Consider the following 56,474-nt stretch of genomic DNA (forward strand, 5'->3'; position numbering starts at 1 on the left):
GCCGGGACCGATCTGCTGCTGGTGCCGACCGCGCAGATGCACCCCTTCCAGTTCGTCGCGGAATCCCTCGTCCCGGTACGGGCCTTCGAGAGCCAGATGTACATCGCGTACGTCAACCGCAGCGGCCCCGAGGGCGAATTCGACTTCATCGGGCTGAGCTGCCTGGCCGGGCCCGACGGCACCATGCGCGCACGGGCCGGGCGCTCCGAGGAACTCGTCCTCGGCGACGCCGACCCCCGGCTGCTGGCCACCTCGCGCCGGATCAACCCGTATCTGCGCGACCGCCGCCCCGGGCTGTACGGGTCCCTCGGCTGAGACCCCGCCACCCTCACCTTCCCCCCTCACCGTCGCTCGATCCGCAAGGAGTCCGTACCCGATGACGTCCACGGTGCCCACCGCCGTCCATGACGAGCACGAGTCCGAGCACGCCGACACCCTTCCGCCCGTCACGATGTTCGGCCCGGACTTCCCGTACGCCTACGACGACTTCCTCGCCCACCCCGCGGGCCTCGGCCAGATACCGGCGACCGAGCACGGCAGCGAGGTCGCGGTCATCGGCGGCGGACTGTCCGGCATCGTGACCGCGTACGAGCTGATGAAGATGGGCCTGCGGCCCGTCGTGTACGAGGCCGACCGGATCGGCGGACGGCTGCGCACCGTCGGGTTCGAGGGCTGTGACCAGGAGCTGACCGCCGAGATGGGCGCGATGCGGTTCCCGCCGTCCTCCACCGCGCTCCAGCACTACATCGACCTGGTCGGCCTCACCACCGAGCCGTTCCCCAACCCGCTGGCCCCCGACACCCCCTCCACCGTCGTCGACCTCAAGGGCGAGTCGCACTACGCCCGCACCATCGACGACCTGCCGCAGGTGTACCGGGAGGTCGCGGACGCCTGGAACGCCTGCCTGGAGGAGGGTGCCGACTTCTCCGACATGAACCGCGCCATCCGCGAACGCGACGTCCCGCGCATCCGCGAGATCTGGGCGAAGCTCGTGGAGAAGCTCGACAACCAGACGTTCTACGGCTTCCTCTGCGACTCCTCCGCCTTCACGTCCTTCCGCCACCGGGAGATCTTCGGCCAGGTCGGCTTCGGCACCGGCGGCTGGGACACCGACTTCCCCAACTCCATCCTGGAGATCCTCCGCGTCGTCTACACCGAGGCCGACGACCACCACCGCGGCATCGTCGGCGGCAGCCAGCAGCTTCCGCTGCGGCTGTGGGAGCGCGAGCCCGAGAAGATCGTCCACTGGGCGCAGGGCACCTCGCTGTCCTCCCTGCACGACGGCGCGCCGCGCCCGGCCGTGACCCGGCTGCACCGCGCCGCGGGCGACCGGATCGTGGTGACGGACGCGAACGGTGACATCCGCTCGTACGGGGCGGTCGTCTTCACCGCGCAGTCCTGGATGCTGCTCTCCAAGATCGACTGCGATGACTCGCTCTTCCCGATCGACCACTGGACGGCGATCGAGCGCACCCACTACATGGAGTCCAGCAAGCTCTTCGTGCCCGTCGACCGGCCGTTCTGGCTCGACAAGGACGAGGAGACCGGCCGGGACACGATGAGCATGACGCTCACCGACCGGATGACCCGCGGTACGTACCTCCTGGACAACGGCCCGGACCGGCCCGCCGTCATCTGCCTCTCGTACACCTGGTGCGACGACAGCCTCAAGTGGCTGCCGCTGTCCGCCAACGAACGGATGGAGGTCATGCTGAAGTCGCTGTCGGAGATCTATCCGAAGGTCGACATCCGCAAGCACATCATCGGCAGCCCGGTCACGGTGTCGTGGGAGAACGAGCCGTACTTCATGGGCGCGTTCAAGGCCAACCTGCCCGGCCACTACCGCTACCAGCGGCGGCTGTTCACCCACTTCATGCAGGACCGGCTGCCTGCCGATCAGCGCGGCATCTTCCTCGCGGGGGACGACATCTCCTGGACCGCGGGCTGGGCCGAGGGCGCCGTACAGACCGCGCTGAACGCGGTGTGGGGCGTCATGCACCGCTTCGGTGGCGCCACCGACCCGGGCAACCCGGGGCCGGGCGACGTGTACGACGAGATCGCGCCCGTCGAACTCCCCGAGGACTGAGCGCCCTCAGCCGCCGGACGGCAGGGGAGTGAGCAGACAGCGCCCGACGAGCCCCACGCTCTTGTCGATCCGCTCCGCGAACTCCTCCACCAGCTCCGGCAGCGCCCGCAGTCCCCACAGGGCGCGGAACGCCGACCATGCGGCGTCCCGCGCCTTGTCCAGGCTCCACGAGCCGACCAGATGGGTCAGCGGGTCGGCCGCCTCCAGCAGATCCGGGCCGGGCATCAGCTCCTCCCGGATCCGCTCCTCCAGCCCGGCGAGCAGCGCCCCGACCCGGTCGAAGTCGCCCTCCAGGGCGGCCGGTTCCGCGCCCCGGGACCGGCAGGTGTCCACCAGCGCGAGCGCCAGGTCATGCCCGATGTGGGCGTTGATCCCGGCCAGCGCGAACTGCACCGGGCGGACGGAAGGGTGGGCGCGCAGCTCGAACAGCGGCCGCCAGCAGGCCGGTGGCCGCCGCCCGGCCACCCCCGCGTCGACCGCCGCCAGATAGCGGGCGGCGAACCGTACGTCCAACTCCTCGGTGGCGGCCGGGTCCTGGAAGTAGCCGGTGCCGAGGCGGCGGCCGACCTCCTCGGTGACCGACAGATACACCCGGTTGAAGACCGCCACCCCGTCCTCGGGCGGCAGCGCCGCGCCGAGCGCGCTCATGCGCGCCACGACGCTCTGCACGGTGCGCGGCGCGTCCAGCCGCTGGGCGGGCATCGTCATGGGGGACAGCGTGGCAGCGCACACGCGGGCCCGGGTACCGGTGGGCCGTCACATCCCCCGGACGGCGCAACGGTTCGGGGTTCGGTGAGGACCGTTACAGCGCGCGCGTCTACAGCGCGCCCGCGTCGCGGGCCGTCCACATCGTCGGGTACAGCGGACGCCAGCCCAGCTCCTCGCGCAGCCGCAGGTTCGAGGTGCAGCCGAACCAGGTGTCGCCGTCCGTCCGCTCGGTGAGGCCCTCGGGGAGCGGCGCCCCGAGGATCTGGTGCAGCTCGACGACGGTCGCCGGGGCGTCGTCCACGATGTTGTACTTCCGCCCGGACACCGAGCCGCCCGCCGTACCGCCGGGGGCGCGCAGCAGCCGCAGCAGCGCCTGCGTCACATCCGCGTGGTGGACCATGGCCACCCGCTGGTTCCCGGCCCAGGTCCCGCCCAGCCGGAGCGCCTCGGCCAGATGCGGATCGCCGTCCCCGTACACGAAGGCCAGACTGCCGATCCGCAGGTCGAGACCGTGCTGTCGGTGCAGTGCCAGCAGCTCCCGCTCGGCCTCCGCCTTCGAGGCGGGGTACGCGCCCCACAGCAGGCCGCCGGGCACGCTCTCGTCGTCCTCCACCAGCGGCCGCCCGCGCGAGGCGCCGTACGTGAGGTTGGTGCTGACCTGGACGAACCGGCTCGTGCCCGCCTCGACCGCGGCCCGTCCCAGCGCGACCGCGGCGTCCCGGTTGACCGCCCACGCCTCCTCGTCCGGCACCCCGCGGAACGCCGCCGCGATGTTGACCACGGCGTGCGCCCCGTCCATCGCCTTCCGCAGGTCCTTCTCCTCGCGCAGATCACCCACCGCGACCTGCGCGCCGAGCGCCGCGAACGGCGCGCCCCGCTCCTCGTCGCGGACCAGCACCCGTACCTCGGTACCGGACCGGGCCCCCTCCAGCAGCCGCTTCGTGAACCGCTGCCCCACGCGCCCTGTCACACCCGTCACCAGAATCAACGGCATTCGATCATCCATCCTTCGCTCTTGATCGCTTGGTGGTCAGCCTGCGCCGGGCGGTGGAGCGACGGGAGAGACCTGCGTATCCAGGGATCGGCAGACCCTGGATACGGAACGGCCGCGGCGCGACGATGGAGCCGTGCACCGTACGGAACTCGCGGACTTCCTGCGCCGCTGCCGCGCCCGCCTCGGCCCCGCCGACGTGGGGCTGACCCCCGGCCCGCGGCGGCGTACGCCCGGGCTGCGCCGGGAGGAGGTCGCCCAGCTCACCGGCATGTCCCCGGACTACTACACCCGGCTGGAACAGGCCCGCGGCCCGCGGCCGTCCCGCCACATGCTGACCGCGCTCGCGCGTGCGCTCCGGCTCACCGACGACGAACGCGACCACCTCTTCCACCTGGTCGGGGAGGAACCGCCGCGCGACCGCACCACCTCCGGGCATGTACGCCCCGGACTGCTGCGGGTCCTGGACCGGCTGTACGACACCCCGGCGCAGGTGATCACCGACTGGGGCGATGTGCTGGCGCAGAACGCGATGGCGGCCGCCCTGGTCGGCGACATCTGCGCACGCCCGCCGGGCGACCGCAACATCGTCCGGAGCTTCTTCCTCCGGCCGCCGCAGGACTCCGACTCCGGGCTCTTCCCGACCGAGGACATGAAGGAGCACGCCCGCACCCACGTCGCCAACCTCCGCGCCGTGGTCGCCGCCCGCCCCGACGACCCGGGCCCGGCGGCCCTGGTCGCCGAACTGCGCGCGGCCAGCGCGGAGTTCGCGGCGCTGTGGGAGACGCACGAGGTCGCGGTGCGCCGCTCGACCGTCAAGCGGTTCGTGCACCCGGTGGTGGGGGCGCTGGAGCTGGAGTGCGAGGTCCTGCTGAGCGCGGAACACGCCCAGCGCCTGATCGTCCACACGGCGGTCCCGGGCACGGAGTCGGCCGAACGCCTGGAACTGCTGCGGGTGGTGGGCCTCCAGGACCTGACCCCCAGCGGCTGACCCCGGGGCCGGATCCCCCTACGGCGCGCGGCTGTCGTCGTCGTACGTGCTCGTCCCCGCGTCCAGCAGCGGTTCCCGCGACGGCTTCAGGTGCTCCGGAGCCAGCGCCCGCAGCGCGTGATAGCCGACGATCACCACGATCGTCCCGAGCGCGATCCCGCTCAGCTCGAAGTTGTCGCTGATCTTCAGGTTCACGCCCCCGACGCCGATGACCACGCCCGCCGCCACCGGCACCAGGTTCAGCGGGTTCCGCAGGTCCACGTCGTTGTGCACCCAGATCTGCGCACCGAGCAGCCCGATCATGCCGTACAGGATCACCGTGATCCCGCCCAGCACCCCACCCGGCACCGCCGCCACGACCGCGCCGAACTTCGGGCACAGCCCGAAGAGGAGGGCGAATCCGGCCGCGGCCCAGTAGGCGGCGGTGGAGTAGACACGGGTGGCGGCCATGACGCCGATGTTCTCGGAGTACGTGGTGGTGGCCGGGCCGCCGACCGCGGTGGACAGCACGGTCGCGGCGCCGTCCGCCGCGATCGCCGTGCCGAGCTGGTCGTCCAGCGGGTCGCCGATCATCTCGCCGACGGCCTTCACATGCCCGGCGTTCTCGGCGATCAGCGCGATGACGACCGGCAGCGCGACCAGGATCGCCGACCAGTGGAACTCGGGCGCGTGCAGGGACGGCAGTCCGACCCAGTCGGCCTTGGCGACGCCGGACAGGTCCAGCCGCCAGTGGTCGGTGACCTTCCCGCTGCCGCCGATCGAGTGGATCGTGCCGAAGACGCGGTCGAAGACCCAGGAGATCGCGTAGCCGAAGAGCAGCCCCAGGAAGATCGCGATGCGGGACCAGAAGCCGCGCAGACAGACCACGGCCGCCCCGGTGACCAGCATGGTCAGCAGCGCGGTCCACTGGTCGGCGGGCCAGTACGTCGAGGCGGTCACCGGCGCGAGGTTGAAGCCGATCAGCATCACCACCGCACCGGTCACCACGGGCGGCATCGCCGCGTGGATGATGCGCGCCCCGAACCGCCGTACCGCAAGCCCGCTCAGCAGGAGCGCGCCGCCCACGACCAGGATCGCCCCGGTGACAGCGGCGCTGCCGCCGCCCTGCGCCCGGATCACCGCGGCCACGCCGACGAACGACAGGCTGCATCCCAGATAGCTGGGCACCCGGCCGCGGGTGGCCAGCAGGAACAGCATGGTCGCGACCCCGGACATCATGATCGCGAGGTTGGGGTCGAGGCCCATCAGTACGGGGGCGACGAAGCTGGCGCCGAACATCGCCACGACATGCTGCGCGCCGAGGCCCGCCGTCCTCGGCCACGACAGCCGTTCATCCGGCCGGACGACGGCTCCGGGGGCGGGGGTGCGCCCGTCGCCGTGCAGGGTCCAGCGCACGCCGAGGCCCATGACTGCTCCACTTCGGTTTCCGTGAACGGGGGGATCGGAGCAATGTTAGTTGGCCGAAAACGCGCCGCTCGGCCCTCGATCGAGCCCGTCACCGCACGGTTGATCGACAACTGGGCAACAGTCCAACCGCCGCCCTGGAGTTGGCGCCGCGCGGGGTGTGAGGGTGGCGCGCATGGCATCTCGATCCACCTCCCACGCCCTCGCCGCCGGCGCTCTCTGCCTGGCACTCGCGCCGCTCACCGGATGCGGCCCGGACGGCGGCGAGCCGTCCTCCTCCAAGGGGCACAAGGGGTACAAGGGGCAGCCCAGCGCTCCTGCCGAGAGCCGGGCACCGGGCCATGGAAAGGGGTCGAAGGACCCGGACGACCTCAACGGGGACGGCCACCGTGACCTCGTGCTGCCCGCCCCGGCCCGGCGCGATCCGGCGAAGGTCGGCCGTGACGAGCGGGTCGCGGTGGTCTACGGCTCGGCGAAGGGTCTCGACCCCGCGACGCGCACCGTCCACGGCCGCCGCGACCTGGGCCTGCCCGCCGTGCGGGACACCACCCCCGGCGCCGGGTCCGACCACGTCCCCACGGACGACGTGGTGACCGCCGATCTGGACGGCGACGGCTTCTCGGACGTCGTGACGACCGTGGAGGGGGAGATGGCCGAGGACGGGAACATCAGCGCCGCGCGCACCGTCCCGCACGTCACCTGGGGCGGACCCGGCGGGCCCGGGAAGGGGACCGGCGCGACCCCGGTGCGGCTGCCGGAGAGCGCGTCGAAGCTGGGCGTGACCTCCGTGGTGCGCGGCGACTTCGACGGCGACGGCCACCACGACCTCGCGGGGCTCGCCCGGAACCAGTCCTCCGCGGTGGTGCTGTACGGCCCGTTCACCCGCTCCGGCGAGGCGAAGCGCACCGACACCTCCCTGCCGTGGACGGACGGGGACCTGGCCGCGGACGCCATCGACCCGTCCGGCAAGGCCCGCGCGACCGCCCTGCTGGTCCACGCCATCAGCGACGGCGAGCAGTCCGGCAACACCCTCTACCCGGCCCGTCGCGGCTCGGGCCTGTCCGCCGAGGGCAGGAAGCTGCGCGCCGGGAACGCCCATGCGTTCGGCGACTTCGACGGCGACGGGCAGCGCGATGTGGCCATCGGGGACGACGGCTCCCGCAACGACGAACCCGGCAACGAGACCGAGCCGCCGGATGTCTCCGGATCGCTGGCCCTGTATCCCGGCAGCGGCGGCGCCCCCGTCACACACCGGCTGCCGGAGGCGCCCAAGGGGGCGAGCACCGACTACGGGCCCGGCGGGTTCGCGGCCGCCGACCCGGACGGCGACGGCCGCGACGGCGTCCTGGTCGCCACGTACGAGGGGGCCACCCTCATCGACGGCGACAAGCGCACCCGGGTCACGCGGCAGGGGCCCGCGAAGGCGGACGGCGAGAAGACGCCCGCGAAGTGGCGGCACGCCCGGCCCGCGGGGGCCGCCGACTTCGACGGCGACGACACGGACGAACTGATCCTGAACTGGGGATCCGGCACCCTGTTCGGCACCTACGGCGAGCAGCCCACCCACTGGTGGATCACCGACGGCACCGGCTTCCGGGACAATACCTCGTTCACCACTACGGAGTTCGTGAGCCGCTAGGAGGCCGTCGTATCGGCGGCGCGGTCCGCCCGGCCGGGCTCGGGGGCGGCGTCCGGGGCCGGCGCGGTGGCCCGGCGCAGCACCCCGGCCCCGGCCACCAGCCCCAGCGCCAGCGCCGTGACCAGGCCGAACGAGGCGGTCAGCGAGGTCATGTCGGCGATCGAGCCGATGGCCGCCGGGGCGATCAGACCCGAGGTGTACGTGATCGTCGCGACGCCCGCGATCGCCTGGCTCGGGGCCGGGCCGCTGCGCCCGGCGGCGGCGAAGGCGAGGGGGACGACGACGGCGATGCCCAGGCCGATGAGGCCGAATCCGGCGATCGCCTGCCCCGGGACCGTGGCCGTGACCACGAGCACGCCGCCGAGCGTGGCCAGCACGCCGCCCGCCCGAACGGTCCGCACCGGACCGATCCGGCCCACGACCGCGTCACCGGCGAACCGGGCCGCGGCCATCATGCAGGAGAACGCCGTGGTACAGGCGGCGGCGACGCCGGGGGAGGAGTCCAGCACCTCACGCAGATAGACCGCCGACCAGTCCAGGCTGGCGCCCTCGGCGAAGACCGCGCAGAACCCCACCGCGCCGATGACCAGCGCGGACCGGGGCGGCAGGGCGAAGCGCGGCGGCGGATGCTCCTCGGGGGCGCTGCGCAGGTCGAGGACCCACCGGCAGGCGACGGTGCCCAGCAGCGTGAGCACGGCGGCGGCGATCCCGAGGTGCACCCGGGCGTCGGTGTCCGCGTGGGCGGCGACCGTGCCCGCCGCCGAGCCGAGCAGCGCTCCCGCGCTCCACATGCCGTGCAGCCCGGACATGATCGACCGGCCGAGCCGTTCCTCGATCTCCACGCCGAGGGCGTTCATGGCGACATCGGCCATCCCGGCGGTCGCCCCGTACACGAAGAGCGCCCCGCACAGCCACACCAGGCCGGGGGCGAGCGGGGGCAGGACCAGGGACAGACACCACAGGGCGATCAGTCCGCGCAGCGCGGCGCGGGCGCCGAAGCGGTGGCTGACCGCCCCGGCCAGCGGCATCGCGCAGGAGGCGCCGATGGCGGGGAAGGCGAGGGCGATCCCGAGTTGTCCGGCGCTGATGCCCAACTGCTCCTGCACCCAGGGGATACGGGTGGCGAAGTTGCCGGTGACCGCGCCGTGGACCGCGAACACCGTGGCGACGGCCATGCGGGCGCGCCGTACGTCACTCATGGGCGGCTTCGTACCGCTGCTCGTCGCTGCTCATGTGCGTACTCTGCGCATGCTCCGCGGGTCAGCTCAAGGCTATTTCAGCGCCATCTCTTGTCGTGGTCATGATCCATCCCTAATCTGACCACCAATCTCGATTCTGAATTCGGTTCAGATATCTGATTGGAGTGCCCGATGGTTGCGACTCCAGCGGAGCGCGGGAGACCCACCCGCGCGATCGTCGCCCTCGCCGCCCTGCTCCTCCTCCTGGCCGCCCTGGCGACGCCGTCCGCCCACGGCGCCGAGCGCGGCCGATGGCCCGGCCGGGTGCCGGGCACGGTGGTCCTCGACGGCCCCCGACTGGCCCTGACCAAGGTGAAACTCCAGCTCGGAGACCGGGCGCTGAAGCGGACCCTGCGCGATCTGACCACCCAGGCCGACCAGTGGTTAACCCAGGGGCCGTGGACCGTCACCGACAAGGACCAGGTGCCGCCCAGCGGTGACAAGCACGACTACTTCAGCCAGGCCCCCTACTGGTGGCCGAGCAAGCCCAAGACCGACGACAATCCGTATGGCTGCCCCTATGTTCAGAAGGATGGCCAACGCAACCCCGATGTGGACAAGATGACGGACCGTCCCGAGGTCGGGAAGGTCTTCGAATCCGCCTACGAGCTGTCCCTCGCGTGGTACTACACCGGCAAGCGCGGCTACGCCGAGCACGCCGCCGACATCCTGCGCACCTGGTTCGTCACCCCGGCGACCCGGATGAACCCCAGCCTGAACCACGCCCAGTTCATCCCGTGCAAGTACGACGGCCGCTCCATCGGCATCATCGACTTCTCCCAGGGCTTCACCAGCCTCCTGGACGCCGCCGCCATCCTCGATACCGGAGCCCCGGGCTGGACCAAGGGCGACCACGCGGGCTTCCGCACCTGGAACAAGCAGTTCCTGGACTGGCTGGTGAACAGCGACTTCGGCAAGGAGGAGGCCGCCGCCGACAACAATCACGGCACCTTCTCCGACATGCAGGTCGCCGCCATCGCCACCGCCGTGGGCGACCGCGACCTCGCCCGCAGGGTGCTGCGCGAGGCCCGGACCAAGCGGATCGACACCCAGATCGCGGCCGACGGCAGCCAGCCCCAGGAACTCGCCCGCACCCGCAGCTTCCACTACTCCACGTTCAACCTCGTCGCCTACACCCGGATGGCGGCCATCGGGCGGCACGTCGGCGTCGACCTCTGGCACTACACCGGCCCCACCGGCTCGAACCTCTTCAAGGCCGTCGACTTCCTGCTGCCCGCCGCCACCGGGGCGAAGCCATGGCCGTACCCCGACCTGGAGTTCAAGGCGTACGCCGCGAGCGACATCGTGCACGCGGCGGCCGACGCGGGCGACCGCCGGGCCCGCGCGGCCCTGCCCAAGCTCCAGGCCCCGCCGGGCGGCGACCTGTGGGCGCTGCGCCCCGCGGTCGAACAGCTCGACAGCATCGCGCAGGGATGAGGCCCGGCGCCGCGCGGAGATGAGGACCGGCATCGGGCGGGGATGAGCCCCCGGGGCCGGGTGGGTGAGCCAGCCCACACCGGCCCCGTCTCCCACCTGCGCTGATTGCCGTGGCACACTGAACCCGTACCAGTGACGTCAGCGCACTCCGGGGTCGGTGAAAATCCGAACCGGCGGTTACAGTCCGCGACCCGTCCGCCGCCAGCGGCCGGTTGACCAGGTGAAATTCCTGGACCGACGGTGAAAGTCCGGATGGGAGGCAGTGCGCGGCGGTAGCGACATCACCGGTGCGCCGTCTTCGTGGCGGCCGCGTTTCCTGCGCGGGCCGTACACGGCGATCCCGGCGCCCCGGCGGCGGCGTTCCCGTTCCATGTCGTTCCGACAGCCCCGGAGTCCGTGCCCGAAGAGGCAGGAGGACCCGGTGGCCCCCGCAGCCGAAGCAGCGGCAACCGCAGCGGTCGAAGACCGCGCCATGCGCCGCGCCGTCGCGCTCGCCGCCCGCGGTCTCGGCCACACCAGCCCCAACCCCGTCGTCGGCTGCGTCATCCTCGACGCCGAAGGACAGCCGGCCGGCGAGGGCTGGCACCAGCGCGCCGGCGGCCCGCACGCCGAGGTGCACGCCCTGCGCGCGGCGGGGGAGCGGGCCCGCGGCGGCACCGCGCTGGTCACCCTCGAACCCTGCAACCACACCGGCCGCACCGGACCCTGCGCCCAGGCGCTCCTCGACGCCGGGATCGCCCGCGTCCGCTACGCGGTCGCCGACCCCACCGCCCAGGCGCGCGGCGGCGCCGCGACCCTCGCCGCGGCCGGGGTCGACGTCGCGCCCGGGCCGCTGGCCGACGAGGCGGAGGCGGTCAACGAGGCCTGGCTGACCGCGATGCGCCGCGGCCGCCCCTTCGTGCTGTGGAAGTACGCCGCCACCCTCGACGGCCGCAGCGCGGCGGCCGACGGCACCAGCCGCTGGATCACCTCCGCCGCCGCCCGCGCCGATGTGCACCGGCTGCGCGCCGAGGCGGACGCCGTGGTCGTCGGCTCCGGCACCCTGCGCGCCGACGATCCCCACCTCGCCGTACGCGACCGGGAGGGCGTCACCCAGCCGCTGCGGGTCGCCGTCGACACCAACGCGACCGCGCTGAAGCCGGACGCCCGCATCCTGGACGACGCCGCGCCCACCCTCGTCGCCGTGGCCGAGGACGCCGACACCGGGCACCTCCCGGCCGGGACGGAAACCGTGCGGCTGCCCCGCGCCGAAGCGGGGCGCGGGCTCGACATCGCCGCGCTCCTCGTCGCCCTCCACGAACGCGGCGTCCGCTCCGTCCTGCTGGAGGGCGGGCCCACCCTCGCCGGGGCGTTCCTCGCCGCGGGCGCCGTCGACAAGGTCGTCGGCTATCTCGCCCCCGTACTGCTCGGCGCGGGCCCCGCCGCCCTCGCCGACGCCGGAATCACCACGATCGCGCAGGCGTTGCGCCTGGATGCGGCCGACGTCACCCGGCTCGGCCCCGATCTGCGCATCACCGCCGTCCCTGTCGCACCCACCACCACCCTCGCCGAGGAGAACTGACGTGTTCACCGGAATTGTCGAAGAACTGGGTGAGATCGTCGCCGTCGAGAACCTGGGCGACGCGTCCCGCTTCCAGGTGCGCGGACCCGTCGTCACCGAAGGTGCGCGGCACGGCGACTCCATCGCCGTCAACGGCGTCTGTCTCACCGTCGTCGACACCGGGGACGGCGGGTTCAGCGCCGATGTGATGGCCGAGACCCTGGACCGCTCCAGCCTCGGCGCGCTCGCCGTCGGCTCGCGCGTCAACCTGGAGCGCCCCATGGCGCTCGGCGGGCGGCTCGGCGGCCATCTGGTCCAGGGCCATGTGGACGGCACCGGAACGCTCATCGAGCGCAAGCTGTCCGAACACTGGGAGATCGTCAAGATCTCGCTGCCGTCCGAACTCGGCCGCTATGTGGTCGAGAAGGGCTCCATCACGGTCGACGGCATCAGCCTGACCGTCGTGGACGCGGGCCCCGACTACTTCACCGTCAGCCTCATCCCGACGACGCTCGCCCTCACCACCCTCGGCGTCAAACAGCCGGGCGACCCGGTCAACCTCGAAGTGGACGTCCTCGCCAAATACGTCGAGCGCCTGCTCGCCCACGGGGGCACGGACCAGGACAAGAAGGCGATCGAATGAGTGCCCTCGACTGGCTGGGCGCCGAAGCCGGGCAGATATTCGGCCAGCACATCCTGTGGTCGGACGCGATCGGCAACACCATCGGCCTGGCCGCCCTCGCCCTCGGCCGCCGCCGCTCCCTGTGGACCTGGCCCGTCCAGCTCGCCTCCGGCGTCATCCTGGTCGCCGCCTACGCCTCCGCCCACCTCAGCGGCGGCGTCGGCAAGCAGCTCCTGGTCATCGGCGTCGCCGCCTGGGGCTGGCGGCAGTGGCGGCACGGCCGCCGCGACGAGGGCGGCGCGATCGCCGTCCGCTTCGCCACCGGCCGTGAGCGCGCGGCGCTCCTCACCGGACTCGCGGTCGGCACGCTCGCCGTCGGCGCGCTGTTCACCGCGGTCCCCGAACTGTCCTGGAACCCCTGGCCCGACGCCTACATCTTCGTCGGCACCCTCGCCGCGATGGTCGCCCAGGCCCGCGGCCTGATCGAGTTCTGGTTCGCGTGGATGCTGGTCGACGTGGTCGGCGTCCCGCTCGCCTTCAGCAGCGGACTGGCCTTCTCCGGCCTCGTCTACGTCATCTACTTCGCCCTCGTCCTGTGGGGCGCGCGCGACTGGTGGCTGCGCTCCCGTACCGGGAACACCCGGACGTGCCCCAACACCCGGACGTCCCCGAGCGCGACCACACCCGCAATGGAAGGAGTGTCAGTGTCATGAGCGAGGCCTACGTGACGACGCAGCCGCGACCGGTGGCCGAGGACGACGCCCCCGCGGGCGCGTGGCCGCCCGACGAACTGGCGCTGGACTCCGTCGAGCGGGCGATCGCCGACATCGCGGCGGGCCGCCCCGTCGTGGTCGTGGACGACGAGGACCGGGAGAACGAGGGCGACCTCGTCGCCGCCGCCGAGACGGTCACCCCGGAGATCGTCGCCTTCATGATGAACGAGTGCCGCGGGCTCATCTGCGCGCCCATGGAGGCCGACGACCTCGACCGGCTGCGGCTCCCGCAGATGGTCGAGGACAACACCGAGTCCATGGGGACCGCCTTCACCGTCTCCGTCGACGCCACCGCCGAACACGGCGTCAGCACCGGTATCTCCGCCGCCGACCGCGCCACCACGCTGCGCCTGCTGGCCGACCCGGACACCACGCCCGGGGACCTCGTGCGCCCCGGCCACATCTTCCCGCTGCGCGCCCGCCCCGGCGGCGTGCTCGCCCGCGACGGCCACACCGAGGCCGGGGTCGACCTCGCCCGGCTGGCCGGACTGCGCCCGGCGGCCGTGATCTGCGAGATCGCGGGGGAGGACGGCGTGATGCTGCGCCTGCCCGACCTGGTCTCCTTCGCCCACAAGCACGACCTCGCGATCATCTCGATCGCCGACATGATCGCGTACCGCAGGGCCGCCGAGCCCGCCGTGCGGCGCGAGGCCACCACCCGGCTGCCCACCGCCTTCGGCGACTTCCAGGCGTACGGCTACCGCGCGACCGCCGACGGCGTCGAGCACATCGCGCTCGTCCAGGGCGACATCGGCGACGGCGAGGACGTGCTGGTCCGGGTCCACTCCGAATGCCTGACCGGTGACGTCTTCCACTCGCTGCGCTGCGACTGCGGCCCCCAGCTGCACGCCTCCCTGGAGCGGGTGACCGCCGAGGGGCGCGGCGTGGTGCTGTACCTGCGCGGCCACGAGGGACGCGGCATCGGGCTGCTGTCCAAGCTGCGCGCGTACCAGCTCCAGGAGCTGGGCCGGGACACCCTGGACGCCAACCTGGAGCTGGGCCTGCCCGCCGACGCGCGCGACTACGCGGCGGGCGCCGAGATCCTGGCCGACCTGGGCGTGCGCTCCCTGCGGCTGATGACCAACAACCCCGAGAAGACCACCGCCCTGGTCCGCCACGGGCTGCGGGTCACCGGCCGGGAGCCGATGCCCGTCCAGGCCGGGGAGCACAATCTGCGCTATCTGCGGACCAAGCGGGACCGGATGGGGCACGACCTGCCCTGGCTGGAGGGCGACCGCCGGGCGGCCGCCCCGGAGCCCGTGTCCGCCTGCGGCAACCAGTAGAACCACCCGTACGTAGATAAGACATTGAGGAGTGACGTGAGCGGTAAGGGTGCCCCCGAACTGTCCGTGGAGAACTGCGGGGACCTGCGTGTGGCCGTGATCGCCGCACAGTGGCACGAGAAGGTGATGGACGGCCTGGTCGACGGCGCCCGGCGGGCCCTCGGTGAGCTGGGCATCGCCGAGCCGACCGTGCTGCGGGTGCCCGGCAGCTTCGAGCTGCCGGTCGTCGCCAAGGCCCTCGCGGACCGCGGCTACGACGCGGTCGTGGCGCTGGGCGTCGTGATCCGGGGCGGCACGCCCCACTTCGACTATGTGTGCCAGGGCGTCACCCAGGGCCTCACCCAGGTCAGCGTGGACACCGGCGTCCCCATCGGCTTCGGCGTGCTGACCTGCGACACCGAGGAGCAGGCCCTGGACCGCGCCGGAATCGCCGGTTCCAGCGAGGACAAGGGGCACGAGGCGGTCACCGCCGCCGTCGCCACCGCCGTCACCCTGCGGTCCGTCGCGTAGACCTGCGCGAAGTCGAGCCGTCCGGTCCAAGTAGGATGGCGCACACCATGTCCAAGAAGACGTTCGAGGAGCTCTTCGCCGAGCTCCAGCAGAAGGCCGCCACGGCCGACCCCGCCACGTCCCGTACCGCCGAGCTGCTCCAGTCCGGCGTGCACGCGATCGGCAAGAAGGTCGTCGAGGAGGCCGCCGAGGTGTGGATGGCCGCCGAGTACGAGAGCGACGCGGCGGCCGCCGAGGAGATCTCGCAGCTCCTCTACCACCTCCAGGTGATGATGGTCGCCAAGGGGCTCACCCTCGACGACGTCTACGCCCACCTCTGAACCACCCCGCTCACCACCCACCCCTCGTACGAAGGAATCACCCCTCATGCTGCGCATCGCCGTCCCCAACAAGGGTTCACTGTCCGAGCCTGCGTCGGCGATGCTCCATGAGGCGGGCTACAAGCAGCGCAAGGACCGCAGGGAACTCGTCCTGGTCGACGCCGACAACGACGTCGAGTTCTTCTTCCTGCGCCCCCGTGACATCGCCGTGTACGTCGGCTCCGGCCGCCTGGACATCGGCATCACCGGCCGCGATCTGCTGCTCGACTCCGGCTCCCAGGCCGAGGAGATCCTCCAGCTCGGCTTCGCCGGGTCCACCTTCCGCTACGCCACCCGGCCCGGCACCGCCACCGATGTGAGCGAGTTCGGCGGGATGACCGTCGCCACCTCCTTCTCCGGCCTGGTCACCAAGCACCTCGCCGACCACGGGGTGGACGCCGCCGTCGTCCACCTCGACGGCGCCGTGGAGACCGCCATCCAGCTCGGCGTCGCCGAGATCATCGCGGATGTCGTGGAGACCGGCACCACCCTGCGCAACGCCGGTCTGGACATCATCGGCGAGCCGATCCTGGAGTCGGAGGCGGTCGTGATCCGCCGCACCGGCGCGCCCACCGACGACCCCAAGGTGCGCCAGTTCCTCCGCCGGATGCAGGGCGTCCTGGTGGCCCGGCGCTACGTGATGATGGACTACGACATCCGGGTCGAGCAGGTCGAGCGGGCCGTGGCGCTCACCCCCGGCCTCGAATCGCCCACCGTCTCCCCGCTGCACCACGAGGGCTGGGTCGCGGTCCGCTCGATGGTCCCCTCCAAGGACGCCCAGCGGATCATGGACGAGCTGTACGAGCTGGGCGCGCGGGCGATCCTCACCACCGGCATCCACGCCTGCCGCCTCTGAGCCACCTTCCCTCCCCTCCCTCTCACGAGAGACCCCACACACGTGTCCGCCGCCGCCCAGCCGCCCGCCCTCCCGGTCACCTTCCGGCCGACCGTCACCCGGATCGTCCTGCTGACCGTCGGCGCGGCCCTCGTCGTCGTCCTCACCGCGATCGGACTGCTCCTGGAGAACCTCTCCCCGGGCGAGCAGGCCAGCTTCATCCTGACCGGGCTGCTGTTCTTCGCGGGCCTCGCGCTGTTCAGCCGCCCCAAGGTGGTGGCCGACGAGGCCGGGGTGACCGTGGTCAACCTCATCACCACCCGCCGTCTGGAGTGGGCCGAGGTGCTGCGGGTCAATCTGCGGCCCGGCGACGCCTGGGTCCATCTGGACCTCGCCGACGGCACCAGCCTGCCCGCGATGGGCATCCAGGTGGGCGTCGCGAAGGCGCGGGCCATCGACGACGCCCGCGCCCTGCGCGTCCTCGCCGAACACCACGGCACGGGCGGCGGCACGTCCTGACCCCGCGAGGGGCCTGCCCGTAACCGCCCATCCTTGTTTACTCTGTTGCCGGGGCCGAACGATGCCCCGCCCCGCCTCGACCTGCCCGCACCCCCCGCGCGCAGCCGGCGGGCTCACCCTGCGACCCAAGGAGTGACTCCCTCCAGAGATGGACGGATCGTCCTGTAGTACCTGCGCCGCCGCCGACCCCGAGGCGGCGGCATGAGCGTCACCCTGTCTCTCCTGCTGCTCTCCGCGGCACTCGTCCTCATCCTCGCCAACGGCTTCTTCGTGGCCGCCGAATTCGGCCTGGTCACGGTCGAGCGGCCGGACGCGGAGCGGGCCGCCGAAGAAGGCGACCGGCGCGCCCGTACCGTCGTCGAGGCGCTGCGCGAGCTGTCCTTCCAGCTCTCCGGCACCCAGCTCGGCATCACCATCACCTCCCTGGTGGTCGGCATGCTCGCCGAGCCCGCGCTCGGTCATCTGCTGACCGCGCCGCTGTCCGCGGTGGGGCTGCCGCACGGCGCCGTCTCCGGCGTCGCCGTCGTCATCGGCATGCTCGTGGCCTCCGCCGTCCAGATGGTGATCGGCGAACTCGTGCCCAAGAACTGGGCGGTCTCCCGGCCGCTCCAGGTCGCGCGCTTCGTCGCGGGCCCGCAGTCCGCGTTCGCCCACTTCTTCCGGCCGGTCATCGCCCTGCTCAACACGGTCGCCAACCGGCTGGTGCGGATGCTGGGCGTCGAGCCCACCGAGGAGCTGGCGTCCGCCCGTACCCCCGGTGAGCTGGTCTCGCTGGCCCGCCACTCGGCGCGGGCCGGGGCGATCGAGCAGGACACCGCCGACCTGTTCGTCCGCACCCTCTCGCTCGGCGACCTCACCGCACAGCATGTGATGACCCCGCGGGTGCGGGTCAGCGCCCTCCAGTCCACGGCGACCGCCGTGGACGTGCTCAACCTCACCCGGGCCACCGGACTCTCCCGGTTCCCGGTCTACCGCGACCGCCTGGACGAGGTCATCGGCATGGTCCACCTCAAGGACGCCCTCGCGGTGCCCGCGGACGACCGGCTGCGCACCCCCGTCGGGTCCATCGCCCAGCTCCCGGTGCTCGTCCCCGAGACGCTGCCCGTCCAGCCGCTGCTGGAGCGGCTGCGCAGCGAGCAGCCGATAGCCGTGGTCGTCGACGAATACGGCGGCACGGCCGGTGTCGTCACCCTGGAGGACATCGTCGAGGAGCTGGTCGGCGAGGTCCGCGACGAACACGACGACGAGGCCGCCGACACGCCCGACCTGGCCCAGACCGTCGCCGAGGACGGCCGGCCCGCATGGGACGCCGACGGGGCCTGCCGCGTCGACACCCTCCGCCGGATCGGTCTCGAGGTGCCCGACGGGCCGTACGAGACGGTGGCCGGGCTGGTCGCCGATCTGCTCGGCCGGATCCCCGCCCCCGGGGACACCGCCGAGCTGCCGGGCTGGAAGCTGGCCGTCCGGCAGGTCGGCCACCACCGGGCGGAGCGGGTACGGATCGTCAGGACCGGAGCGGGTACGAGTGCCGGGGCCGGTTCCGCGCCCGGGGCCGGGTCCGCCGCCCCCGCCCCCACAGCTGCCGCCGTCGCCGCCGTAGCCGAGAAGGAAACTGAGCGATGAGCCTCGTACAACTCCTCTTCGCCGCTCTTCTGGTCCTCGCCAACGGGTTCTTCGTCGGCGCCGAGTTCGCCCTGGTCTCCGTGCGCCGCAGCCAGATCGAGCCGCGGGCGGCCGAGGGCTCCGCGCGGGCCCGTACGGTGCTCACCGGGCTGGAGAGCCTGCCGCAGATGATGGCCGCCGCGCAGTTCGGCATCACCGTCTGCTCGCTGACGCTCGGCGCGGTCGCCGAGCCGACCGTCGCCAAGCTGCTGGAGCCGGTCTTCCACGTCGTGCACCTGCCGGCGGGGCTCGTCCATCCGCTCGGGTACGCCATCGCGCTCGCCGTCGTCGTCTTCCTGCACCTGGTGATCGGCGAGATGGTGCCGAAGAACCTGGCCATGGCGGCGCCCGAGAAGACCGCGCTGTGGCTCGCCCCCGGCCTCGTCGGCTTCGCCCGGCTGTGCCGCCCGGTCACCGCGATGCTGGGCGCGTGCTCCCGGCTGGTGCTGCGGCTCTTCCGGGTCGAGCCCAAGGACGAGGTCGAGGCCGTCTTCACGAGCGAGCAGCTGACCCATCTGGTCGAGGACTCCCGGCAGGCCGGGCTCCTCGACGACGGGGAGCACGAACGGCTCGCCGACGCCCTGGAGCTGGGCAGCCGCCCGGTCACCGACGTCCTCCTCGACCCGGCGGGCCTGGTCACCGTCGACCCCTCGGTCACGCCCCGGCAGATCGAGGAGCTGACGGTACGCACCGGCTACTCGCGCTTCCCGGTGTGCGGCGCCGGAGGCGCCTTCATGGGCTACGTGCACGTGAAGGACGTCCTGGACCTGGAGGCCCCCGAACGGGCGGTCCCCCAGCGGGTCTGGCACCCGATCGAGACCCTGCGCGCCGAACTGCCGCTGGACGACGCGCTCAGCGCGATGCGGCGGGCGGCCTCGCACCTGGCGGCCGTGGCCGACGCGTCCGGCAAGGTGCTGGGGCTGGTCGCGCTGGAGGACGTGCTGGAGATGCTGGTCGGCGAGGTCCGCGACCCGGCCCACCGGGACAGCGGCCGCGGCCGCCTCGCGGCCGAGCCGCGCGGCGCCACCCCGGTCCAGGCCCCGGCCGCGGCGTCGGCCGCGGCCGGGGCCCCGGAGGAGCCCGCGATGGTGTCCCGCTAGCTCGAAACGTCCCGCCGTGGCTTTCCGTCGCTCAGCGGCTTGCCCGACGGGGGCCGGCCGGTGACGGATCACCGGGCGGTTCGGGACGGCGGCCGGCGTGGTCCTGCGCCGGTTCGCCGACCGTCGCCGGGCGGAGGGCGGTGACCAGGACGGCCAGTGCGGCGGCCGGGGCCAGCACCGCGATGCTCAGCGCCCCGGGCTGGGTCGGTTCCCACCAGGACAGCAGGCCGGTGTAGAGGGCACCGCTGGTCATCTGGAGGAAGAAGAACAGGCCGGACGCGCTCCGTGCGTTGACTCCCGCCGAGCGCAGCATGCCGGCCTGGCAGACCGGGAAGGCGGCGCCGACGCCGACCATGGCCACTGCCATCGGGACGACAAGGGCCAGCGGTTCGTGCGGCAGCACGTGTGCCCCCACGGCCATCGCCGCCGTCGCGATCAGGGCCAGGATCCCCGAGACGAGCAGGATCCGCGGCAATCCGAAGCGTCCGCTCGTCCTCCGCGCGATCCGGCTGCCCGCGATGTATCCGACGATCACCAGGGCGTACAAGAGGCTGAAGACCGTCGCGCTGGTGCCGAGTTCTACCTGGAGGGTGTGGCTGGAGTAGGTGGTGAAGGTGAAGTACACACACCAGGCGAGGCAGATCACACCGGTGAACCACCAGTAGGCGGGTCGCGCGAGAACCTCTCGCAGCCCCGGGCCGGCCGCTTCCGCGGCTTCCGCGGTGGAGCGGGGCAGGGCCCGCCGTGCGAGGACGAAGGTGCTCGCGCTCAGTGCGCCGAGGGTGAGCAGGACCGGCCGCCAGGGCAGGTGGTCGACGAGCAGCCCGACGACCGGTGGGGTCAGCGCGGGGGTGAGGGCGATGGCCGTGGACAGCTGGGTGAGGGCCGGCAGCCGTTGGTGCTCGGGCAGCGCTTCCTGGACGTAGACGCGGGCGAGTACGGTTCCCGCGCCGCCGCCGAGAGCCTGCACCGCCCGCGCGGCGGTCAGCGTGGCGGCGTCGGGGGCGAGGACCACCACGACCGACGCCACCATGTGCACGGCGAGGGCGGCCAACTGCACGGTGCGCGGGCCCGTGCGGGCCGCCAGTCCGCCGGCGACGGCCATCGACACGGCGTATCCGGCCATGTACACAATCAGGCTGCGGTCGATGGCCGCCGGCGAGGTGGCGAGGTCCGCGGCGACGTGCGGCACCATGGGAACGAACGCGGCCAGCGTCGCCTGCGGCAGCACCACCAGCAGCACCAGGCAGGCGCGCAGGTTCGCCCGGTCCGCCCTCACAGCAGGACTCCATCACGCATGTGCAGCCGGGCGGCGACCTGTTCCGCGACCCGCTGCGCCTGGGTGGCCGCGTACTCCATCGAACTGGTGTGGAAGTGCACGCCCGACGACAGGTCCCCCACCACGTGCAGCCGCGGGATCCGGGCCCCGGACGCATCGAGCACCTCGTTGCTTTCCGGGTCGACGTCCAGTCCGCCCAGTGGATGCGGGCGGGCGACTCCGCTGCTGCCCAACGCGTCCACCAGGGAGCCGGGGCGTGCGGCGGTGATGTCGATTCCGCGGCCCGTCGCGTTGACCACCACGTCGAAGCGCCGCACGTCGCCGTCCCCGAAGGACGCCCGGAACCGGGCGGCTTCCGCGGTCACGCCGGCGATGCCGGCGCGGAAGGCGAGCGCCCCGGATTCGGACAGCTCCAGCAGCCGCCGGGCATTGGCCGGGGGCATCGGGCTGCGCAGGGATGTGAAGATCCGCCCGTAGCGCCGGGTGAACTCCCTTCCGCTGAGGGGGTCCATGGCTCTCCACAGCCGCGAGTACCAAGGGGTCAGTGCGACGACGCACCGCTGCACGGCAGCGGCGGGGCCCGGCTCGCCGAGCCGGGCGCGCAGCTGTTCGGCACCTCCGGTCCGGGCCAGGAACGGTCGCAGCGCATCCCGGAGCGTGGTGCCCCGGCGCGACAGTTCGCCGTCGAGGAGCCGGGCGAGGTCCGCGATACCGAGGCTGCTCCGGCGTGCCAGTTCCTCCCGTACGTCGTCGACGAGACCGGGGGCGCAGTCGCCCGCGCCGAGGTCACAGCGCACATCGGGCAACGTGCCGCTGCGCGAGGCGAGAGTGACCCGGGGCGGGCCGGCCTTGTGGCTCAGCTCCAGGGCCACGTCGATGGCGGTGAGTCCGCTACCCAGGACGAGCACTTCGGCGCCGTCACCGATGTCGTCCGCGAGCCGGCGCACCGGATAGGGCTGGTGGATGTAGCCGGGCGATCCGAACAGTCCGTAGACGTCACGCGGTGGCACGGCGCCCAGGCAGAGGACGACGTCGTCCACCCACCGGGGGGCGGAGTGCCCGGTCAGGACGGCGACCCGCTCGCCGGCGGGCCGGACGTCGCTCACCCGCTCGTGGACGATCTCCACCGAGCTGCCGAGGTGGCGCAGGTCGCTCACGGCTCCGTCGAACATCTCCGCCAGGTACCGGCCGAACCACGCCCGCGGCACGAACTGTCCGCCGTCCTGGCCGCCGCGGGCGGGCATCAAGCCCTTCTGACCCACCCAGCGCCGGAAGTGGCCGCGGTCGGCGTAGTCCACCGACATCGCCGGAACCGGGCGGTTGAGCAGGGCGAGCTCGGTGTCCTCCCGATAGGCGACACCCGGCCCGCACGGCCCGGCCGGTTCGAACACCAGCACATCCGGGGTCTCCGCCACGGGTTCGGCCGAGACCTGCTTCGCCAGGGCGCACAGGAACGCCGTCGCGGAGGCACCTCCACCGACCACCGCGACCCTCCGTCGTCCGTACCGCACGCCGTCAGGTGGCGCGACAACGGTGGCTCCGACCGGTGCGCAAGACACTATTTTCTCCTCAGGCTCGGCTCACGGGGCACGCGGACGCCCCCGGGCGCACGGCGGCGCCGGGGCAAAGATCCACATGATTAGGCAAGCCTTACCTGAATGGGCATGCGGAAGCAAAAATTCCGCTAGCGGCGCCTAGGGCAGCGGGGGGTCCTCCGGGTCGCGGTACATGGGACCGCGGCCCGACAGGACCTCCCCGTACGCCTGCATCAGATCCGGCAGCCGCAGCGTCGCCAGGTCGTCCCGGGTCGGCGTGCCCGTCCACCCCGACAGCCGCAGATCCCGGTACGCGCAGCTCTTCTCGTACAGGGTGCGCAGGAAGCGCCCGTTCCCCAGCTCGTCTATCCAGCCCTGCTCGACCACGTGCCCGCTGATGCTGCGCAGCTCCTCCAGCGACTCCTCGTCCCACACATCGCCGTTCTCCGCGGCCAGCACCTCGCCGATGCGGGTGAGTTCGAGCGGACGGTAGCTGGGGAAGTCGACGCGCGTGGTGAAGCGGGAGCCGAGGCCGGGGTTGGCGGCCAGGAGGCGGTCCATGCCCTCGGGGTAGCCCGCGAGTATGACCACCAGCCGGTCGCGGTTGTCCTCGGCGCGCTTGAGCAGCACCTGAAGCGCCTCGTCGCCGTACGCGTCGCCCTTGCTGTACCCCGAGTTGGACAGGCTGTACGCCTCGTCGACGAAGAGGACCCCGCCGAGCGCCGAGTCGATCAGCTCGTTGGCCTTGACCGCGGTCTGCCCGAGGTATTCGCCGACCAGATCGGCGCGCCCGGCCTCGACCAGGTGGTCGCCGCCGAGCAGCCCGAGCGCGTAGAAGACCCGGCCGAGGATGCGGGCGACGGTGGTCTTGCCGGTGCCGGAGGGGCCGGAGAAGACGAAGTGCCGCTTCGGCGGCTGGACCGGCAGGCCCTGCCCGGCGCGCAGCCGGGCCATGTGGAGCTGCGCGGACAGTGCCCGCACCTGCCGCTTGACCGGCTCCAGGCCGACCATGCGCTCCAGCTCCTGGAGCGCGCTCTCCAGCAGGGCGGGGTCGGACGGCCCGGGCTGGGCGGGCAGGCCGCCCCGGTCGCGGGTGTTGTCGCCGCCGGTCACGGGGGTGGTCATGAGCGGCGGGCCGTCGGCGCCGTCGCCGCCGGTGCGCAGATCACGGCCGTCGGCCGGGTCGGCGGCGGGCGACAGGGTGTCGGCCGGGTCGGTCACGATGCCGTCGGTGGCGTCCTGGCTGCTCACCCCGGACAGCGTCACGGCCGCGAGGTCGGCCGTCTCGTCCAGGCCGTCGGACTCCGCTATGGCGGCCAGCCGCGCCGAGGTGTCCATGAAGGTGGGGTCGATGCGGTGCACCGCGCGGTAGAGGGGGAGGGCCGCGGCGCTGCGCCCGGTGCCCTCATGGGCGCGGGCGAGCCAGTAGCGCAGCTCCTTGCGCTGGGGCTGTTCGCTGCGGCAACGCATCAGGGCGGCGGAGAGGAGCGGTTCCGCCTGCCCGTACATCTCCAGCCGGACCCGGGCCATGCCGCCGAAGAGTCCGGCCTCGATGCCGAGGAAGGGGTCGTCCAGCAGCGGTTCGGTGTGCCGGACCAGCTGTTCCCAGTCCTTGACCAGATACGCGCGGCAGGCGTGCAGGAAGCGGGCCTGCGGATCGGCCTCCACGGGCGGGCACCCGGCCAGCGCCCGGTCCAGCTCGGGGACGTGGCGGCCGTCCAGCCAGTGCGAGGCGTGCGCCAGCAGCAGGTCCCGGTTGGTCTCCAGCACGGGCTGGACCCACCAGCCCAGCCAGTACCAGGAGTTGAGGGTGCGTCGGTGCCGGGTGCGCTGTTCGCCGAAGCGATCGCGGTGCCGGTACATCCGTAACAGCGCGGTCGCCGTGTCGGCGCGCAGCGCGTGCAGGCCGAGCCATGCGTCGGCCATGCCCGGATCGTGCCGCACCGCGGCCCGGAACTCCTCCTCGGCCTGTGCGTAGGCGCCCATCGTGTAGGCGTCCACGGCACGCAGCCAGGCGAGATCGGCCGGGGTGTGCGAACCCTGCGTGCCGAAATCCATCACGTCCCCCACAACCCCTGCCCCCGTGGATGCCGCCGGGGCGGCTGCCCTTTTCGCATCGTACCTGCGCAGGCCGCACCGGCCGAGGGTGCCGCACTGTTGTTCGTCGCAATCGCACAAGGCTTGGCAGGCGTGCGCGGGGGCGTGTAAGGGGCGTACACGACCGGAAGGGGTGGTTGACCGAGCGTGACGGTCCGGTGCCGCACGGCAGTCGGAATACGATGCCGAACCGGGTGCAGACAGGACGAAGCCCCCGATCACGGGGGAACAACCGGGGGCTTCGCGTTGTGGGACGACTCGTACGAGTCGCACATTGAGAACGTAAGACCTGTATGGGCCCCAGGTCAAGCCGAGTTGGGGCGTGCCCGGTAGGTCGGGCGCGGGGTGCGGCCGGACCGGTTCCGCCCGCTCACGCTGAGTGACGCCCAGGGGTGATTCGGGTGGTCGCGGCGGGTCCCGTGAGTATCGCGTACCCCTCTTTTCGCTGCGCTATCAGGGTTTCCGCATGGGGGCGCGAGGGGTCGGCGTCGAAATGCGCGCGCTCGGCGGGCTGCCAGCCGTCCCAGAATGTGGACAGTCCGGGGCCGTCGCGCAGCCTTCCGCGTCGCCAGGCGTCCCGGTCGGACAGCTCCATCCACACCAGATGGGCCAGTTGCGGCCGTACGGCGCGGCGCCCGGCGCCGACGCCTTCGAGGAGGACGACCGGGGCGGGGTCCAGGCGCCGCCGGGTGTCCGCGAAGCGGCGCTCGACCCAGTCATACGGGGCGTACCGGGCGGCGTCGCCACGGCTCAGCGGAGTCAGGATGTGCTCCTGCAACCGCTCGGCCCACCCGAACGGCTCCTCGTGCGTGGCGAGATCGTCCGTATGGACGACGGGCGCGCCGCCCAGCGCCTCCGCCAGCCGCCCGGCGAAGGTGGTCTTCCCGGACCCGGCGTGTCCGTCGACCGCGACGAGACGGACCGGCCCGCACGACGGCGGCAGGGCGCGCAGTCGCCGCGCGAACGTGCGAAGCGTCTCGGCGGGGCGGTCGGCGGTCTCCATGGGGGGCCACTCTACGACTACCGTGGAGTATTCACTCCATTGGTCCACGCCAATATTGATGCGGGGGCGCAGCGGGGAAGCACTGGCCTGACACCACTCGCAGCGGCCATAGTTGTGCGACTGTCGCGCATGCGCATTCGCCGCCGCTGGACGACGACTGGGGGAGCCCCGTATGACCACGTCCGGATTCACGCCCCGCCGCTCCGTGCTCGCCGCCGCCCTCGGCGTCGCGGGCGCGGCCGCCGTACAGATGACCTCCACCGCCGCCGCCTCCGGGCCCGCCCTCCCCGGTCCGGCAGGGACCTCGGCCGGTTCGGGGCGGAAGAAGGCGGGCGCGACCGCCGAGTACCACGGCTGGACCAGCCACGCCGACTGGCTGGCCGGAGCCGCCAAGGGCGTCCGCGCCGAGGCCGGCGCCCGCCCCGGCATCGTGATCTCCCGCCCGGCCGGCACCGTCGACTACACCGACCCGCACACCGGCACCAAGGCCGCCTGGGATTACGCCACCTGGACCTCCCCGGTGCGCAAGCTCTCCGTCCCCGCGACCGAGGCCATCGTCTCGTGGAACGCCCGCACCCCCTCGGGCACCTGGATCCAGGCCGAGCTGAAGGGCACCTACTCCGACGGCTCGGCGACCCCCTGGTACGTGATGGGCCGCTGGGCCTCCGGGGACGGCGCGAACTCCATCCGGCGCACCTCGGTGGACGACCAGAGTGACGACAAGAGTTCGGTGTGGACCGACACCCTCGCCGTCGACGACCCGGCGAGCGGGCTCCGGCTGACGGCGTACCAGCTGCGGCTGACCCTCTACCGCAAGCCCGGCACCACCCGCACCCCCACCGTGTGGCGGATCGGCGCGATGGGCTCGGACGTCCCCGACCGCTTCGAGGTGCCCGCCTCCAAGCCCAGTCTGCCCAAGGGGCGCGAACTCCCCGTACCGCGCTACTCGCAGGAGATCCACAAGGGCCAGTACCCGGAGTACGACAACGGCGGCGAGGCCTGGTGCAGCCCCACCTCCTCGCAGATGATCATCGAGTTCTGGGGCCGCAAGCCCACCGCCGAGGACCTGGCCTGGGTCAACCCCGACTACGCCGACCCGCAGGTCTGCCACGCGGCCCGCGCCACCTTCGACTACCAGTACGACGGCTGCGGCAACTGGCCGTTCAACGCCGCCTACGCCGCCACGTACCGCGACATGCAGGGCGTGGTCACCCGGCTCGGCTCGCTGACCGACGTGGAGAAGCTGATCGCCGCGGGCATCCCGGTGATCACCTCGCAGTCCTTCCTCAAGACGGAGCTGGACGGCGCGGGTTACGGCACCGCGGGCCACCTCATGACCGTCATCGGCTTCACCGCCACCGGAGACGTGATCGCGAACGACCCGGCCTCGCCGGACAACAAGGCCGTCCGCCGGATCTACAAGCGCAGGCAGTGGGAGAACATCTGGCTGCGCACCAAGCGCTACGACGCGAACGGCCAGGTCAAGAGCGGTTCAGGCGGCGTCTGCTACCTGTACTTCCCGGCTAAGCCAGCACCAACTCAGCACCGCGTTCTGCGGGAGCTGGGGATCCTGTGACCGGACCCGCATCCCGCTCCGGCGGCAGATAGCCGCCGAAGGTCGACTCCACCACCTGACGGCAGCGTTCCCGCCCGTCCGAGGTGAGGTGACCGTAACGGTCGACTGTGACCTTGATCGACCGGTGTCCGAGCCATCGGGACACCTCATGGATGGACACACCGTTCGTCAAGGTCACGGTCGCCCACTTATGCCGAAGATCGTGCGGCGTGTACGCGGGGAGCCCGAGCCGCTTGATCGCACGGTCCCATGAATTGCGCACAAGCCCCGGGTGCGTCATCCCACCGGCATGATTGCGGATGGGGAGCCGCGCAGTAAAACGAGCAGACTCTCCGGCACGGGAACGTCGCGCCACTCTCCCTCTGCGCGATGTTTCAGTGGCGCATAGCGAGCGACATAGCGGCGGTCCGGCCCTTGATACCGGACGATTTGGCGACGCACTCGCAAGATGTCTTTCCCGAAATCTTCAGGGAAGACGCCGAGCGACTCGCCGATTCGTAGACCGCAGCAAGCCATGAGCCATACCGCAGGCTCCAATCGAGGCCCCATCGAGCTGGCGATCGCTTGAATTTCCTCAAGGCTGGGAAGGTTCCGTTCATCGACAGGGATGACCTTGTTCTCCAGCTTTTCCGCTTCCTTGACGGGGCTGCTGGATATGCGTTTGTGTCGTACGGCGTGCGAGAAGAGTGCCGACAGCGCGATGCTGCGTGACTCGACGGTGTTCGGCTTGGCGCCGTCCCTCGTCCAGCGTGAGTACAGCGCTTCCACGTCGGCTGCCGTGACCTGGGAGATCGTCTTCCTCCCCAGGTGCGGGACGACGTGCAGCCGCATGATGCGCTCATAGGACTCCCAGGTGCCGGCCGACACCACCGATCCTGTGAGCCAGTCGTCCACGTACCGGCGAAGCGAGACCTTACCGGCAGCTGGGTCGATATAGGTGTTCTCCCTCTTGTCGTTCTCCATCTTGGTGGCGAAGTCCACCGCATCCCTCTTGCGGTCGAAGGACTTCTCCCTCTGTCGAGCACTACGCCCGCCCGGTTCCCGATACCGAACGAGCCACCGCTTACCAGCTGCGGCAGCGCCCTTGTCGATAACCTGCGCCAAGTTCCAACACCAACTCACTCGTACATCCCGAACGGCTTTTGCCGTCGGAGTGATGTTGTAGCTCGATTTTCCGGCAGCGCCAAATGTACTGTCGAGCACCGCTGGTGCTGGGCGGTACGAGGTGCCGGATTGGCAGTTCGCAGACGGGGCACGTACAGATGACTGTTGCCATGGCCTCCCGAGGCGGCGACCCCGTGGGGGCGGGAACTCACTTGCTGTCATGGTTTCTGGTCCCTGGTGGCCGACCTGGGCCAAGCCGGGGGCGGTGCATCGTCTGGGGACGCCGCCGTGGCTTTGAAGGTCCTGAATCATCGCCGAGTCGGGGCGAGCCATTCGGGCGGCGCCGACTTTTCCATCAGGGGCCGGAGATCGTGGATGAGCGGGCGGGCGGGCAGGAGAAGTGCCGGGACCGGGGCGGGGCGGTTCGCCCCGAGCTTCGACAGCGGTCGATCGAGGCGTGCATCCAAGTCAGGTTCTCAACCGGGCTTGTCGCACGGCACCGCTCGGTAGGGGCTGATCGGCGTGCTCCAAGCCACTACCAAGGCGGCGGCATCTCGGTCAGCCCGTCCACCGAGCACCTGGGCCTCGCCAACATCGGCCAAAATTCCACCTTGGCCTGTGACCACTGCGGCAACCGCGGGGCGTCGCCGTCATCCGGCAAGCCCCGGGCGGCAGCGTTGACCCGGTGGTCAACGTCATCGCGTTCATCCTGACGAAGCGGGACGGCTCCACCACGCCCGCGGCTGTCGCGATCCGCTCGGACCTCAACGTCAGCCCGCGCGAACTCGCCGCAACTGCAGACCCGCCTGCGTTGATCTCTTGAATCCGGCCGCGCTACTGGAACCCTTCGGCGAGGAACCCGGGGCCCTCACGCCCTGGCACTGCACGAACGTGCTGCTCTACTTCGACACCTCCGTTGCCCGCTTGGACGACTCTTCCATCTCGGACGGCGGCACTGGGCTTCGCCGCCACACTTCCTGGCCGGGCTCCGGAAACCTGCCTGCGCGCCAGCCGTCGGCACCCACCTGCCCTGTGCCGTGGAAGGTATGGGATGCGGCCGCTGCGATGACGGCCACTATCGCGAAGTCCGCGCCTGCGAAGTTCTGCGGAAAGTGGTGTCGGTGAGCTGTACGTTACCCGGTCAGGGCTCGGGAGGGCCGAGGCCGTGATCCCTCGCGTAAGCGGCAAAGATCTCTGCCGATGTTCCGCCTGTATGGAGGAAGTGCTCGTCGAGGACCGCGGCGAGGGACTGCAGAGCCCCGGCGAGCATGGACGCTGCCAGACGCACATCGGAACCATGTGCCGTTTGCCCGCGCTGGGCCAGGTCGGTGGCGTAGCCGACACTGGCCGCCAGCGACGCGTGGTTCTCACCGTCGTGGAAGTAGTAGGCCTCGGCGTATTGGGTGAAGTCGACACGGATGCGCACCACTTCGGTGGCCAGACTCTCCAACAACGAGGCTCCGAGAGCGCAGTCCAGCTGGTGAGCCGAAGGGGCCGCTTGGCGCAGCAGCGCCAAGCGGATCGCCAGGACCCTCCTGCGGGCGAGTGCCGGGTAGATCTCGAGTACCCAGGTGACCGTGGCAGTCAGCAGCGCGAAGCCGATGAGAGCTTCCAGCGGCGCTACGATGCGCAGCCAGTCCTCGGTCGGCACGATGTCCCCGAGCCCGAGGGTGGCGATGGTGACGAGTGAGACGTAGAGGGCGTCCAGCAGGTCCGCGTGCTGGGCAGCTTTCAGGCCGCTTCCGAAGGAGAACGCCTCCGGCATGTGGGGCCAGTAGATGATGGCCCACCCCAGGATGATGGTGCAGGCCCACATCACGACCACGGTGACCATGGCGAGCGGTCCGACGAGCCCTGCGACCCGTTTGCGGGCGGGGACACGCTGGGACGCTTTCCACAATGCCGACATGACCAGGCGGCTCAAGCCTCCCCGGCGAGTCGGGTGCCAGAGCGTGTGGAACAGGTCTCGCAGTGCGGCCATGACCAACGCGGCCCCGATGAAGGAGACCAACCAATCCATGCCCGTCTCCCACGGCGCTGTTCGGTGTGGTGGACCGAGGGTCGGCCTGAGAGCCCTCGGTCGCTGCTGCTGGGCTTCTGGACCGCTTTGCGGGAGGAGCCCCTCGCCACATGAGCCTATGCGTCTGTGATCTACCGGGGGACGCAGGCTCGCCGCGACGGATCGTCTCGACGCCTCCCGGTCGGGGCGACATCACGTATACCAATGTCACCGCTGTCCGGTTCTCGGCGGGCACTCGAGCGCGCCCGGACCGCGACATGCGTCGCGTACTCGCCGGGTGAGCGCGGTCAGCGATGTGGAGGGGACGGCTTGCGGCGCGATCGGATGCTCGATGAGCCGGGCGGCGAGGGGTAGCTCGGCCAGATCGGTGTTCAGGCGCTCACGGCTCTCCGCGAGCGTGGAGCGGGGGGCGCTGCGCCGTCCGTGGTGCATCACCGTTTCCAGCACGGGGTGGCTGTCGGGTGGAGGCGGTTCGTCGCTGAGGGCGATCAGATCGGAGTATCCCGGGCGGCGGTAGACCTGTTTCGGCCCCGGAGCGGTCACCTTGGCCGCGGAGAGCTTCATCACCGGCCGCCCGTCGTACTGGACCATCTTGTACGCGGAGTCCAGGTAGGGGGCGTCGGCGGAGACGCCGACCCGCGTTCCCACCGCGTAGACGTCGATCGGGGCCCGCGAGCGGACCAGCCGGTCCACCGCGTACTCATCCAGGCTGCCACTGGCGACGATGCGCACCTCCCGCAGCCCAGCGGTGTCCAGGATCGTGCGGGCCTCGCTCGCCAGCGCGCCGAGGTCGCCGCTGTCGAGCCGAACCGCCGAACCGGGGCCGCGTCCCAGGCCGTGCAGCACGCGCGCCGCCGTGCGGACGCCCTGCCGGGTGTCGTACGTGTCCACCAGCAGCGTCACCGGTCCGGGATGAGTGCGGGCGAAAGCGCGGAACGCCTCCTCTTCCGAGCCGAACGCCTCCACGAACGAGTGGGCCATCGTGCCGATGGCCGGCAGACCGCAGGCGGCCGCCGCGGCCACGTTGCTGGTGCCCGCGAATCCCGTCATCGCGCCCAGCCTGGCGCACTGGAATCCTGCCTCCGGCCCGTGTGTCCGCCGCAAGGAGAAGTCCACGACAGGGTGGCCCGACGCCGCGAGGACACAGCGCGCGGCCTTCGAGGCGATCGCGGTCTGGTGGCTGAGCTGATTGAGCACGTACGTCTCCACCAGCTGGGCCTGGGGGAGTGGCGCGGTGATCTCCAGCAGCGGTTCCCCAGCCAGCACGACCCGGCCCTCGGGCACCGCCCGGACCTCGCCGGTGAACTCCAGGCCGGTCAGGGCTGCCAGGTCGCTGGGCGGACGGTGCAGTACCTCCGCGAATGTACGCGTGTCCTCGGGGCCGACACGGAAGGCGGAGAGGAAGTCCAGTGCCGACTCCAGGCCCGCGCTGACAAGGAAGCCGCGTCCGGGCGGCATGTCCCGTACGAAGAGACTGAACGTGGCCGGGGCCGTCATTCCTTCCTCCAGGTACGCCATCGCCATCGTGACCTCGTACAGGTCGGTGGTGGTCGCGTCGGACATCTCGTTCACCGCCTCGTCTCCCGGCCGCCCGGTGTCCAGCATCGGACCGGCGGGATCGGATCGGCCATGGGCCGAAGGACCCCGCCGCCCTGGTCGGTCGGCATGCGCCGTCGGGGCGGCGTTCCCATCATGGGACGAGGAGATGAGCGCCCCATGCCGGAGTGGACCTGGGAGTACCGCGGCTATGACCCGGCCGCCGAACGGCTGCGGGAGGTGCTGTGCACCCTCGGCAACGGCTATACGGCGACCCGCGGCGCGGCGCCCGAGAGCCGCGCCGGGCCGGTGCACTATCCCGGCACGTACGTGGCCGGGTGTTACAACTGGTTGCGCTCCGCCGTTGCGGGACGCGAGGTCGAGAACGAGGACCTGGTCAATCTGCCGAACTGGATGCCGCTGCGCTTCCGGACACTGTCCGATGACGGCACCGTCGGAGCGTGGCTGTCCCCGGACACCCGCGTGCCGCTCGACTACCGGCAGGTCCTGGACATGCGAGCGGGGACCCTTACCCGGACCGTCGCCTATCGCGGCCCTGGCGGGCACCGGCTGGGGGTGGAGCAGCACCGGCTGGTCCACATGGGTGATCCCCACCTCGCCGCGCTGCGGACCGTCCTCACGGCGGAGGACCGGGCGGTACGGGTCGAGGTCGAGTCGGCCCTGGACGGAGATGTGCGTAACACCAACGTGCGCCGCTACGAGGGTCTCGGGGAGCGTCACCTGACCGGGCTGCGCACCGGTACGTCCGGGTCCGGCACTGCGTGGCTGCGTTGCCGGACCCGAACGTCGGACATCCGTATCGCGCTGGCTGCGCAGACCCGGGTCACGGGGGCGGAGCCGCTGTCATACCACCTCAGGCCCGGTCGGCGGCGGGCGGTACACACGCTGACGATCTCCGTCGAACCCGGCCGCCCAGTCGTGATCGACAAGATCGTGGCACTGCACACCTCCCGCGACCTGGCGATCGGCGATCCGCTACAGGCGGCGGTGGAACGGGCGACGACGGCTGGCGACTTCCCCGAGCTGCGCGCCTCACACGAAGCGGCCTGGGCCCGGCTTTGGCGGCGCGCCGAACTCGACGTGCCGGGAGAGCCCGGCCGCATCCTGCGGCTCCATCTCTTCCACGTGCTCCAGACCCTCTCGCCACACACGGCCGACCTGGACGTGGGCGTCCCGGCGCGCGGTCTGCACGGCGAGGCGTACCGGGGGCATGTCTTCTGGGACGAGCTGTTCGTCCTGCCTTACCTGAACCTGCACTTCCCCGAAGTCTCCCGAGGCCTGCTCACCTACCGTCACCGGCGTCTGCCGCAGGCGTGCCGCGCCGCCCGGGAGACGGGACACCGAGGAGCGATGTACCCCTGGCAGAGCGGCAGCGACGGCCGTGAGGAGACACCGCGACTGCACCTCAACCCCCTGTCGGGCCACTGGCTGCCGGACCACTCCCGGCTACAGCACCATGTGAACTCCGCGGTGGCGTACGACGTGTGGCAGTACTGCGAGGCCAGCGGGGACACCGAGTTCCTGCACACCAAGGGCGCCGAGATGATCCTGCAGATCGCCCGCTTCTGGGGCAGCCTGGCTGACCTGGACACCGCGCTCGGCCGCTACCGGATCCGCGGAGTGGTCGGCCCGGACGAATACCACGACGCATACCCGGACAGCCCCCGGCCGGGGCTGGACGACAACGCGTACACCAACGTCACCGCCGCCTGGGTGCTCGGCCGGGCACTCGAACTCGCCCGCGGCCTGCCGGTGTGGCGGCGGCAGGAGCTGCTGGAGCGGCTGGCCCTGGACGACGCCGAACTCGCCCGCTGGGAGGAGATCTCGCGGCGGCTGTATGTGCCCTTCCACGCCGGGGTCATCAGCCAGTTCGACCGCTACGGGGAGCTGGCCGAGCTGGATTGGGGCGCCTACCGCGCCACGTACCGGGACATCCGCCGCCTCGACCGCATCCTCGAGGCCGAGGGCGACTCGGTCAACCGCTACCAGGCATCTAAGCAGGCCGATGTCCTCATGCTCGGATACCTCTTCGCACCGGAGGAACTGGCCGCGCTCTTCCGGGCACTCGGATACACCGTGGACGACACGGTCTGGCGCCGCACCGTGGACTACTACCTGAACCGCACCAGCCACGGCTCCACCCTCAGCAGCCTGGTGCACGGCTGGGTGCTCGCCCGGACCAAGCGCTCGGCGGCCTGGGAGTACTGCCTCCAGGCGCTGGAATCCGATGTCGCCGACATCCAGGGCGGAACCACCCCTGAAGGCATCCACCTCGGCGCCATGGCCGGCACCCTGGACCTGGTCCAGCGCGGACTGACCGGACTGCGCTCTCACGACGGGGCACTCCATCTGGACCCGGCCCCGCTGCCCGAAATGCCTGCCTTCCGCTTCTCCCTCCGCTACCGCGGCCATTGGGGAGTGAGCCTCCGCCTGGACCGCGGCCGGCTGCGCATCGCCGTTCCGGACTCCGATCACGAGCCGATCCGGCTGGTACTCCCCGACCGGACGGTGACCCTCGCACCCGGCCAGAGCCACGCCCTGCGGTTGCCCCACCGCTGACGCAGTCGAGCCCGCGACTCGCCGGGGCCGTGGATGCCATTCCGGCGGCTTCCGGGTCATCGGGTGCGGCGGCGTACGACGGTGGCGGTGAACACTCCGGCGACGGCCGCCGTGGCGGCCAGCAGGACGTATCCCCAGGTGAAGTCGCGAGTGACACTGTTCACCACCCCCATCACCAGCGGGGGGAAGAAACCGCCGAGCCCGCCCGCGGCGCCGACCACGCCAGTGACGGAGCCGACACGCTCCGGGGGCACCAAGCGGGCGACGAGGGCGAAGACGGCGCCGGCACCGGCGCCCAGCGCGGCGGCCATGCCCAGGAAGGAAATCGTGCCGAGAGGGACCAAGGGGGCCTCTGTCGCGGCGACGAGCGCGAGGGCGGCCACCATAGCGTAAGCCGTCACCAGAACCGGAACCGGGCGCACCCGGTCGGACAGCCACCCGCCCACCGGGCGCATGGCGACGGCCAGCAGGACGAAGCCAGCCGTGCGTGTGGCTGCGTCCGAGCGTTCGAGCCCGAAGGCGGTGGTGAGATACGTGGGCAGATACACGCTGAAGGCGACGAAGCCGCCGAAGGACACGGCGTAGAGGAGGGCCGTCTGCCAGGCGACGGCCATACGCAGCGTGGCCGCCGTGCGGGCCAACAGCGATTCCGCCGTGACGGCACGTCCGGGGTTGTCGCGAAGGAAGAGGCAGGCCGTGAGGGCGTACACCGCCAGGAGGACCGCGACCAGGTCGAACGGGAAGTTCCGGCCAACGGCATCGGTGAGCTGCACGGTGGTGAAGGCGGAGATGGCCGTTCCGCCTGTGCCGATGCCGAAGACCCCGAGGGCCAGCCCCCGCCGCCCTGGCGGATACCACGAGTTGACGAAGGGGACGCCGATCGCGAACGTCGTGCCGCCCAGCCCGAGGAGGAACCCGCCCACGAGCACCTCGGCCAGAGAGTCGGCCGCGTGCCCGAGATAGAGCACGGGCAGGATGGTCGCGGCGGTGACGAGTGGGAACATCACCCGGGCGCCGACACGGTCGGTGAGCGCCCCGATGGGGATCCGGCCGAGCGAACCGACGAGCACGGGTGTGGCCACCACCAAGGACTGCTGGAAGGGCGTGAGGCCGAGTTCCTGCCGGAGGGCCGGTGCGAGCGGGGCGAGCAGGGACCACGCCCAGAACGAGACCAAGAATCCGAGCGTGGCAAGGGCGAGCATCCAGGACAGCCGGGGAGGTGGCGTCGCGTGGTCCGTCCGCGGTACGTGGCTGTTCATGTTCCTCCTCCCGTACAAGACGTTCCCGTCCCAGCGGCGTGGCCGCGCGTCCGAACGGGTTGCCACACCCGTCGACCGGGGTGGTGGTTTGAACGCTTGGGGGTACTCCGTGTGTGGAGAGGTGTTCCTTGGGAGACGAGGCAACCGCCATGGAACAAGTGGTCACCGTGGGCCTCGACGGTTCGGCCGAGAGTCTGGCCGCCGCTCGCTGGGCCGCAGAGGAGGCGGAGCGGCGTGAACTGGCGTTGCGTCTGACGCACGCGTGGATCCTGCTGTCACCGCCCACTCCCGACAGTCCCGCGGCGGACGAGCAGAACTACTGGGCGCGGCGGATCGTGCACGAAGCACACACGGAACTGTCCGGCCTCCATCCGCGACTGACCATCATGGAGGATCTGGTCGCGGAAGAGGCCGAGACGGCCCTGCTCGACGCGGCCGCGCGGTCGCGGATGCTGGTACTCGGTTCCCGGGGGCTGGACCGGGTGGCGAGCTTTTTCCTGGGCGACATCGGATTGCAGGTCGTCGGCCGGGCGGAGCGGGCCGTGGTGCTGGTCCGCGGGGACCGGGCGGCGGAGGGGCGCCGACGGCAGGTGGTCGTGGGCCTGAGCTTGCACGGTCCCCAGGACAACCTGCTCGAGTTCGCCTACGTCACCGCCTTCACCCGTGGTGTCCCGCTGCACGCCGTCCACGGAAGAAAACCTGGCCAGGCGTACACCGCCGCCCGCGGCGCGGAGGCCGACGTGGCCCGGGACCTCGCGGAGCAGGCGCGACAGGAACTCGACGAGGTGCTGCGGCCGTGGCGCGAGAAGTTTCCCCGGGTGCGGGTCATCGACGAAATCCGGCTGGAGAGCCCCGCCCAGGCGGTGGTACGGGCCGCGGCCGACAGTGATCTGCTGATGGTGGGACGGCGAAAACACCCACCCACCCTCGGCCCCCGCCTTGGCCCTGTGGTGCAGGCGGCCGTGCACCACGCCGCCTGTCCGGTTGCCGTGGTTCCTCATGAATGACGGTGGGGCAACCGCCCGTCCGCGGCGCCGCGCTGCGCCGTGTCGGCGACGCGCGATCTGAGACGACGGGTGGAACCGACGAGAGGAGGAGGGGTCCTGTGCCTGAGACTCCGCACATCGTGAGCGATGTGATGACGCGAACGGTCGTCGCTGTCGGGCGGGACGCGCCGTTCAAGGAAATCGTGCAGACCCTGGGCCAGTGGCGGGTGAGCGCCATGCCGGTGCTGGAGGGCGAGGGGCGTGTGGTCGGAGTCGTCTCCGAGGCGGACCTACTGCCCAAGGAAGAGCTCCGGGACAGCGATCCGGATCGTTTCGAGCAGATGCGGCGTCTGCCCGACCTCGCGAAGGCGAGGGCGGTGACGGCGGAGGAGCTGATGAGCACCCCGGCGGTGACCGTGCACACGGACGCCACCTTGGCCGAGGCGGCCCGGGTCATGGCCGTCAGGCGGGTCAAGCGGCTTCCCGTGGTCGACGCCGAGGGGATGTTGCGGGGGATCGTCAGCCGGGGCGATCTGCTGAAGGTCTTCCTCCGGGCGGACGAGGACATCGAGGAGGAGGTCCGCCGCACGGTGGTGTCCTGTCTCTTCCCCGGGCTCGGGCATGACGTCCACGTGCGGGTGAACGAGGGCGTGGTCACCCTCAGCGGAGAGTTGCACGACACCGCTCTGATTCCTGTGGCCGCGCGCCTTGCCCGGGCTGTGGAGGGCGTCGTGGATGTCGAATGCCACTTCAGGGCCCCTGGACACGCTGGGGCGGAGAGTCCGTCCTGAAGTGCAGCCTTCGCGACGGTGTAAGCGGGCTACGGCTCGATGTCCAGCACGTCAGGGACCGGCCGACGCGGGGTCTGCGTGCCAGGCCGGCCGTAACCCAGCCGCAGCACCATCTGCACGTAGGCCGACCCCGATATCGGGTCGCGCAGCGGCCAGCGCAGGTCGTGCCATTCCAGGGCCTGGGTGACGAACGAAGTGGCAAGTCCTTCGATCGTGGCCTGGAGCAGCACCCGTTCCATCGCCTGGCCGGTGCGCAGCCAGTCCTCCGGCCGGTCGCGTCCGGTGCTCAGCAGGGCCAGATGGGGGGTGGTCTCGAAGTCGGCGGCCGGGCGGCCGGGGACCGGTTCGCCGCCCGCGAAGTCCCGCATGGGAGCCTTGCCGATGCGCCGGCGGGGCCCGAAGGCGTGCTCCGGAACTCCTTCAGTGGCAGGCCGGGTATCGTCCGCCCTGCGGGTGAAGCGGGCCAGGTCCGCCGCGACGCCGGAATCGGTGAGATTGCGGGCTTCAGCCTCCAGCGCCAGGTCCAGGACGGCCTGCAGGTGCCATCCCGACGCGAAGGACAGCGAGACGTGCTCCCGGCGTGCGGCGTCCGCGAGGGCGGTCCGCACGGAATCGGGTAGGGGCGTCTCCGCGAAGGGATAACGGCTGGTGTGCCGGGTGCGCACGGCGGGGTACAGGGCAGCCGGATCGTCGTCACCGCCGTCGAGCGGGCCGGTCAGTGCCACGGAGGCCAGCAACATCGGATCTGCCGGAACGGGAAGCAACCGGGTGGTCGCCTGCCAGCCCTCGTGCGCGACCGCGACCCGCAGATTCATCAGGGCCGCGCCGCACCCGACGTGCAGGGCGCGCTGCTCCGGGTCGGAATGCGGCAGGGAACCACGGAGGTCTCCCCGGAGGTGGAAGACGCGCCTGCCCCGGAAGTACTGGAACCGCCACGGCTGGGCATTGTGCATCGACGGGGCCGCTGTGGCGTCCCGCACCAGAGCCGTGACGACCTCGTCGGCCGGCGGTTGAACACTCACTGATGTCCGGGGGCCGCGGGGCCCCGAGGTCTTTCCGACACGTGCTCGATGTGGTGAATGTGTGCGTCCGGACCCGGGAACACGAGGCTGACTCGATCCGAGTCCGACCATCGCACGTCATAGGGAGGCGTTCCGTCGTCATGGTGGAGTCCGACGATCTCACCGTCCCGCCTGGCAGCGCCGGTGGTCGGGCTTTCGATGATCAGTTGGTCACCGACATGAGCACGCATCGGTGGTCCCGCCTTTCCGGTTCCCTTCTCCGTCCTTCTCCACCATGGCACGGCGGGTGAGTGCTGTCCTGGGCCGAATGGCCGACCGGATGGGCCGTGAAGCCCATGTGGAGGCCACCATGAGTTGCCACGCTCGGCAGCCGGGAAGCCGACGGGGCTCCAGGAGCCCGGAAGGAGGCGGCAGATGCACCACAGAACAGTCGGAGAACTCATGACCCGCGGGGTGGTCCGGGCGCCGCGCGACATGCCGTTCAAGGAACTCGTCATGCTCCTCGCGGAGAACGACGTCACGGCGGTTCCGGTCGTGGATGCTTCCGGCCGTCCGATGGGCGTGGTGTCCGAGGCGGACCTGCTGCGCAAGGTGTCGGGCCAGGCCGATACGTCCGGCCGGGTACTGCTCCCGCATTCGGAGGCATGGGAGCGGGCGAAGACCGAGGGAGCGAGGGCGGAGGAGCTGATGTCAGCCCCTGCTGTGTGCGTACGTCCCGAGTGGACGGCCGCCGAGGCCGCTCGCCTGATGGCCATCCACGACATCAAAAGGCTTCCTGTCGTGGACGAGACCGACACGTTGCTGGGCATCGTCAGCCGTGGTGATCTGCTGCGGATCTTCCTGCGCCACGACGACGCGATCCACGACGAGATCTGCCGTGATGTGCTGAGCCGGACTCTCCGGCTGGCTCCCTCGTCCGTGACGGTCGAGGTGCGGGAAGGCGAGGTCACGCTGAGTGGATCGGTGGAGATGCGGAGCATGATTCCGATCATCGTCCGGCTGTGCCAGGGCGTGGACGGGGTGGTCTCGGTCAGCGAGCGCGTTTCCTTCCGCACCGATGACACGCAGGGCCCTTCCGCGGTGGTGTGAAGCGTCGGATGCGGTCGCGAAGGCGGGCGATGTTTGTGTGGGTGTGATCCCTCTGTCGCACCTTCAGGGAAGCCTTCGGGACCACCGGGGTTCCAGCCGGTCCCATTCGGCGGCCCACTGGGCGTGCTTGCGTCGGTCCATCGCACAGGCGATGCCCCTGTGGACGTTGAGGACGACGAGGGCCACGGCTCCCGCCGAGACGCTGCCCGCGATCCATCCGGTGGTCCGCGCGACAGCCGGCCGCAACGGTGCTTCGACGAGGTCTCCCTGGCGGTCCACCCAGACCTTCACGTTCGCGCCCCGAGGCGTGCCGCGTTCCACGCGGGTGACAACTGTCCGTTCCGTGCCGTCCTCGTCGGTCCAGCGAACCCGACCAAACTGCCCGCCGGTCCCCATGTCCATGGGCCCGCTCGCCAGACGTGCGGTGACCTGGTGGCGTTGTGCCGCCTGGACCTGCGCCGTGTGCATCTGGGACTCGTAGGCCGCCCATCCGGCGATCAGGGACGCGGCAGGAAGGCCGACGGCCAGAAGGGCCGTCAGCAGGACGGACACCCAGAACTGGACACGGTCGGAGCGGCGCAGCAAGGGGTTTCCGGACGCGGATTGCCGCATATACGTGCGGATGCCGAGCCCGTGCGCGCCGCGGCGTTGCTCTCGGTCCATGGTCCGGTCCTCGGAACTCGCTTCACCGAACCCCTCACATGGCCATGGTCCCGCGCCGAAGCCGGATACGCAGGTCCTGCTGTCCCGGGCCAGTCTGACGAGGCGCGGACGACCACGACTATGGGCGAAGCGGTTTATTGGTGTCGACGCTCACCGCGACACCCCTGATTGCCCCTGCGGCGTCCGCCGTAGGGGCGTGCTCGCGCACGCCGAAGCCGCAACGATCAGCGCAATACCGGGAGCTTGCTTCGCCGAGGTGCGTGACGAGCTGACGGCGTGGCTGGACGCGTGGGCTGGGACGACCGGAGAAGGGCCGAAGGCGTTGTCCCACGCGGCGGCCGGGCGGCTGCGTGAGCAACGACCGGCTGTGGGACACCCTGTGGGGTCTGCAGAGCACCCTGTCAGCGGGCAATGCACGGCGGCTTGTGCAGCACTCACAGTCGGAGTGTGCGGCGCAGTGCGAGGGTGAGTTCGTCGAGCTTGTCCTGACCGTGGGCCGGGTCTGCTTGGACGGCGGTGGTGACGCAGTGCCGTACGTGGTCGTCCATGATGCCGAGGGCGACTTCCTGCAGAGCATGGGTGACAGCGCTGATCTGGGTGAGGACGTCGATGCAGTACCGGTTGTCGGTGACCATGCGTGTGACGCCGCGGGTCTGGCCTTCGATTTTGTGCAACCGGGCCAGGTGGTCGGGCTTGTGGTTGGTGTACCCGGGTGGTGCCGGCGCTGGGGTGGCGCCGTGGTCGGAGGTGGTGGTCATCGTGGTGGGCCTCCTTCGCGGGTGCCGTTCGTGGTCTGAGTGCGGTAGCGGTCGGGGGCGGCGTCGAAAGCGGCCGCGCAGTGTGCGGAGCAGAAGGCATAAAGGCCGTGCGGGGTGTCGCGGCGTTCGGCGGCGGTGGTGGGGTCCAAGGGCATGCCGCATACGGGGTCGACGTCTGTTGCTGCCTCGTGGCCGTGCTGGTGGTGCGGCTGTCGGTCGTCCCTGGCTGCCGCGGGCCGCGTGGTGGCGTGGTGGGTGGTTGATCCGACGAGGGGGCCGGCTCCGGTAGGTGCGGCGGCCGGTAGTGGGGTGGTGTGCCAGTGGCGCAGGCGGTTGGCGTTGGTGACCACCGACAGAGAGGACAGGGCCATGGCGGCCGCGGCGATGACAGGGCTGAGGCGGATGCCCCACAGGGGGTAGAGGGCGCCGGCGGCGATGGGGATGCCGATGGCGTTGTAGATCAGGGCGAAGAACAGGTTCTGCCGGATGTTGCGCATGGTGGCCCGGGAGAGCTGGATGGCGGTGACCACGCCGGTGAGGGAGCCCGAGATGATGGTGATGTCGGCGGCTTCGATGGCGACATCGGTGCCGGTGCCGATGGCGAGTCCGACGTCGGCCGCGGCCAGGGCGGGGGCGTCGTTGATGCCGTCGCCGACCATGCCGACCGTGCGGCCCTCGCCTTGCAGGCGGCGGATTTCGTCGGCCTTGTGCTCGGGCAGTACCTCGGCGAGCACCCGGCGTACCCCGACCTGGCTGGCGACGGCTTCGGCGGTGCGGGCGTTGTCGCCGGTGATGACGACCACCTCCAGGCCGAGCCGACGCAGAGCGGCGATGGCGGCGGTGGAGTCGTCTTTGACGGTGTCGGCGACGGCGAGTACGCCGACGGGTGCTCCGTCGACGGCGGCGAAGACCGGGGTCTTGCCCTGGGCCGACAGGTCCGTTGCCACGGGTTGGAGGGCTCCGGTGTCGACGTGGGCGTCGCCGAGCAGGCGGGCGGTGCCGACCAGGATGGTGTGGCCGTCGGCGGTGGCGCGCGCGCCTTTGCCGGTGATCGAGTCGAAGCCATCGGCCGTCGGGACGGCCAGATCCCGCTGCCGGGCGCCGGCCACGATCGCGGCCGCGAGGGGATGCTCGCTCATGTCCTCGGCGGCTGCCGCCAGCGCCAGCAGCTCGTTCTCCTTGAAGCCGCCGTCGATGGGGTGCACGTCGGTGAGAACGGGCTTGCCTTCGGTGACGGTGCCGGTCTTGTCCAGCACGATGGTGTCCAGCTTGTGGGCGGTCTCCAGGGCTTCGGCCGAGCGGATGAGGATGCCTGCCTGGGCGCCCTTGCCGGTGCCGACCATGACCGACAGCGGGGTGGCCAGTCCCAGAGCGCAGGGGCAGGCGATGATCAGCACGGCGACGGCCGAGACCAGGGCCAGGGTCAGGGCCGGGGCGGGGCCGAGGGTGAACCAGACGGCGAAGGTGGCGACCGCGATGGTGATCACGGCGGGGACGAAGTAGGCGGACACGGCGTCGGCGAGCCGCTGGATGGGGGCTTTGGACGCCTGGGCCTGCTGAACGAGGCGGATGATCTGGGCCAGCATGGTGTCGGCGCCGACCTTGTCCGCGCGTACGCGCAGGGACCCGGTGCCGTTGACGGTGGCGCCGATGACGGTGTCCCCGGCGTGTTTGGTGACCGGCATCGGTTCGCCGGTGACCATGGATTCGTCCACCGCCGAGGCGCCCGAGAGAACCTCGCTGTCGACCGGCACCTTCTCCCCGGGGCGGATCATCAGTACGTCACCGACGGCGACCTCGTCGACCGGGATCTCCACCTGGGTACCGTTGCGCAGCACGCGGGCGGTGCGGGCCCGCAGCCCGAGCAGGGCCCGGATGGCCTCGCCAGTGCCTGCCTTGGCCCGGGCCTCCAGCAGTCGGCCCAGCAGGATCAGGGTGAGGATCACCCCGACCGCCTCGAAGTACACCGCGCGGACCTCGGACGGGAAGAGGAACGGGGCGAGGGTGATCAGCAGGCTGTAACCGTAGGCGGCCGTGGTGCCCAGGGTGATCAAGGAGTTCATGTCCGCGGAGCGGTGCCGCAGGGCCAGCCAGCCGGTGGTGTGGATCGGGCGGCCGGTGTAGAACATCACCGGAGTGATCAGCGCCAGCTGGAGCCAGTGGTCCAGCATCCACCCCGGCACCCAGCCCGCGCCGAACAGTTCGTGTGCCATGACCGCGATCAGCACCGGCAGCGTCAGCACGGCGCCCACCACGACCCGCCGGGTCAGATCACGGATCTCCGCACGCCGCTCGGCGGCCTCCGCCGCTTCCGCGTCCGCCGCACTCCCGTCCTCCGACGATCCGACGGCCGGCCGGGTCGCGATGGCGGCCTCGCCCCGGCCACCGTCGGGGGAAGCCCGCCCGCCTTGCGGGGGATCGGCCGGGTCGACCAGCAGCGTTCCGCGGATCATGTTCATCCCGCACACGAAGCCGAAGGACCCGGCCTGCTCGGGCAGGAGCCGCACGGTGGTACGCGCGTGGGCGGGCAGGCCCGCGCTGATCCGAAGGTCGGGAAAGACTACCCGCGAAGTGCACTCCCCGGACTCCTGCCGGTCGAAGACCATCTCCACCGGCATGCCCTGGCGCACCCGGATGACGTTCGGACTGTAGCCGCCGCGCACCCTGACGCCCACACGCTGCACACCACCCTCGACGGTTGCCGTGCGGGCTCGTCGCGGCCCGAAAAAATACCAGCTCAACGCGACGATCAGGATCAGAGAGGTGGCGATGACCACGAGATCCAAAACGTTCATGGCAGAGATCCTTCCGCCCTTGGTTCCCAGGATCCCTCGTGGCCACCCGTACCCGGTATGGGCTCACCGACCCACCAGGCAGGTACCGGCCGACCCCTGCATACCCACGCGGCACGGTGGACCATGGCAGCAGGGAGACCTACCGCTCCGTGAGCCGTCCGCACCAGCAGTACACGTCCGCTGCCGCCCGGCCCCCGCCTCCGCACTGAGAGCCAGGGGACCACGGCGTCCCCTCTCCCCGGGCGGACCTTCTCTTGAAGAATGGCCCGGCACATGAACAAAGAGCAGAGAAAGAAAAACTACGGCCTGTACGCCATCGCGCTCGCCATCGGCATCGTCGGCGCCCTGGCACTCGGCCTGCCGGTGCAGACCCTGATCCTGCTCGGCGTCGTCCTGGCCTGTCCGCTGATGATGTTCTTCATGATGCGAGGCGTACACGGCGGCCAGCAGCACGATGCCTCCCACCACGACGCGGACCAGGACGATCGGCTGCATCGCGGCGATCAGCCCCCCGGCTCCCGGCGCCAGTAGTAGCCGAGGGGTGGCAAGGCGAGAACGGTCGTGGACGCCGTGGTGGCCATCGTGATCGGGGTCCTGATCCTGGCGGCCGTCCTTTACGACGTGGGCCGCCTGATCACCCTGGGCGAATGGCGCTGGCCGCCGCTGGCCCGACTGTGCGGCCGGCGCGCGGCCTTGGAAGCCACGGAGCGGTGGTGCGCCGGACTGCGGCGGCACGGCCGGATCGACACCGCCGACTACCAGCGGCGGATGAGTCTGATCGCTCACGGACAGCGCACCGCCCATCAGGAGGCGACGGCAAGGAGACGATAATGGCTGACGCCGCGTACGGCCTGTGGCCGCTGGTGGCGAGCTTGTCGTGCTGGGCACCCAGTTCCCGCTGCTGCACGACACCCACGCCGGCGGACACCTGTGGAACGACCTGACCGGCTGGTCCGGCGACCCGCACCTGAGCCCCTTCCACCTGGCCGGCTACATCGCCATCGGCGGCGGCTTCTGGCTGATCGCCGCCGCCTGGCGACACCTGCACACCGCCGCCCAGCACGACAAGCTCGCCACCACCGGCCCCTACGCCTGGGTGAGGCACCCGCAGTACGACGGCCTCCTGCTCGTCATGATCGGATTCCTGCTCCAGCGGCCCACCATCCCCACCCTGATCATGCTCCCGATCATGGTGTACGTCTACGTCCGCCTGGCCCGCAGCGAGGAACGCGAAGTCGCCGAGAAATCCGGCGACCAGTGGGCCGCCTACGCCGCCCGCACCCCCACCTTCTGGCCCCGTCGCCCACCCCGGCACCGCAGCCCCGCCCACAGCCGGACCCCGACCATGGCCACCGGAGCGGCCGCGAACAACCGGCGAGCACACTGAACGGCATTCCCCCTTTCCGTTCAGACGAAATGACTGGTCCACCCGGGTAGTTCATTCGCCAACCCGCGCGTTCGAGCCCCAAGGCAGGACCCGGCAGGTCAACATGAGCTGTCCCAGACTGCCCCGGCCTCTCACCCCCCGCCCCCGGGCCGCCCCAACCTGGAGAACATCCGGCCATGACCGCAGCCCGCCCACTCCTGCGCCGTACCACCCTGGCCTCCCTCACGGCCGTGACCGCGCTGGCGCTGGGCGCGTGCGGCGGCAACGACAAAACCGAGGTGGCCTCCACCGCATCCGCTCCGGCAGCGACAGCCACAGGTCGGCACAACCAGGCCGATGTCACCTTCGCCCAGCAGATGATCGTGCACCACCGCCAAGCCATTGAGATGGCCGACATGGCCCAGGAACACGCGCACACCAGCGACGTGAAAGCCCTCGCGGTAAAGATCGAAAAGGAGCAGAAACCGGAGATCAAGACCATGACCGGCTGGCTGAAATCCTGGGGTGAGAAGGTCCCCGAGGGGAGGACCATGCCCGGCATGGGCCACCGAAGCCCCTCCGCGACGCCCAGCATGCCCGGCATGATGGACGAGCAGCAGATGCGCGACATGACGCACGCTCCCGGCAAAGCCTTCGACACCATGTTCCTGACCATGATGATCAAGCACCACCAGGGCGCGATCGATATCGCCGAGACCGAGAAGAAGCAGGGCGCCCATGGCCCCGCCAGAACCCTCGCCGGTGACATCATCACCACCCAGACCGCGCAGATCACCCAGATGCGGAAGATGCTCGGCACCAGCTGATCCCATCACGCGCACGCCGAAGTGGGCGGCGCCCCACAACCACCGCCCCGGTCCGGCCACGCGCGCATCACCGTAGGGCGAATCGGGAGTGGGACATACGGCGGGGGACCGTAGGCCATCGACAGCCTCCGCCTGGAGCACGGGCCTGACAACGAGCGGGGCCTGATCGGGAAGCGCGGGGACGGCTGCTTCCTCGCCTGCGTCCTGGGATCGAAGGCCGACCGCGAGCATGCGCTCACCATCTGGGCCCGCTAACACGGTCTCCCAGGCGGGATGTCAAACGGCGAGGGTCGGGTGGGGCGCCCGGCCGTGGCCATCGTGCGGGCGCTGCAGCCCGGTCACCCACGCCTGCCAGCGACCCAGCGACGGCGTACGGCGTCCTCGTGTTCGCGCTCCTCGAGAGCGAGGTCGATCCGGGCGAGCGCCTCCTCCAGGCGGGGGATCCAATGGCGCCGCAGGGCGCGGACCCGCTGGCGGGTGTGTGCCACCTCCGCCCCGACGACCCGGGCGGCCTGCCGGGCGACGGCGTACTCGGCGCCGGCCAGCAGCACCTGACGGTAGGCGGCCTCGGCGTGCACCAGGGCGGTGTTGCCGGGGGTGGCCGCGTCGGGGGAGCGGTCCGGGATGTGGCACGAGGCGAGCGCGGGGTGGCGCACCCCCACCGTGGATTCCTCACGCCAGGTGAAGTCCGCGGCACCGATCCCCTCAGCCGCCGCCTCCAAGGCGTGTTCGCCGCCCAGGAGGACCCCTCTCAGCAGCCATGTTTCGGCGTCCCGGACTGCTTGTCGCCATGCCTGCGCACCGGCCTCCTCGGCCCGCAGCAGGGCTTCGTGCCGTGTCCGCAGGATGCGCAGTTTCCGCTCCAGGAGCTCCGCACCGCGCAGCGCGACGTGCCGGCTGTGCCGAAGGCGCAGCCGCCCGGCGCGGGAGGGCGGAGGGCCGGACGGGGTCGTCATGGATCGGCCCCGTTCCGCTCGCCGCCGCCATCCGGTTCCGCCTGCTCGCCGCCGTCCGGTTCCGCCGGCTCCGCCCGCGCGCCGTGCGCGTCCAGCAGTGCGGCGGGCAGCATGGTGAGCTCACCGCGGGGGAGGGTGAGCAGCGCCTGCCAGGCGGCGTCCAGCGTCCGGTCCAAGGGACGCGCTTCGTCGGGCCGCTGATGCAGGAAACGGCGCAGGAACGCCTCGTCGAAGTCGAGGTAGCGGCGGTCGGTCGGGCTCAGGGCCGCCTCGCCCACCAGGTCCGACAGCTCCCTCACCTGCCGGGCCCGGGCGAGCGCGGCCAGGGTCTGGGCCGCGAGGTCCAGGTGGTCGGGCCGGGTGCGCCCGGGCCCGGCTCCCTTGCGCATCAGGCGGGACAGCGATGACAGGGCGTCCACCGGCGGATACACCCCTCGGGCGTGCACCTGGCGGGAGAGCACGATCTGGCCCTCGGTGATGTATCCGGTCAGGTCGGGGACCGGATGGGTGATGTCGCCCGCGGGCATGGTGAGGACGGGCAGCACCGTGATCGAGCCCGCGCGGCCGCGGATCCGGCCGCAGCGCTCGTAGAGCGAGGCCAGGTCGCTGTAGAGGTAACCGGGATAGGCGCGGCGGGCCGGGACCTCGCCCCGGGCGGCGGAGACTTCGCGCAGCGCCTCGGCGTAGGCGGTCATGTCGGTCATCACCACCAGCACGTGGCGGCCCAGGGAGAAGGCGAGGTGTTCGGCCACGGTGAGCGCGACGCGCGGGGTCAGGGTCCGTTCGATCACGGGATCGTCGGCGGTGTTGAGCAGCAGCACCAGTTCGCCCGCGGCCGAACGCTCCTCCAGCGCGTCCCGTACGAAAGCGGCGTCCGGATGGGTCAGGCCCATGCCGGCGAAGACGACGCTGAACGCCTCGCCACCGGCGGTGGCCTGCGCGGCGATCTGGGCCGCCAGTTCCAGATGCGGCAGCCCGGCCGCGGAGAACACCGGCAGCTTCTGTCCGCGGACCAGTGTCGTCAGGACGTCGATGGCACCGACGCCGGTGAGGATGGGCTCGGAGGGTGGCTCCCGCCGGACCGGGTTGATCGGGGTACCGCTCACCGCCGCGCTGGTCTCGCCGAACATCGGTGGCCCACCGTCGATGGGCTCGCCGCGGCCGTTGCACACCCGGCCCAGCCAGCCCGGGCCTACGGGGACGCGCAGCGGTTTCCCGGCGAAGGACACCCGCAGGTGTGACGGGTCCATTCCGGTGGTGTCCTCCAGCACCTGCACCACGGCGAGTTCGCGGTCGACCTCCAGGACGAGGCCGTATCGCCGCTCGCCTGAGTCCAGGGTGATCCGTACGAACTCGTCCCACCCCACCCCCGAGACTCCTTGCACGATGGCGAGCGGGCCGCGCAGTTCCCGTATGGCCGTGTACTCGACCTCGCTCCACGTGGTCACGGCGCCTCGCCTCCGGGCCCGCCGGGGAAGGGTCGGGGCCGGCCGTTCACCGCAGCTCCCCGAGCCGGGCGAGCATGGTCTCCCGGCGCGCCGCCACTCCCGCCGTGTCATACGGGCCCACCTCCTCGCGCGCCCGCAGCACCGGTCCGAAATCCGCGGCCTCCACGGCTGCCGCCGGGACGCCGGAAGCGATGCGTTCCCGGCAGCGGTCGATGACCGCGAGAACGGCGTCGGCCAGTGCCGCGGCCTTGTCCGGTCCGCAGTAGGCGTCGTTGGCGGACAGCGCGCTCTGCTGCAGCACTCCTTCGCGCACCAGCCGTCCGGCCAGGACGCTGACGCGTTCCGAGTCGGGCAGGGCCGTGATGCCGACCAGGTCGACCAGATCCGCCAGCCGATCGGCCTCCGCCAGTACCGCGGCGAGCCGGTCGCGCCGGCTGGACCAGGCGGGGTCGTCGGCGGCCGCCCGACGGGCGGCGAGCGGTGCCGCGTCCCGGGAGAAGGACCCCGCCCAGGACACGGCCGGGTAGTGGCGGGCGTAGGCGAGGTCGCGGTCGAGTGACCACACACAGCGCACGAACCGTTCGGTGTGGGCCGTGACCGGTTCGGTCATGTCGCCACCGGGTGGGGAAACCGCCCCGATCACGGTCACCGAACCCCGCTCACCGCCCAGCGTCGTCACGGCTCCCGCGCGTTCGTAGAAGGCCGCGATCGCGGAGGCCAGCCCGGCCGGGTAGCCCTCCTCGGCGGGCAGCGCGCCGGTGCGGGAGGCGAATTCGCGCAGGGCCTCGGCCCAGCGTGAGGTGGAATCGGCGATCAGCACCGTGTCCAGCCCCATGTCGCGGAAGTACTCGGCGACGGTGGCCCCCGTGTGGATGCCGGCCTCGCGGGCCATCAGCGGCATGTTGGAGGTGTTGGCGATGGTCACCGTCCGGTCGGCGAGCCGGCCACCGGTGCGCGGGTCCTCCAGTGCGGACAGTTCGGCGATGACATCGGCCATCTCGTTGCCTCGCTCCCCGCAGCCGACGTACACGATCACATCGGCGTCGCACCACTTGGCGATCTGCTGGAGCAGCATGGTCTTCCCGGTGCCGAAGCCGCCGGGGACGGCCACCGTGCCACCCCGGGCGACGGGAAACAGCAGGTCGATCACCCGCTGGCCGGTGTGCAGCGCCTCGGGCTCGCCGCCACGTGCCCGCACCGGGCGCGGACGGCGGACCGGCCACGACGTGGCGAGCCGGACCTCCGTGCCGCCCACGACGGCCACCACCGCGTCCTGGCCGTAGCTTCCCTGTGGCGCGATGTGCTCCACCACCCCGCTGACCCCTGGCGGTACGAGTACACGGAGCCGTACCGGCCCCCGGTCGCGGACCTCCCCCAGCACGCCGCCCTCGGCGACCTGTTCTCCTTCGCCCACTGTCGGGACGAAGGACCAGCTGCGCTCCGTGGCGGATTCCTGGGCGGTCCCGGGCAGCAGCCAGTCCCCGCTGCCGGACAGTGGCCGCAACAGGCCGTCGAACACGCCTCCGAGCAGGCCGGGACCGAGCGCCGCGGACAGGGGCGCCCCCTGGGATTGCGCTTCGTCGCCGGGGGCCAGACCGCCCGTGTACTCGTAGGACTGGGCGGTCACCACACCGCCGCTGATCGACACCACCTCGCCGGGGATCCTGGACGCGCCGAGGGAGACCACGTCGTACATCGCAGTGTCACCCGCGTATTCCATCTCGACCAGTGGTCCGGCGACTCGCAGAACGCGGCTGGGGCGCCGCCCGAGCGCTCCATCGGCTCCGCTCACGGCGACCACAGCGTCTCGACCTCGGCGCCGAGCCGGTCCAGCGCGCGTGACGTGAGGCCGTCCAGTGTGCAGTCGGCCCGCCGACCCGGCGCATGGGCCACCACGCCCACGCCGGGGCCTTCGGTGATCTCGGCGTCCGGCCCCAGCAGTCCTCGGGCGCGTTCTCGCAGTCGGCCCACGACGGCCGGATGGGCTGCCGAGGCCCATCTCCGACGGACGTGCGCGAAGGCCCGGCGGCGCAGTTCCTCGTACGCCGCTTCGCGGGCTGCCAGCTCACGATCCCGGGCGCCCCGGCGGGCGCCCGCCCTGGTGCCGCGGGCGGCGGCAGCGCCCTCCCGCTCGCCCTGCCGGTGGGCTTCCTCGACGATGACGCGCGCCCTGGCCCGCGCCTCGCCGATCAGTGCCGCGGCGTCCCGGTCGGCCCGGTCCAGGACCTCCCGCGCTTCGGCCCGCGCCGCACGCAGCAACTCTGCGCGTACCGGCGCGAGCCCGGGCACCGCCTCGTCGGACACCGGCTTCCTCATCACGGCATCACCACGGTGAGCGGCCGGACGCCTTCCAGCGGCCCCGGGCCGAGCGCGTCCGCCGCGGCGGGAGTGAGGATGACCAACTCCGTCCCGGGCGCAAGAGCACGCCAGGCTTCACGGACCGCGTCCGGCTCCTCGGCGGCGACCACGGTGACGCCCGCCAGGGCGAGCCCCGCCACGCGCGTCCGCTCCCCGAGGGCCGCCACCCGTCCCATGGTCAGGCCTTTCCGATCAGGATGATGGCGACGACCAGGCCGTAGATGGCGATGCCCTCGGCCAGTCCGACGATCACCATCGCCCGGCCGAAGAGTTCCGGGCGCTCGCTGAGCGCCGCCACCGCGGCGGCGCCGGTGTAGGCCACGGCGATCGCCGCGCCGATGGAGGCCCCGGCCACGGAGATGGCGGCGCCGATCAGGGCGGCCGAGGCGGCGCCGGAGCCCTGTGCCGCGGCCGGTGCCGCCGCCTGCGCGGACCCGTTGCCGAGCGCCACCACGAGCAGGGCCGCCGCTCCCGCGAACAGCAGGGCGTTGGCGGCGAACACCCACCGCAGGGCCCTGTGCCGGGACCGTCGCAGCAGCAGCCGCCCCAGCGCCAGAACCACGCCGACGACCGGGAGAGCGATGAACCAGGCGATCACATGGCCTCCTCGTACGCCGCCCCACCTCGCGGCGCATTCGCCGCGTTCCCCTGACCGTCCAGCACGGGGCGCCAGGGACGGAACGGACGCCCCTGGTCCTCGAACACCCGGGAGAACAGCTCGTAGAACTCCAGCCGCAGTGCCTGCACCCCGGCCACCAGCGCCTCCAGAGCGAAGGCGAGCGCGTTGCCGACGACGAAGAGCACCGCGGCCGCGAGCACTGCCGCACCGCCCCGGTCCGCCAGTGCCGTGGTGCCACGCCACACGATCGAGCCGAGTGCGGCATGCGTGAGCCCGAAGGCCGCCAGCCGTGCGAAAGAGATGACGTTGGACCCGATGCGCAGCACCCCGTCGAAGAGCCGGATCCCCACCTGAACGGCGCCCCCCGCGCCACCGCCGGCCACGGCGGACAGCCCGGATCCGGCCAGGAGGAGACCGGCACCCGCGATCACGGCGCCCGCCAGGACGGCGGGGCGGCCCAGCCAGACGCCACCGCCCATGACGGCGAGGCCCAGGTAGAGCATGGCCCCGGCGATCCCGGAGAGCGCGAACAGGGCGTTTCCCGGCCCGCCTTCCCGCCAGCGGTTCGCGATGCCCGCCGCGTACGCCAGGGCCAGCAGCAGCGCGCCGAAGCCGATGGCGGTGACGATCAGCCGCAGCGGATCCTGCAACGGGTTCAGCCAGAGCACCGGGAGAACGCCGGTCGGCCCGAAGAACTCGCCGTACGCGGCACCCGCCAGACAGCTGGTGAGTCCGGCCCCGGCGACGAACGGCCACAGCGGGCGCAGGGACGCGGCACGGCGGGGGTGGCCCAGGCGCAGCGCGATCCCCGCGAGCAGCAGCAGGGCCCCATGCCCGGCGTCACCGAACATCACCCCGAACATCACCACGTAGGCGATGCCCGCAGGCATCGTGGGGTCGAGATCCGGGTACGGCACCGTCCCGTACGTCCGCACCAAGGGCACGAACGAGCGCCGTACCGCACCGGCTTCGCGGAGCAGCGTCGGCGGCTCCACTCCGCGCGGTGCGCGCAGCGGCACCAGCGCCCCTCCCGACGCTGCCAGACGCCGCGCGGTCGCCGGAACGTCGTCGGCGGGACACCACCCGGCGAGTGCCGCGACGTCTCCGCGCCGCACCGCACTTGCCTGGCGTTCCTCGAGCTGCGCCTCACCGGCCAGCAGATCGGTGCGGCCCGCACGCTCAAGCGCGTCGAGGTCGGGGGTTCGGACACTGAGCACGGCGTGCGCCGGCTCCACCCGCGAACGTCGTAGCCGATGGGCCGCGGAGCCCTGCCCGGGAGCGCCCGGACCACCACCCTCGGTGTGGTCGATGTCGACGCAGCCGGCCTCGGCGACGCGCACCAGCGTGTCCCGCAGCGCGTCCCGTGGGGCGACGATCGCCACCCGCCGCATGCGGACCGGGATCATTGCCTCAGGCCGGCGCATCGAACGCCTCCAGGCGTCGACCGCCCCGCGCGGCGCCCTCCAGCGCGCCGCGCACCCGCCAGGCGTCCGCGGAGAGCACGGCGACCGCGCCGACGACCGGTGCCGAGCCGGGGCGGGAGCCGCGCAGCAGCGCCCACCCGCCTTCGTCCAGCCGGTCCCACCACCGGCCCTCCGCCCGCCACAGACCGGCCTCGTCGTCGATCCCGGCCACGGCCCATTGGGCGGTGGGCGGCAGTTCACGCCGGTAGTCGGTGAACGACGTGGCGGCCATGGCCTTCGCGCCGAGCAGCCGCTCGGCCCGTTCCGCGGACAGCCGAGGCAAGGAACGGCGGGCGACGAACACCTCCCGCCCGACCAGCAGGGCGAGCCGCCCCGCCGCCCAGCGCGCGGCCTCCGGTACGGCCGTCGCCGTACGCACCGCGGCGGACACCCGCATCCCGACGGCCACCGCCGCGGGAGTGGCCTCCCCGGGGTCGCCCCAGCCGGAGGCGGCCAGCGCGGCCCGCAGCTCGCGTGGCGAGCCGGTACGGGCCAGCCGGGGCCAGCCCGTCGCCAGCGCGCCCAGCCGGTACGGCGCCCGGGGCGGGCCGACGCCCGTCAGCGTGCGCAGATGGTCCTCCACGTTGGCGATCTCGAACCCGGAGGCGAGTAGACGGATGGTGTGCGCGCCGCTGAGCGGCTGCCAGCCGGCGAGCACCCGCAGATGCCACAGAAAGGCGGCCGCCACCGCCTGCTGGGCGTCACCGAGCGATGTCCCGGGGAGCAGCCCCCGACCGTAGGGCGAGGCACTCAGATGGCGAACGGCGGCTTCGAGGCCCGGTGCCGAAGCCACCTCCTCCGTCTTCTCCCTGCCGAGGGCGCGCGAGAGCATGGCCCTGGCGCGCGTCACCCCGGCCACCCATCCGGCACCCATCACGGATTCCTCCCCCCAGCGTCCCCGGGCCGCCCCCTGGCAGGGGCATGCGGGGTCTCGATGTCCTCGGCCACCATGTCCGCCACCCGGTCCAGGAGACGGGGCATGCGTTCCTCGGCTCTGCGGCGTACCGCGGACGCCTCCCGCTGCGCTGTGGCGAGCAGTTCCGCCGCCTCGGCCTCGGCGTCCCGGCGGACGCGGGCCGCGCTCGTCGCCCGCACCTCCCGAGCCCGGTCCCGGGAGCTCTCCACGATCTCCTGCGCCCGGCGCTCAGCCGCGCGCCGCCTCTCCGCTGCCTCGCGCGCCGCGCCGTCGCGGATGTGCCGGGCTTCCTCCTCGGTTTCTTCCAGGAGGGCCAGCGGCGGATCCAACTCCGCGGTGAGCTCCGCCGTACGGTCCGCGGGCACGCCGCCGGGCGCCGCCCGGCCCGGCGACCCGACCGGGCGGAACCGCAGCAGAAAGTCCCGGAGTCCGGCCACGACCTCTCCTCATGGTTCGGCCTTCGCTCCCAGTGTCCGCACCGGGTGCGGACCTGTCGCGCCGGACTGGGCCGTCCATGGGCGATGCCGCTCGGCGGCGTGGCCGCCCGATCGGTGCCACACTGGCCGCATGGGCGACCGGCCGCACCCCCGTGCCCCCGGTGTGGTGACGCGCGGGCCACCGCGATCGCCCGTCCGCGACGGCACCGGAATCCGCGAGGAGGCCGAGCCCCGATGACGAAGCCCCCCATGGCACGCCCCATCACCGTTGGCTTGGACGGCTCGCCCGAAAGCCTGGCCGCCGCCGAGTGGGCGGCGCGGGAAGCGCTGTGCCGACGTGCGCCGCTGTGGCTGGTCCACGCCTGGATGCTGCCGGCGCCGACGGCGCGTACCGCCCAGGCTCCCGAGGTGCGCAAACTCTGGGCGCAGGAGGCCCTGGACGTAGCGAAGGCGCGACTCGCGGACCGCTACCCGGAGGTGCCGGTATCCGCCGAACTCGTCCCGCGGACGGCCGTCGAGGGCCTGGTCGGCCACGGTGCGTCCTCCCAGATGCTGGTGCTCGGGTCGCACGGGCGGGGTGCCGTGGCCGGTTACCTGCTCGGATCCGTGGGACTGCAGGTGCTGGGATGTTCGACGAGCCCGGTGGTGATGGTGCGCGGGGGCAGCGGAGAACGGACCGGGCCCGAGGGAGGTGAGGTGGTCGTGGGCGTACAGGACCCGCCGGAGTCGGCCGCACCCATCGAATTCGCCTTCGCCACCGCAGCGGCACGTGGAACGGGGGTGCGTGCCGTACGCGCACTGGCGCCGCCGGTGTTCACCCACGGTCCGCAACCCCGGACGCGTCCTGGCCAGGCCGCGAGCGCCGGGGACGAGGACGCCGGGGACGAAGAGCGGAGGCTGCTGGCGGAAGCAGTGGAGCTGTGGCGGGAGAAGTACCCCGACGTCCCGGTGACCGAGCAGATCGAGCACGGCCGCCCTGCGGATGCCTTGCTGGCAGCCGCCTCCCGGGCCGGGCTGGTGGTCGTCGGACGCCACACCCACCGGTCTCCCGTCGCGCCCCGCCTCGGCCACGTCACCCAGGCGCTCCTCCACCACGCCGCGTGTCCCGTCGCCGTCGTGCCCCACGACTGACGACACGCGGTCCGCACGGTCGACGGAAGGGGCGCGGAGTGACGGAGACGACCCACCGTCCCGAGACGGTCCACGCGCTGCTCGCGGACGGCAGCACCGTCGAGCTACGTCCCGCACGGGCACAGGACCTGGACGAGGTCCTGCGGATGCACCGTGAGATGTCCCCCGAGGCCCTGCGGCTGCGTTTCTTCGCCGTCAATCCGCGCTACGCACGGGTGGCGGCGGAGCGCATCTGCGCACCGGCGCACCGCGGGTATCAGGCGCTCGTCGCGGTGGCGGAGGGCCGGGTGGTCGGGGTGGCCGAGTACGACACGCTGCCCACGGTCCCTGGCGAACCGGTGTCCGCGGACATCGCCCTGGCCGTCGCCGAGGGCCGCCACGGTCAGGGGATCGGCACCCTGCTGCTCGAACACCTCGTCCACGCGGCCCGGGAGGCGGGCGTGTCCGCCTTCACCGCCGAAGCGCTCGCCGAGAACCATGAGGTCCTGAAGGTCTTCGGCGATCTGGGCCTGCGCACCTCCCGCCACTTCGACGGCACCGATGTCCGTTGCACCGTCCACCTGGAGCAGGACGAGCACTACCTGGCGGCGGTGGACCGGCGGGGCCGGATCGCCGATGTGGCCAGCCTGCGGCCCCTGCTGCGGCCGCGTTCGGTGGCCGTCGTCGGCGCGGGCCGACGGCCCGGATCGGTGGGGCGCGCCGTGCTGGGAAACCTGCGGTCCGGGGGCTTCACCGGTGCGCTGTACGCGGTCAACCCCCATGCCCCCGTCATCCAGGGAACACCGGCGTTCCCGTCCGTGGCCGCCCTGCCCCACGTACCCGAACTCGCCGTGCTCGCCGTACCGGCGCCCGCGGTCCCGGGCGTGGCGGAGGAGTGCGGCGCGGTGGGGGTGCGGGCGCTGGTCGTCCTGACGGCGGGACTCGACGCCGACCAGGCGGAGGCGCTGTTCACCTGCTGCCGCCGCCACGGGATGCGACTGGTGGGCCCCAACTGCCTGGGGATCGCCGACACGTTCGACGAGGTGCGCCTCAACGCCACGTTCGCCGCACATCCTCCCCTGCCGGGGTGCGTAGGAGTCGCCGTGCAGTCCGGCGGCGTCGGCATCGCGCTGCTGGAGCGGTACGGGCGCCTCGGCGTCGGCGTGTCCAGCTTCGTCTCACTC

At 71.8% G+C, this 56,474-nt stretch carries 54 protein-coding genes and 1 riboswitch (2 of these 55 only partly in view); of the genes, 27 read left to right on the forward strand and 27 right to left on the reverse strand.

The annotated features are described in order from the left end of the window. Window positions 1-315, forward strand: partial view of a carbon-nitrogen hydrolase family protein gene (locus tag HYQ63_RS35320; protein WP_179937803.1) — the 3' end only. The gene continues 483 nt to the left of window position 1, outside the view; 315 of the gene's 798 nt are visible here — the last part of the coding sequence; its start codon lies off the left edge, out of view; its stop codon occupies window positions 313-315. A 61-nt stretch (window positions 316-376) separates the two neighbouring features. Further along, a complete protein-coding gene (locus tag HYQ63_RS35325) occupies window positions 377-2,086 on the forward strand; it encodes an NAD(P)/FAD-dependent oxidoreductase (protein WP_179937804.1) in 1,710 nt (569 codons plus the stop codon). A 6-nt stretch (window positions 2,087-2,092) separates the two neighbouring features. On the opposite strand, the gene HYQ63_RS35330 is transcribed toward HYQ63_RS35325, so the two are convergent. Beyond that, window positions 2,093-2,788: a DUF5995 family protein gene (locus HYQ63_RS35330; RefSeq protein ID WP_179940833.1), complete on the reverse strand. Its 696-nt coding sequence runs from the start codon at window positions 2,786-2,788 to the stop codon at window positions 2,093-2,095. Window positions 2,789-2,903: 115 nt separating this feature from the next. Further along, on the reverse strand, window positions 2,904-3,788 hold the full coding sequence (locus HYQ63_RS35335) for an NAD(P)-dependent oxidoreductase (RefSeq protein ID WP_179937805.1): 885 nt from the start codon (window positions 3,786-3,788) through the stop codon (window positions 2,904-2,906). A gap of 133 nt (window positions 3,789-3,921) precedes the next feature. Here HYQ63_RS35335 and HYQ63_RS35340 point away from each other — a divergent pair, with 133 nt between their 5' ends. Beyond that, complete coding sequence (locus HYQ63_RS35340; RefSeq protein ID WP_179937806.1) at window positions 3,922-4,776, forward strand: helix-turn-helix transcriptional regulator; 855 nt, start codon at window positions 3,922-3,924, stop codon at window positions 4,774-4,776. An 18-nt stretch (window positions 4,777-4,794) separates the two neighbouring features. Here HYQ63_RS35340 and HYQ63_RS35345 read toward each other — a convergent pair whose 3' ends face one another. Beyond that, window positions 4,795-6,183, reverse strand: coding sequence for a uracil-xanthine permease family protein (locus HYQ63_RS35345; RefSeq protein WP_179937807.1), 1,389 nt, complete (start codon window positions 6,181-6,183; stop codon window positions 4,795-4,797). Window positions 6,184-6,355: 172 nt separating this feature from the next. On the opposite strand from HYQ63_RS35345, the gene HYQ63_RS35350 reads away from it, so the two are divergent. Continuing rightward, window positions 6,356-7,819 (forward strand): hypothetical protein, encoded by a 1,464-nt coding sequence (locus HYQ63_RS35350; protein WP_179937808.1) that lies wholly within the window; start codon window positions 6,356-6,358, stop codon window positions 7,817-7,819. On the opposite strand, the gene HYQ63_RS35355 is transcribed toward HYQ63_RS35350, so the two are convergent. Next, window positions 7,816-9,018, reverse strand: coding sequence for an MFS transporter (locus tag HYQ63_RS35355; protein WP_179937809.1), 1,203 nt, complete (start codon window positions 9,016-9,018; stop codon window positions 7,816-7,818). The genes HYQ63_RS35350 and HYQ63_RS35355 overlap by 4 nt on opposite strands. Before the next feature lie 171 nt (window positions 9,019-9,189). On the opposite strand from HYQ63_RS35355, the gene HYQ63_RS35360 reads away from it, so the two are divergent. The 11 genes from HYQ63_RS35360 (at window position 9,190) to HYQ63_RS35410 (ending at window position 19,697) form a co-directional block, all read left to right on the forward strand. Continuing rightward, complete coding sequence (locus HYQ63_RS35360; protein ID WP_179937810.1) at window positions 9,190-10,494, forward strand: alginate lyase family protein; 1,305 nt, start codon at window positions 9,190-9,192, stop codon at window positions 10,492-10,494. A gap of 139 nt (window positions 10,495-10,633) precedes the next feature. Continuing rightward, window positions 10,634-10,764, forward strand: a riboswitch (FMN riboswitch). A 202-nt stretch (window positions 10,765-10,966) separates the two neighbouring features. Next, the gene (ribD, locus tag HYQ63_RS35365; RefSeq protein WP_179940835.1) at window positions 10,967-12,055 is read left to right on the forward strand and encodes a bifunctional diaminohydroxyphosphoribosylaminopyrimidine deaminase/5-amino-6-(5-phosphoribosylamino)uracil reductase RibD; all 1,089 of its coding nucleotides are present in this window, start codon (window positions 10,967-10,969) and stop codon (window positions 12,053-12,055) included. 1 nt (window position 12,056) lies between these two features. Next, on the forward strand, window positions 12,057-12,677 hold the full coding sequence (locus tag HYQ63_RS35370) for a riboflavin synthase (protein ID WP_009713589.1): 621 nt from the start codon (window positions 12,057-12,059) through the stop codon (window positions 12,675-12,677). Then, window positions 12,674-13,369, forward strand: a complete 696-nt coding sequence (locus tag HYQ63_RS35375) for a nicotinamide mononucleotide transporter family protein (protein WP_179937811.1) — start codon at window positions 12,674-12,676, stop codon at window positions 13,367-13,369. Before HYQ63_RS35370 ends, HYQ63_RS35375 begins: the two co-directional genes overlap by 4 nt. Further along, on the forward strand, window positions 13,366-14,712 hold the full coding sequence (locus HYQ63_RS35380) for a bifunctional 3,4-dihydroxy-2-butanone-4-phosphate synthase/GTP cyclohydrolase II (protein ID WP_257232333.1): 1,347 nt from the start codon (window positions 13,366-13,368) through the stop codon (window positions 14,710-14,712). Before HYQ63_RS35375 ends, HYQ63_RS35380 begins: the two co-directional genes overlap by 4 nt. A gap of 36 nt (window positions 14,713-14,748) precedes the next feature. Further along, window positions 14,749-15,222 (forward strand): 6,7-dimethyl-8-ribityllumazine synthase, encoded by a 474-nt coding sequence (gene ribH, locus HYQ63_RS35385; protein ID WP_179937812.1) that lies wholly within the window; start codon window positions 14,749-14,751, stop codon window positions 15,220-15,222. 35 nt (window positions 15,223-15,257) lie between these two features. After that, complete coding sequence (locus HYQ63_RS35390) at window positions 15,258-15,542, forward strand: phosphoribosyl-ATP diphosphatase (protein ID WP_009713585.1); 285 nt, start codon at window positions 15,258-15,260, stop codon at window positions 15,540-15,542. Between the two features lie 46 nt (window positions 15,543-15,588). Next, entirely contained in the window at window positions 15,589-16,437 is an 849-nt protein-coding gene (gene hisG / locus HYQ63_RS35395) for an ATP phosphoribosyltransferase (protein ID WP_123106610.1), read from the forward strand. 42 nt (window positions 16,438-16,479) lie between these two features. Further along, window positions 16,480-16,935: a PH domain-containing protein gene (locus HYQ63_RS35400; RefSeq protein WP_179937813.1), complete on the forward strand. Its 456-nt coding sequence runs from the start codon at window positions 16,480-16,482 to the stop codon at window positions 16,933-16,935. Between the two features lie 201 nt (window positions 16,936-17,136). Next, window positions 17,137-18,558: a hemolysin family protein gene (locus HYQ63_RS35405; protein ID WP_179937814.1), complete on the forward strand. Its 1,422-nt coding sequence runs from the start codon at window positions 17,137-17,139 to the stop codon at window positions 18,556-18,558. Beyond that, entirely contained in the window at window positions 18,555-19,697 is a 1,143-nt protein-coding gene (locus HYQ63_RS35410; protein ID WP_179937815.1) for a hemolysin family protein, read from the forward strand. Before HYQ63_RS35405 ends, HYQ63_RS35410 begins: the two co-directional genes overlap by 4 nt. Before the next feature lie 31 nt (window positions 19,698-19,728). Here HYQ63_RS35410 and HYQ63_RS35415 read toward each other — a convergent pair whose 3' ends face one another. The 4 genes from HYQ63_RS35415 to HYQ63_RS35430 form a co-directional block, all read right to left on the reverse strand. After that, a complete protein-coding gene (locus tag HYQ63_RS35415; RefSeq protein ID WP_179937816.1) occupies window positions 19,729-20,976 on the reverse strand; it encodes an MFS transporter in 1,248 nt (415 codons plus the stop codon). Next, window positions 20,973-22,460 (reverse strand): FAD/NAD(P)-binding protein, encoded by a 1,488-nt coding sequence (locus tag HYQ63_RS35420; RefSeq protein ID WP_179937817.1) that lies wholly within the window; start codon window positions 22,458-22,460, stop codon window positions 20,973-20,975. The genes HYQ63_RS35415 and HYQ63_RS35420 overlap by 4 nt, the downstream gene beginning before the upstream one ends. 210 nt (window positions 22,461-22,670) lie before the next feature. Next, window positions 22,671-24,569 carry an AAA family ATPase gene (locus HYQ63_RS35425; RefSeq protein ID WP_179937818.1) on the reverse strand — a complete coding sequence of 633 codons (1,899 nt, stop codon included), beginning with the start codon at window positions 24,567-24,569 and terminating at the stop codon, window positions 22,671-22,673. 409 nt (window positions 24,570-24,978) lie between these two features. Further along, complete coding sequence (locus HYQ63_RS35430; RefSeq protein WP_179937819.1) at window positions 24,979-25,611, reverse strand: uridine kinase; 633 nt, start codon at window positions 25,609-25,611, stop codon at window positions 24,979-24,981. Between the two features lie 172 nt (window positions 25,612-25,783). On the opposite strand from HYQ63_RS35430, the gene HYQ63_RS35435 reads away from it, so the two are divergent. Beyond that, on the forward strand, window positions 25,784-27,187 hold the full coding sequence (locus HYQ63_RS35435) for a peptidase C39 family protein (protein WP_179937820.1): 1,404 nt from the start codon (window positions 25,784-25,786) through the stop codon (window positions 27,185-27,187). Here HYQ63_RS35435 and HYQ63_RS35440 read toward each other — a convergent pair. Next, a complete protein-coding gene (locus HYQ63_RS35440) occupies window positions 27,135-27,467 on the reverse strand; it encodes a tyrosine-type recombinase/integrase (protein ID WP_179937821.1) in 333 nt (110 codons plus the stop codon). The genes HYQ63_RS35435 and HYQ63_RS35440 overlap by 53 nt on opposite strands. Further along, complete coding sequence (gene xerC / locus HYQ63_RS35445; protein WP_179937822.1) at window positions 27,464-28,168, reverse strand: tyrosine recombinase XerC; 705 nt, start codon at window positions 28,166-28,168, stop codon at window positions 27,464-27,466. The genes HYQ63_RS35440 and xerC overlap by 4 nt, the downstream gene beginning before the upstream one ends. 808 nt (window positions 28,169-28,976) lie before the next feature. On the opposite strand from xerC, the gene HYQ63_RS35450 reads away from it, so the two are divergent. After that, complete coding sequence (locus HYQ63_RS35450) at window positions 28,977-29,114, forward strand: hypothetical protein (RefSeq protein WP_179937823.1); 138 nt, start codon at window positions 28,977-28,979, stop codon at window positions 29,112-29,114. Window positions 29,115-29,432: 318 nt separating this feature from the next. Here HYQ63_RS35450 and HYQ63_RS35455 read toward each other — a convergent pair whose 3' ends face one another. Both HYQ63_RS35455 and HYQ63_RS35460 read right to left on the reverse strand, forming a co-directional pair. Next, complete coding sequence (locus tag HYQ63_RS35455; protein ID WP_179937824.1) at window positions 29,433-30,311, reverse strand: potassium channel family protein; 879 nt, start codon at window positions 30,309-30,311, stop codon at window positions 29,433-29,435. A gap of 207 nt (window positions 30,312-30,518) precedes the next feature. Then, window positions 30,519-31,874, reverse strand: coding sequence for a nicotinate phosphoribosyltransferase (locus tag HYQ63_RS35460; protein ID WP_179940839.1), 1,356 nt, complete (start codon window positions 31,872-31,874; stop codon window positions 30,519-30,521). A gap of 153 nt (window positions 31,875-32,027) precedes the next feature. Between HYQ63_RS35460 and HYQ63_RS35465 the strand changes: the two genes are divergently transcribed. After that, a complete protein-coding gene (locus HYQ63_RS35465; protein WP_179937825.1) occupies window positions 32,028-34,427 on the forward strand; it encodes a glycoside hydrolase family 65 protein in 2,400 nt (799 codons plus the stop codon). Window positions 34,428-34,483: 56 nt separating this feature from the next. Here the strand turns inward: HYQ63_RS35465 and HYQ63_RS35470 are convergent, their stop codons facing one another. Beyond that, complete coding sequence (locus HYQ63_RS35470) at window positions 34,484-35,686, reverse strand: MFS transporter (protein ID WP_257232334.1); 1,203 nt, start codon at window positions 35,684-35,686, stop codon at window positions 34,484-34,486. A 149-nt stretch (window positions 35,687-35,835) separates the two neighbouring features. On the opposite strand from HYQ63_RS35470, the gene HYQ63_RS35475 reads away from it, so the two are divergent. Both HYQ63_RS35475 and HYQ63_RS35480 read left to right on the forward strand, forming a co-directional pair. Beyond that, window positions 35,836-36,693, forward strand: coding sequence for a universal stress protein (locus tag HYQ63_RS35475; RefSeq protein WP_179940843.1), 858 nt, complete (start codon window positions 35,836-35,838; stop codon window positions 36,691-36,693). Window positions 36,694-36,791: 98 nt separating this feature from the next. Beyond that, window positions 36,792-37,463 carry a CBS domain-containing protein gene (locus HYQ63_RS35480; RefSeq protein WP_179937826.1) on the forward strand — a complete coding sequence of 224 codons (672 nt, stop codon included), beginning with the start codon at window positions 36,792-36,794 and terminating at the stop codon, window positions 37,461-37,463. A 29-nt stretch (window positions 37,464-37,492) separates the two neighbouring features. Here the strand turns inward: HYQ63_RS35480 and HYQ63_RS35485 are convergent, their stop codons facing one another. Continuing rightward, on the reverse strand, window positions 37,493-38,485 hold the full coding sequence (locus HYQ63_RS35485; protein ID WP_257232335.1) for a nitroreductase family protein: 993 nt from the start codon (window positions 38,483-38,485) through the stop codon (window positions 37,493-37,495). Next, a complete protein-coding gene (locus HYQ63_RS46150; RefSeq protein WP_373689174.1) occupies window positions 38,482-38,982 on the reverse strand; it encodes a DUF1918 domain-containing protein in 501 nt (166 codons plus the stop codon). Before HYQ63_RS46150 ends, HYQ63_RS35485 begins: the two co-directional genes overlap by 4 nt. On the opposite strand from HYQ63_RS46150, the gene HYQ63_RS35495 reads away from it, so the two are divergent. Beyond that, complete coding sequence (locus HYQ63_RS35495) at window positions 38,900-39,574, forward strand: CBS domain-containing protein (RefSeq protein WP_179937828.1); 675 nt, start codon at window positions 38,900-38,902, stop codon at window positions 39,572-39,574. The two genes, HYQ63_RS46150 and HYQ63_RS35495, sit on opposite strands and share 83 nt — an antisense overlap. 63 nt (window positions 39,575-39,637) lie before the next feature. Here HYQ63_RS35495 and HYQ63_RS35500 read toward each other — a convergent pair whose 3' ends face one another. The 3 genes from HYQ63_RS35500 to HYQ63_RS35510 all read right to left on the reverse strand — a co-directional run bounded on the left by HYQ63_RS35500 (window position 39,638) and on the right by HYQ63_RS35510 (window position 43,790). Next, complete coding sequence (locus tag HYQ63_RS35500) at window positions 39,638-40,237, reverse strand: hypothetical protein (protein WP_179937829.1); 600 nt, start codon at window positions 40,235-40,237, stop codon at window positions 39,638-39,640. A 434-nt stretch (window positions 40,238-40,671) separates the two neighbouring features. Then, window positions 40,672-40,995, reverse strand: a complete 324-nt coding sequence (locus tag HYQ63_RS35505) for a metal-sensitive transcriptional regulator (protein WP_179937830.1) — start codon at window positions 40,993-40,995, stop codon at window positions 40,672-40,674. Next, window positions 40,992-43,790, reverse strand: a complete 2,799-nt coding sequence (locus HYQ63_RS35510) for a heavy metal translocating P-type ATPase (RefSeq protein WP_179937831.1) — start codon at window positions 43,788-43,790, stop codon at window positions 40,992-40,994. The genes HYQ63_RS35505 and HYQ63_RS35510 overlap by 4 nt, the downstream gene beginning before the upstream one ends. A gap of 273 nt (window positions 43,791-44,063) precedes the next feature. Here HYQ63_RS35510 and HYQ63_RS35515 point away from each other — a divergent pair, with 273 nt between their 5' ends. The 4 genes from HYQ63_RS35515 (at window position 44,064) to HYQ63_RS35530 (ending at window position 45,983) form a co-directional block, all read left to right on the forward strand. Beyond that, a complete protein-coding gene (locus HYQ63_RS35515; RefSeq protein ID WP_179937832.1) occupies window positions 44,064-44,321 on the forward strand; it encodes a DUF2933 domain-containing protein in 258 nt (85 codons plus the stop codon). A 30-nt stretch (window positions 44,322-44,351) separates the two neighbouring features. Further along, window positions 44,352-44,621, forward strand: a complete 270-nt coding sequence (locus HYQ63_RS35520; protein WP_179937833.1) for a hypothetical protein — start codon at window positions 44,352-44,354, stop codon at window positions 44,619-44,621. A 46-nt stretch (window positions 44,622-44,667) separates the two neighbouring features. Then, entirely contained in the window at window positions 44,668-45,177 is a 510-nt protein-coding gene (locus HYQ63_RS35525; RefSeq protein WP_257232336.1) for an isoprenylcysteine carboxylmethyltransferase family protein, read from the forward strand. Window positions 45,178-45,407: 230 nt separating this feature from the next. Then, complete coding sequence (locus HYQ63_RS35530) at window positions 45,408-45,983, forward strand: DUF305 domain-containing protein (RefSeq protein ID WP_306664859.1); 576 nt, start codon at window positions 45,408-45,410, stop codon at window positions 45,981-45,983. Between the two features lie 338 nt (window positions 45,984-46,321). Here the strand turns inward: HYQ63_RS35530 and HYQ63_RS35535 are convergent, their stop codons facing one another. Genes HYQ63_RS35535 through HYQ63_RS35575 form a run of 9 tightly spaced genes read right to left on the reverse strand, consistent with a single transcriptional unit; the run spans window position 46,322 to window position 54,180 of the window. Beyond that, on the reverse strand, window positions 46,322-46,939 hold the full coding sequence (locus HYQ63_RS35535) for a V-type ATP synthase subunit D (RefSeq protein ID WP_179937835.1): 618 nt from the start codon (window positions 46,937-46,939) through the stop codon (window positions 46,322-46,324). After that, window positions 46,936-48,387: a V-type ATP synthase subunit B gene (locus HYQ63_RS35540; RefSeq protein ID WP_257232337.1), complete on the reverse strand. Its 1,452-nt coding sequence runs from the start codon at window positions 48,385-48,387 to the stop codon at window positions 46,936-46,938. Before HYQ63_RS35540 ends, HYQ63_RS35535 begins: the two co-directional genes overlap by 4 nt. 46 nt (window positions 48,388-48,433) lie before the next feature. Further along, on the reverse strand, window positions 48,434-50,188 hold the full coding sequence (locus HYQ63_RS35545; protein ID WP_306664860.1) for a V-type ATP synthase subunit A: 1,755 nt from the start codon (window positions 50,186-50,188) through the stop codon (window positions 48,434-48,436). Next, a complete protein-coding gene (locus HYQ63_RS35550; RefSeq protein WP_179931907.1) occupies window positions 50,176-50,703 on the reverse strand; it encodes a hypothetical protein in 528 nt (175 codons plus the stop codon). Before HYQ63_RS35550 ends, HYQ63_RS35545 begins: the two co-directional genes overlap by 13 nt. Beyond that, entirely contained in the window at window positions 50,703-50,921 is a 219-nt protein-coding gene (locus HYQ63_RS35555; RefSeq protein ID WP_257232339.1) for a hypothetical protein, read from the reverse strand. The genes HYQ63_RS35550 and HYQ63_RS35555 overlap by 1 nt, the downstream gene beginning before the upstream one ends. 2 nt (window positions 50,922-50,923) lie before the next feature. Next, window positions 50,924-51,343, reverse strand: a complete 420-nt coding sequence (locus HYQ63_RS35560) for an ATP synthase subunit C (protein ID WP_179937838.1) — start codon at window positions 51,341-51,343, stop codon at window positions 50,924-50,926. Beyond that, window positions 51,340-52,788, reverse strand: coding sequence for a V-type ATPase 116kDa subunit family protein (locus HYQ63_RS35565; RefSeq protein ID WP_179937839.1), 1,449 nt, complete (start codon window positions 52,786-52,788; stop codon window positions 51,340-51,342). The genes HYQ63_RS35560 and HYQ63_RS35565 overlap by 4 nt, the downstream gene beginning before the upstream one ends. Further along, the gene (locus tag HYQ63_RS35570; RefSeq protein WP_179937840.1) at window positions 52,775-53,701 is read right to left on the reverse strand and encodes a V-type ATPase subunit; all 927 of its coding nucleotides are present in this window, start codon (window positions 53,699-53,701) and stop codon (window positions 52,775-52,777) included. The genes HYQ63_RS35565 and HYQ63_RS35570 overlap by 14 nt, the downstream gene beginning before the upstream one ends. After that, window positions 53,701-54,180, reverse strand: coding sequence for a hypothetical protein (locus HYQ63_RS35575; RefSeq protein WP_179937841.1), 480 nt, complete (start codon window positions 54,178-54,180; stop codon window positions 53,701-53,703). The genes HYQ63_RS35570 and HYQ63_RS35575 overlap by 1 nt, the downstream gene beginning before the upstream one ends. Before the next feature lie 234 nt (window positions 54,181-54,414). Here HYQ63_RS35575 and HYQ63_RS35580 point away from each other — a divergent pair, with 234 nt between their 5' ends. Both HYQ63_RS35580 and HYQ63_RS35585 read left to right on the forward strand, forming a co-directional pair. After that, window positions 54,415-55,311 (forward strand): universal stress protein, encoded by an 897-nt coding sequence (locus tag HYQ63_RS35580; protein ID WP_257232340.1) that lies wholly within the window; start codon window positions 54,415-54,417, stop codon window positions 55,309-55,311. A gap of 38 nt (window positions 55,312-55,349) precedes the next feature. Beyond that, window positions 55,350-56,474 carry the 5' portion of a bifunctional GNAT family N-acetyltransferase/acetate--CoA ligase family protein gene (locus tag HYQ63_RS35585; protein ID WP_179937842.1) on the forward strand. It continues 1,605 nt past the right edge of the window, so 1,125 of the gene's 2,730 nt are visible here — the first part of the coding sequence; the start codon lies at window positions 55,350-55,352; its stop codon lies beyond the right edge, outside the window.

The organism is Streptomyces sp. Rer75 (assembly GCF_013414305.1).
In the GTDB taxonomy this organism is placed as follows: domain Bacteria; phylum Actinomycetota; class Actinomycetes; order Streptomycetales; family Streptomycetaceae; genus Streptomyces; species Streptomyces himastatinicus.

Bases quoted from the DNA above. Each gene is read 5' to 3' on its own strand.
- HYQ63_RS35345 (WP_179937807.1), bottom strand. From the start codon at position 6,183: ATGGGCCTCGGCGTGCGCTGGACCCTGCACGGCGACGGGCGCACCCCC.
- hisG (WP_123106610.1), top strand. From the start codon at position 15,589: ATGCTGCGCATCGCCGTCCCCAACAAGGGTTCACTGTCCGAGCCTGCG.
- HYQ63_RS35550 (WP_179931907.1), bottom strand. From the start codon at position 50,703: ATGAGGAAGCCGGTGTCCGACGAGGCGGTGCCCGGGCTCGCGCCGGTA.
- HYQ63_RS35410 (WP_179937815.1), top strand. From the start codon at position 18,555: ATGAGCCTCGTACAACTCCTCTTCGCCGCTCTTCTGGTCCTCGCCAAC.
- HYQ63_RS35515 (WP_179937832.1), top strand. From the start codon at position 44,064: ATGAACAAAGAGCAGAGAAAGAAAAACTACGGCCTGTACGCCATCGCG.
- HYQ63_RS35435 (WP_179937820.1), top strand. From the start codon at position 25,784: ATGACCACGTCCGGATTCACGCCCCGCCGCTCCGTGCTCGCCGCCGCC.
- HYQ63_RS35430 (WP_179937819.1), bottom strand. From the start codon at position 25,611: ATGGAGACCGCCGACCGCCCCGCCGAGACGCTTCGCACGTTCGCGCGG.
- HYQ63_RS35555 (WP_257232339.1), bottom strand. From the start codon at position 50,921: ATGGGACGGGTGGCGGCCCTCGGGGAGCGGACGCGCGTGGCGGGGCTC.
- HYQ63_RS35510 (WP_179937831.1), bottom strand. From the start codon at position 43,790: ATGAACGTTTTGGATCTCGTGGTCATCGCCACCTCTCTGATCCTGATC.
- HYQ63_RS35355 (WP_179937809.1), bottom strand. From the start codon at position 9,018: ATGAGTGACGTACGGCGCGCCCGCATGGCCGTCGCCACGGTGTTCGCG.
- HYQ63_RS35380 (WP_257232333.1), top strand. From the start codon at position 13,366: ATGAGCGAGGCCTACGTGACGACGCAGCCGCGACCGGTGGCCGAGGAC.
- HYQ63_RS35455 (WP_179937824.1), bottom strand. From the start codon at position 30,311: ATGGATTGGTTGGTCTCCTTCATCGGGGCCGCGTTGGTCATGGCCGCA.
- HYQ63_RS35440 (WP_179937821.1), bottom strand. From the start codon at position 27,467: ATGACGCACCCGGGGCTTGTGCGCAATTCATGGGACCGTGCGATCAAG.
- HYQ63_RS35405 (WP_179937814.1), top strand. From the start codon at position 17,137: ATGAGCGTCACCCTGTCTCTCCTGCTGCTCTCCGCGGCACTCGTCCTC.
- HYQ63_RS35350 (WP_179937808.1), top strand. From the start codon at position 6,356: ATGGCATCTCGATCCACCTCCCACGCCCTCGCCGCCGGCGCTCTCTGC.
- ribD (WP_179940835.1), top strand. From the start codon at position 10,967: ATGCGCCGCGCCGTCGCGCTCGCCGCCCGCGGTCTCGGCCACACCAGC.
- HYQ63_RS35500 (WP_179937829.1), bottom strand. From the start codon at position 40,237: ATGGACCGAGAGCAACGCCGCGGCGCGCACGGGCTCGGCATCCGCACG.
- HYQ63_RS35325 (WP_179937804.1), top strand. From the start codon at position 377: ATGACGTCCACGGTGCCCACCGCCGTCCATGACGAGCACGAGTCCGAG.
- HYQ63_RS35335 (WP_179937805.1), bottom strand. From the start codon at position 3,788: ATGCCGTTGATTCTGGTGACGGGTGTGACAGGGCGCGTGGGGCAGCGG.
- HYQ63_RS35475 (WP_179940843.1), top strand. From the start codon at position 35,836: ATGGAACAAGTGGTCACCGTGGGCCTCGACGGTTCGGCCGAGAGTCTG.
- HYQ63_RS35460 (WP_179940839.1), bottom strand. From the start codon at position 31,874: ATGTCCGACGCGACCACCACCGACCTGTACGAGGTCACGATGGCGATG.
- HYQ63_RS35470 (WP_257232334.1), bottom strand. From the start codon at position 35,686: ATGAACAGCCACGTACCGCGGACGGACCACGCGACGCCACCTCCCCGG.
- HYQ63_RS35465 (WP_179937825.1), top strand. From the start codon at position 32,028: ATGCCGGAGTGGACCTGGGAGTACCGCGGCTATGACCCGGCCGCCGAA.
- HYQ63_RS35570 (WP_179937840.1), bottom strand. From the start codon at position 53,701: ATGGGTGCCGGATGGGTGGCCGGGGTGACGCGCGCCAGGGCCATGCTC.
- HYQ63_RS35535 (WP_179937835.1), bottom strand. From the start codon at position 46,939: ATGACGACCCCGTCCGGCCCTCCGCCCTCCCGCGCCGGGCGGCTGCGC.
- HYQ63_RS35375 (WP_179937811.1), top strand. From the start codon at position 12,674: ATGAGTGCCCTCGACTGGCTGGGCGCCGAAGCCGGGCAGATATTCGGC.
- HYQ63_RS35505 (WP_179937830.1), bottom strand. From the start codon at position 40,995: ATGACCACCACCTCCGACCACGGCGCCACCCCAGCGCCGGCACCACCC.
- HYQ63_RS35565 (WP_179937839.1), bottom strand. From the start codon at position 52,788: ATGCGCCGGCCTGAGGCAATGATCCCGGTCCGCATGCGGCGGGTGGCG.
- HYQ63_RS35580 (WP_257232340.1), top strand. From the start codon at position 54,415: ATGACGAAGCCCCCCATGGCACGCCCCATCACCGTTGGCTTGGACGGC.
- HYQ63_RS35495 (WP_179937828.1), top strand. From the start codon at position 38,900: ATGCACCACAGAACAGTCGGAGAACTCATGACCCGCGGGGTGGTCCGG.
- HYQ63_RS35330 (WP_179940833.1), bottom strand. From the start codon at position 2,788: ATGCCCGCCCAGCGGCTGGACGCGCCGCGCACCGTGCAGAGCGTCGTG.
- HYQ63_RS46150 (WP_373689174.1), bottom strand. From the start codon at position 38,982: ATGACGAGTTCCTTGAACGGCATGTCGCGCGGCGCCCGGACCACCCCG.
- HYQ63_RS35425 (WP_179937818.1), bottom strand. From the start codon at position 24,569: ATGGATTTCGGCACGCAGGGTTCGCACACCCCGGCCGATCTCGCCTGG.
- HYQ63_RS35360 (WP_179937810.1), top strand. From the start codon at position 9,190: ATGGTTGCGACTCCAGCGGAGCGCGGGAGACCCACCCGCGCGATCGTC.
- HYQ63_RS35390 (WP_009713585.1), top strand. From the start codon at position 15,258: ATGGCGCACACCATGTCCAAGAAGACGTTCGAGGAGCTCTTCGCCGAG.